Raw genomic sequence first — 57,671 nt, 5'->3', positions numbered from 1 at the left:
CCCGGACGAACCAAGCTCTCCGACGGCACCGAACACGAAGTCACGCTCATCGACGCATTCGAAGCGGTCGGCGCGTGTTCTCGCGGATTAATGCCCCGCGCTGATGTCGACGCCATCGAGCGGGCGATCTGCCCCGGCGAGGGGGCATGCGGTGGCATGTACACTGCCAACACTATGGCCAGCGCAGCAGAGGCGCTGGGTATGTCCTTGCCGGGCAGCGCTGCGCCGCCGGCAACAGACCGTCGCCGTGATGGCTTCGCGCGGCGTAGCGGGCAGGCCGTCATCGAACTGCTGCGTCGCGGTATAACCGCTCGCGACATCCTTACCAAGGAAGCGTTTGAGAACGCGATCGCGGTGGTGATGGCGTTCGGTGGCTCGACCAACGCGATCCTGCATCTACTGGCCATTGCCCATGAGGCCGACGTCACCTTGTCGCTCGAGGACTTCAGTCGGATCGGATTTAAGGTGCCGCATATAGCCGACGTTAAGCCGTTCGGCCGGCACGTGATGTTCGACGTCGACCACATCGGTGGTGTGCCGGTGGTAATGAAAGCACTTCTGGACGCAGGTCTACTGCACGGTGATTGCCTGACGGTGACCGGTCAGACGATGGCCGAGAACCTAGCCTCCATTGCCCCGCCAGACCCGGATGGCCAGGTGATCCGCACGTTGCATAATCCAATTCATCCGACGGGAGGCATTACGATCCTGCGTGGATCGTTGGCACCTGATGGCGCGGTGGTTAAGACGGCTGGACTCGACTCCGATGTGTTCGAAGGAACTGCAAGGGTTTTCGACGGAGAACGGGCCGCGTTGGACGCACTCAAGGACGGCACCATCGCCAAAGGCGATGTTGTGGTTATCCGCTATGAAGGCCCGAAAGGCGGCCCGGGGATGCGCGAAATGCTAGCCATCACCGGTGCCATCAAAGGTGCCGGGCTAGGCAAAGATGTTCTGCTACTTACTGACGGCAGGTTCTCTGGCGGAACGACCGGCTTTTGCGTAGGACACATCGCGCCGGAAGCTGTCGAAGCGGGACCAATCGCATTCCTGCGTGACGGCGACCGGGTCCTGCTAGACGTTGTCGGCTGCTCCCTCGATGTGCTGGTCGATCCAGTCGAATTTTCCTCTCGGAAAAAGGATTTCATTCCTCCTGCGCCACGCTACACCACCGGTGTGCTTGCCAAGTACGTCAAGCTCGTCAGTTCGGCGACGGTCGGCGCGGTCTGCGGTTAGCCTTCGCCAATACTGACCGCATCCGGCGCCAGCCTTTCACGCCAGGCGAATTGCTACCTGGTTGGACGAACGTCCGACTACCCGAGTAGATCGAGGGGTCTGGTCTGGCGGGTGGTGTACTCGCGATGGCATTGCTGGTGCCCCAGTCGCCAGAGCCGGCGGGTTTCCCAGAGCTCCCGGTCTTTTCGCGCGCACCCCGTTCTGTTAAGCATCGGCAGATGCCCTTTGCGGTTCGCGGCCACGTCGCCGTTTCCGCTACCATCCATTTATTCCAGAGCACATACGCTCTGATCAGGTTCTCTAACTGGGTTTCGCGTCGTTAGGGGTAGCGGCTACACAACAAGCGACTTCGATGCGATGCGCCTGAAGGTTATCGACACGGCGACCGACTGGCCGCGCTACGGCGGTTACGCGCTCGCCGGGGTGTCGAGCTTCGGTTTTGGCGGTGCCAACGCGCACCTGGTGGTGCGTGAGGTGTTGCCGAGGGATGTCATCGAACCTGAGCGGCAACCAGAGTCTCCTGTGCCAGCGGCGGCCACAACCGAGACAGCCATGCTGGAAGGCCGTGTACTGCGGTTTGACGAATGCGGCGAGATCATTACCGACGTCGCCGACTTTGGAGAGTCTGAGCCCGAGCTGCCGGGTATGACCGACGAGGCGTTGCAGCTCAAGCAAGCTGCACTGGAAGCGCTTGCAGTAAAACAAGTTACGGCCCCCTTGATTCCGTTGGTAGTGTCATCATTTTTAACCTCACGCAAGAAAGCCGCCGCTGCTGAGCTGGCGGATTGGATGGACAGCCCGCAAGGCCGTGCGTCGTCGCTGGAGTCGATTGGTCGATCGCTGTCACGGCGTAACCACGGTCGCTCCCGTGCAGTAGTGCTGGCCCATTACCATGACGAGGCTATCGAAGGTGGCGCGATAGAACGGCATATGGGAACCGGAGGTGAGCTTGCGATAGACTGGCCGGTCTCGTCGTAGGGCCGACATGATCGATGCACTCAACTGTGATGCGTTCGCGTGAAGGTTCACTCAAGATACTCGTCAGCTTGGTATTCACCCCAACGGTCATGGGTGTATGCCTAAATCTACTCCAGATCTAGCGTTCTCACCATCCGCGTGATTATCAACCTGCCTGTGACCGTATAATTACTTATTGACCGTTAGGTCGAGGCGATGTTGTGCTCGCCGGTGGCGAAGGCTTCACGAAGCCCCCCGCAATTGGATCTCACGGTTTTCGGAAAGCCGAAATGCTGCGCGAACGACGCTACTAGCTTATCGGTAACGCGCCAAGCGCTACCTTCACCTGGTCAGCACCGCCGGACGCAGGTTGAACCTGTGCGACCTAAGCGTTCTTTGGCTTGTATGCCAGCGGCACTACCCGTAATTCGGGCCTTAGCCACGCGCCAGATAAATGTTGCTGACTCTACCCGATGTTACCGATATTGAGAATGCGACATCGCCCATGATAGCGAACAGCAATTACGAAAACGTGCCTTGACGCGATGGAGATGACCATAGGGGAGCAGCCTGACCGCGATGGTGGCTTGTAACGTCACCAACATCACCGGATATCGTGACCAACCACACTGATGCCATTGAGTCCTGTCGACGTCCTGGGAGGTCGAACCGCTAGCCTCCCATTGAACACGCTAACCGAGCAGGGACTTCTTGGAAAATAAACTGGTCGCCCGGCCAGTCTGCGCTGTTACATCTATCCTTAGATTTGTTGTTTACCGGCTACCCATTGAGGGTATATAATGGTAATAAGGGTAATAGCCCTGCCGAACAACCCAAATGGGGTCAATCACTTGGGACTTCACCGAGCCCTCCAACACAGATTAAGGCCAGGACAAATGACAAGCTATGAGACAGGGACCTGGCTGACCTGTGGCCACGAAGGTTGTGGCTGTCGAGTTCGTATCGAGGTTGAGTGTAACTGCTCCAAGTCGGGTGCCCCCTACCGTTGCACGTGCGGTGTCGCAATGATGCCTGTAAAGTAGCGGGACACTAGGTGCGGATCCGCCTTGATGGTTACATGCCGGGTTTCGCCAATCTAGAGATGTGTTTGCCCGTAGGGGGAATTGCTTTGTTATCGAGTGAACGGACTCGATGCCAGGAGTTAGAGATTGCGTAGGAAGACCGTCAGCCCTCGCCCACCGATCGGAATTCCGTGCCGTTGTCCCCCGGCGGGGGACAACGGCACGGAACTGCAGCCAGCGGACCATACTGAACTGTGTAAAGCCGGCTTATGATCGCGACGACACGAGAGACTCAACGGCCAGCGCCCCCGTCGTTCTTCAGCAGCACAATAATCCCTGGCATGCGATCTACAAGGCAATCTTGTGATGCGCTACCAGATTCGCTATATTAGCATAGCTGTGGCATTCAATATCCCAACAGCGAACATCGACCACGAATCTATCGTGCCATGTCCGACAACCCGTTTTTTGGACAGCCTGCCGTCGGCATAGGCGTTTCGCACCTGGTGAGTGAATGCCCGAGTGCTAAAACACGGCGTCGAGCTGGGCAGCGCATTCTTGGTCGAACCCATTAAGTGCGGACTCCCAGTTCGGTATTGCTCCCCAATCGGAGATAACCCAACTGCGATATACCCTGCCGCTTTTCAACACGTCATTGAGTAAAATCAGGTTGCTGGAAGCGTAGTCGCCGTTGACCTTGTTGTACGCCGTCGGCACTCTACTACTTGTTATCGCTCAACGGCAATCTCTAATTTAAGGACTCGCCAGACCGTATCCGCGGTGAACGTCGGTGTCGATAACCGCATACAGCTAAGTCGGTTGGTCTCGTTGCAGTTCAACGAGTAGTGGTTGATAGTCGAGATAGCCCCACTGATGCTGTATGCCGTTGATCGACTCCGCGGCAATGGCAGCACTCAAAGCTTTTATTAGGAAAGGTATTCGAAATTTCGGAGGGTTGCTCGGGTCGCGCACGATGTTGATCACGGCCGCGAGTTGTACGTTGAACCTATGACTGCATGCCTTCCAGCACGTACGTCACCCGAGGCGCGGACCAAGGTAGGATCAAAACAGTGGCAGCCCGGCCGCTAGCGCGGTAGCGATCTCACCGCGGCAGTAGTCAGGATTGGTAACGTCCAGCCCGGTATCATTCATCATCAACGTCGGAACGCCGAGTTTAGAGATCACAGTCACGTAGCCAGCGGTCAGCAGAATGCTCGTCATCAACAACATCGTCGCGATCGTGGTTCCCCGGCCCCCATCCACCCTAATCAGCAGTGAGAATCCCGGTGTGGCAGCCAGCTGGGTTTCGACCTCGCGCGCTACCGCATGGTCGCTATCGAATTCGCCTAACGCACACCCTCTTTAGCATATACGACGCGAAACACGTACCCAAGTTCTGGTCCCATAACCAGCTCGGTCAGTGCGCATATCGTGGCGACAAATTCCGGACCATGTGGCGGAGGATCCTTACATAGGTGGTGCGCTACTTCGTGAAGAACCACCAGCTCGCGCATTGCCCAGTCAGCGTTGTTACCAGGAACCGCGATAACACCTGCACCGTCAAGGTTTTCGTAGTGCGCTGCGGTGGCCGCTCGCCGCGCCCGCACCGTGAGAGGCAACATTCTCGGCCAGCGCTGCCGTACCGCCTGTAAAGCAAGCACGTCGTCAACGTAACGTTGGACTGCCGCAACCGAACCGAACCGTGCTTCCGGTGGCAAGCTCAACTGAGCACCGAAGAATTCCACCGCAGGTGATCCATGTTCGACGGCACGGTCGAACAACGTTCGGATGAATTCTTCAGCTGCATAAACTTTGGAACGTTGAGCGTCTCGCACCGAATCCAACAAATTCATCGACCCAGCGCGGCCCGCGCTCCGGGCAGCTCAGTGCTGTTGTCTATCCAGGCTCGTCGGCCGGCCTGATCGCCCGCGTTCCGCGCCGCCGACGAATAGCCTGCCGAAGCTCTGGCGGCTTGCCAGGTTCCGCGCGCCTTAGACGCGCTGCGGTAGTAGTCGATCAGCTCAATCTCCTTGTCTCGCAACGCTATAGCTGTTGCAGTCGGACGATCCCAGGCTTCGGTCACAGCACTCCGGATATGATCGCGAGCCTCGGTCAGACGCTGACCTACACGCATTCCGAACCCCAGCTGAAAGTTGAGTCTAGCGGTGATTGTCGGCGTGGGTCGATACGCGCCCGATGCGAGATAGGCGTCCGACTCCCGCACCATCTGGACAACCAGGCTGGCATACAGGGCGTGCGTGGCGTCGATGTCCTCGGCGAACCCGTAAGCGTAAAGGAACGTCGAATTCGACGCCACATCACAGCGGACGTCGTTTGCTGCCGCGATCAGCACAAAGAGCTGTACATACGTCCGCAGCCCGCGGGTGCCTGCTGTACCGATGGTGATAGTGCGCTGAGTAGGGGCCTGTGCAGTCGAACGGTTGGCCACATGCGACCGCGCCACCGCCAAGTCGATAGATGCCGCGGTCGCCAACCGTTGCGCGGTGGCCATAAACGCGTCAGCTTCATGAGCATTGTCAGTGCCTTCAGCCTGACGCAGCAACGCGGCAATGCGGGCCAGCATTTTGTTGTCGGTCATAACATCAAACTACGTGGAGTGGTATGACAATTTCTGCGTACGTGACTGCCACTACGTCGGTTAGAGCCTTTTCAAGATCCAGCAAACCACATCCTCGAGCACCTGGTCACGCTCCGGCTCATTGAAAACCTCATGATATAATCCAGGGTAGACCTTCAACTCGACATCGGTGGATCCCACACATTCGACCAAACGGTGGCTACCGTCGACCAGAACAAGCCGGTCCTCTGAACCGTGCACTACCAGTAACGGCGTGGTCAGCACCGGTGCCCGGCGGGTCATAGTTTCGCCGACCTGCAACATCACGCGCCCAACACCAGCCGGGACCTTGCCGTGATACACCAACGGGTCGTCTTTGTAGGCTGCTACCACCGCGCGATTCCGAGATATGGCATCGACCTCAAGCTGATGTACGGGCAGCCCGGGTGCAACGAGTCCGAGCCCCTTGCCGACCACCGCGCGCAGCGGCGACACCATGTCTTGGGCCGCCACTGCTGGCCCCGATAGCACCATCAAGTCGTAATTGTCTGGACGTTCTACACCGTAAGCGAATACGATCGCCCCACCCATACTGTGCCCCGCCACGATGCGCTTGAGGCCAGGATGGTCGCGGGTGGCGATCCCGACCAGGATGTCGAAGTCAGCGTTGTACTCGGATAAATCTCGAACCAGGACTCGTTTGCCGGCCGAACGTCCATGTCCGCGGAGGTCAAGCGCGTAGGTGGCCAACCCCGCTGCGGCAAAGTAATGGGCGACATGGTCGTAGCGGCGGGCATGCTCGCCGAAACCGTGGGCCAGTATAATCACCGCTCGCGGGCGCGTGTCCGGCATCCATACGTCATAGACAATCCGTACGCCGCCGACGCCGTAAAAATTCCGCTCAGTGCGAGTGATAGTCATTAAGGGCAGCGTAGCGGCTGCCCGGATGAGACGTCAGACAGCATGCGTAAATTTGCGGGTTGGTGAGTTTTTTCGCCGATAATTCTGATGCCGAACGCGCCAACCGTCAACTAAAGAAATTTCGCCACCCGTAGTGGAGCCCTAACGAAGCCAACTGCTTGAAACGCAGCTGTCGGCAGGCGCCCTGGTCTTTGCACGATACAGAGAACTTGGTACAGCAGACATTTCCACAGGCCTGGAAAGGCTACGCCCCTTTCGAAGGCAAATCGTCGATACCTACCTGGCTGTATCGCAGCTCCACCAACACCTGACTGAGCTCCCCGGGTAGGCCGTCAGCAACGGCCGTTGCCGAAATGTATGGCGACCACGCTTCCCAGTGCTCCGTAACCGTCTCGTCCGTAGCTTCCGTATCCGTCGACCGCCGGTTGGTATGAAGGGTCACAAGAAGCGGCGCATTGATTCACCAGCAATGCCTCGCTGAATACCCTGATGATATATGACCGCTACTGTCGTCCATTAACAGTCAGCCGGCCACAGCAATGTATATGTGGGCAAGTGAGGTACTCCACCCCGTAAAGTTTGCACGTGCTCTAAACACGGTGGCGGTAATGTAGTGACGTTTCTTGACGACATCTTGTTTGTGAAATTCGAGCTGGCCAGCTCCAGGTAACTCTGTGTGTTGCATTGCATTCGGTCACCTATGGGTTCTAAACAGATTCTGCGACATGAAATTTTATGTACTGCTGGTTGCTGCTGGGCGCGATCCACCGTCACCACGACACCTTGATTCAATTCCGGGAGTTCGTCCTCGTTTGGCCGCCACTACAATCCGGACAATACCCACCATGGGCTCTTGTTGGTGAACAACGACGGCCTAGTGGTATAGGGTACTGGTCTGAATACGCACTCACACCGCAGCATGGAGATCACCATCTGAGTATTGCAAGGTGAATTAACGCAACTAGGATTCCACCGGTAAGGCAGGCGACCCTTGGACTTCTGTATTCGAAGAAGAACGATTCTGCAACGAAGTCAGTTTTTTTGCGCAGATATAAGTCACCCTCGATGAGACCGTCCACTCACCCAACTACCAGCAGCACGAAATTGACGAGGAATTGTTGAGCTGCAACCTGAAGAGCGCATGCTTCGGGGTATACCCGGGCTTGATGCCGCCATTTCCCCGAACAGTCGCAACGCGGCGCTGCACAGCGGTCAACTATTGCCTGGCGACGCGGTGCGCCGGTCGGAGGCCCCTACCCGCAGCTCAAATACCTCCAGCACGGCCGAATCACCCCGGAAGGTTTTGGCGACCTAGAGAAGGGCGACGCAGACCGGTTTACCGGCGCCGACGAGCGACGGGTAACGCGTCGTGATAGGTGGTGATCTCGGAGAGGCCATGCACAGTTAGGCGACAAAAGCTTGCCACACCATCTTTAGGTGTGGCAATGCCGGCAACATAGAGTTAGGGCACTACAGACAGGAGCCCGCATGTCTCAACCGCAGCCACGACACGCCCCGTTCGCACCTACCCGTGATGCAAAAGCGATACGGACTGTGCGGTTCTGGGCGTCACCGATCGTCATCACGTTGTCGCTCATGTCGGCACTGGCTGCGCTGTATCTGGGCGGAATCTTGAATCCGACAACCAACCTGCAGCATTTCCCCCTCGCTGTGGTGAATGAGGATGCCGGGCCAGCGGGTGCACAGATTGTCGAGGGCCTGCTAGCCGGATTGGATAAGAACAAGTTCGACGTCCGCGTGGTTTCCTGTCGAGAAGCACAGCAGCTGCTGGACAGCGCTGGGGTGTATGGCTCGGCGGTCATACCGCCGAGCTTTTCATCTCAGCTGCGGGATTTCGGGACCAGCGCGGTTCTGCCCACCCATGCAGATAGGCCGGTAATCATGGTCTCAACCAACCCACGTGCAGGCGCGCTGGGATCTAGTATCGCCGGACAGACTCTTACCCAGGCGATTACTATGGTGAATAGCAAAGCGGGCCAACGACTTACAGCTGAGGTAGCAGCTCAAACCGGCGGGGCACACCTGACCGGAGCGGCGGCACTAGGTCTGACCAGTCCAATCGATATCAAATTAGCCATTTACAACCCGTTGCCAAATGGCACTGGCAACGGCCTATCGGCTTTCTACTACGCCCTTTTGCTGCTGCTAACAGGTTTTACCGGCAGCATTGTGGTCAGCACGCTGGTAGACTCAATGCTTGGCTACATACCGACCGAGGTTGGACCGGTGTATCACTACGCCGAGCAGATCAATATCTCTCGCTTCCACACACTGGTAGTAAAATGGGGTCTGATGGTGGTGCTGGCCCTGATCACATCGGCGGTCTACTTGGCCATCGCCCACGGACTTGGCATGCCCATTCCGCTCGGCTGGCAATTGTGGCTCTACGGGGTATTTGCAATCAGCGCGGTGGGTATCACGTCCAGCTCGCTGATCGCGGGGCTGGGCTCGATGGGTCTGCTGGTCAGCATGTTTATCTTCATGATTCTCGGATTACCGTCGGCAGGCGCCACGGTTCCGCTGGAGGCGGTACCGCCGTTCTTTCGCTGGCTGTCTGAATTCGAGCCGCTGCACCAGTTGTTTCTTGGCGTTCGGTCGCTGCTGTATCTCAAGGGTCATGCGGATTCCGGTATGTCGCAAGCATTGTTCATGACGGCTCTAGGCATGGCCATTGGGCTGTTGTTGGGTGGTGTCGTTACGCGCATCTACGACCGTGGGGGCTGCCACCGGATTCCAGGGGCAGTCGGGATGGCGATCGCCGAATGGCACCAAGCGCAACACCAAGCGCGCTTAAGACCAAACAAAAGTGGCAAGCGACCAAACGTAATTCCAACGCAGCCGAAGTGTCATCTGCCTGTTATTTAAAACTATACAGTGCGACTTGTGTGCCTGATGTTGTGTATGTCGTATTCGCATCAGGGCCGAAAAAATTATCGTGCTCACTCCAACTGACGCATGACAAGTCGATGATGCGGCATCCGCACATACTTGCTTTCGTGGCCCTGACCAACACTCTAGGATAACTTATCATGCAGACTGCAGACGAGCACGAGATGAGCTCCAACGCCATCAACAACACAAAGCTCGTACCTCTAGGTTTACAGTTTCCGGCTCCGGTTACCCCACACCGATGCTCAACGCCGGTGGTGGCTGGCACGAGATGAACAATGGTGGTCCACTTGATTATCATCAAGAATTCGGTGTAGCGGGCTTTCATCTCACCGACTGGTAGATACACAACAAGGTAGCCAGAGGCGCTGCGAAACCAACCCTTGGAGCCGCACTAACGAGCGACTCCTGCAGGCGTGGTAGGCGAATGAGGCAACCGACATTCTCGATTACCGCCAATTTTTTTCTACGTACACCCGCAGAGGTGCTGTTCCACGGCATACAGACTAGCTAGCAGAGTTCACCGTTAGGTGCCCCCTTCGTGGACACAACGACTCACAGCCCGGTCGGTTTGGAGTGAGAGCTGGAACGCGCTGACAATAATGATCCTGCCATAGTGTGGTGCGCCGTATGCGGTGGGGCCCAGCGTCAAGAACGACTATGATGTCACCACCCCAGTGCTCCAAGCACCTAATTCAATAAGAACGAAAAGTTCGTCGCCATGCGCCGGGGTCGGACTGTTGTCTCCTGATAATGCCGGTTGGCTCCAATGTGGTGCGAACGGCTCTTGCCTACGCAAAGCAAAAAGACGAAATAGTACATATTCGAGAGCGGCAACTACCCGCTAGACAATATGCAGGACCTGTTTCCTGACCTTGGCGGCAGATACTGCAGTCTTGCTCGACGGCAATAGCTCATAAGCCGTTGTGCTATGATCAGAGGCTGGGGTATGTGGGCCGGCGTCAGTTCACCAAAGTGATCATGCTCCACCCAATAGATGCTGCTATGCGACTCGCACGAGCGAGCGCTTCCTAGCTGTAACGTATTCGACTAGTCGTCAAATAGCCACAGCCATCTTCAGCTGTACTGCTTTTCCGGGCAGCGTGACTGCTATAGCTGCGGCGTCAAATCCAGTGAAGTGATGGTCGTCATTCTGGTCACCAACCAGCGGACAGCACTACGTTTCATAAACAACCGGTAGGACAGATATTTAAGTGCCGGAATGTTTTTGGTCAGCGGGCTGGTGGATGTGGTGTTGGTATACACAATAGCGATGGCATTCGAAGCATCCAGCGATTCGACTGCCACGCCAGTGACTTCAGTGCTGTTGGTTATCTTGGCCTGTTTGTTGGGGCCGACGATAGCATCGACGAATTTGCGGTACTGGGCCCCAAAATCGCCGCTGAGGTAGGTCGCCGCACGGTCAGCTAGAGTGTCCATGTTCTCCGGGGTATAAGTCCACAGAACCGTGATCGCGTTAGCCGCTGTCCGCGCCACTTCGAGCTTGACTGCGACGGTAGCGCGATCAGCCAGGTAGGGCTGCACGGCCGCGCCCGCAAACGCTGCGGAACCAACGAATAGCACCGCGGCAACCACGACGGCGATAGCCGTCCTCTGACCGGCTCGTCGATTCCTCCAGGAACCACCGCCTTCAGCGGCTGCCACAAGTGTCTCCTCTTTGTTCTCAATGTAACCGTCTGCCTGTTCTACTGCCGGACAAGCGATCTCCTTGGAGGAGATTCCAGCTCCGGAGGTCAGATCACCTGCAACAGGTTGCTGATCTTCCACTGATTGCCTTCCCGAGTCGCGGTTGCTGTCCAACGATTTGTGTTCTCTAACACCTGTTTTTCATCCGGATACTTGGAGGTGACTTCAGTGGCCACCAACACATTGGCGCTGCCATCGTCGTTCCACCTTTCCACACCGGCGTCGAGCACGGTGCCAGTGGCAGGTTCAGCTTGAGCGACCTGGAGGAGGATCTCGTTCACCTTCTCGTTGTACTGCTTAGCGAAGTCACCGGTCGCTTGCGCCAATATCCGCGCTACATAGTCATTAGCGTGATACGGATCAAGGGTCGTGAACTGCGTCATGAACCATTTCACGTAGCTGAGCACCTGCTGGTCTTTTGCCACAGCAAGTTCACGGGATGCATGGGAGATCGACATCAAGGTGGATGCCGTGATTGCCGCTACCATGACCAACGCGGCAAACGTAGCAGCAAGCGGTAACCCCCATCGTCGCTGCGACGCCACCGTGTGCGAGACAAGCAGTAATCCCTCGCCGGCTTGAAACTTGCGGCGGGGACTCATCTTCCATTACCGGTCGTTTTCGGTTTGGTCAACACGGTGAGGTCGTCAACGAGCCAATGGTTATGCTCGCCTTTAGCGAAACTCACCCGAACGGTTGCACTGATGTAGCGTTCGCCGGGCGCCGCGCCGCGCCGGCCTTGCATAAACAACAGCATCGTCGCACGGTCCCGCGTGGCCGACTGTATCGCACCAGCTGTCGGCCAATACTCGTTGATGACTGGGTGCCCCTTCTTCACTACGTCCTGTTGCGCGGCCAGCTGGCGCCGATATTTGTCACTAGCCAGGGATTGGGCGTGTGTGAAATCGTCGCGTAGTGACTTTGGATTGTAGGTCAGCATCTGCGCGACCATCTTCGGCCCCTGAATCGCAATTTCGGAGCGAGTTTGGTCGATCGCCCGATCGTGTGAGTACACCACCGCCCAGCTCACTGATGCACCACCCAAGGACACACCTGCCGCGGTCAGCAGTGCCACTGAGGCCCACCACCGTATGGTGCGCTGTCGCTCGACCGCTTGGACACAACGCACTTCGGTCCGCAACAGTATATCAGCAAAGGTGCGACGGCGTGAATCCCACAGTGGCCAGAGCCAGCCCGCGAACACCGCGGCCGTGTCGAGCAGGTGAGTCAGATCCCGCAGCAACAGCCGCCACGGCCCGATGGCTACCCCGTCGCGCATTATCACCGAGATGCCACACAGGGCACGTCCCAAGCTCCAACCGATGATTGTCGGCAATAGCAACCGGTTGACCAACATCGACAGGATAACGATGCCGCCAACTGCCATACACAACCACCACCACGCGCTGCGCAGTGGGACAGTGAAAACGACCAACGTCATCGTTGACACCGCAACGAGACCCGGCAGAACATCAACAGCTAATGCAACCAACCGAAGATGCCATGGCGCCAGGCGATTCGACAATGGCTCCGGGATGACCGCGGCGGTCTGACTCTTCGCGACCACCACTGTCACTTGGTCACCTGGTCTAGCTTGGAAATCTTGTACTGGCCCTCAGCGAGAGCCATTTTCACCCGCAGGCGATAACCGGTTTCTTGGTTGTGCGCACGATCGTTAGACAACTTGACGCGAAGTGCCACGAGCACATCGATGGAACCGTCGTTGTTGTGGCGCTCAACCGCTGCTCTCATATCGGACACCTGAACGTGTACGTTCGCAGCCTGATACGCTTGAACGAGCATGTTTGTGTACAGCAAAGCTTGGGCGTGGAAAGCATCAGTACCGCAGTCGATGATTTTCTGTTCACTCGCCGCCATCGTATTGGTGTCCGGAGCCTGCGTTGCCGCAACACAATCCAGCGCCGTTTTCAGCGCAGCGTTGTCGTTGCGTGCCATCGCTTGGCTGTCCTGGTGGTAACGTAGCATGCAGTAGCCGCCGGTCCCTATGCCGCAGCCGGCCAGGAGAAGCGCTACAGCGATACCAGTAAGCCACCCGCGACCCAGACGCGACCGGTTGAGCGTGACACCGGAATCGTCGGCTGCCACTTGCGATTCTGGCAACTCTTCGATGCCCTCTTCGAGGGTCAGCTCGGGCCGGCTTGGCCGGCCCCGAGCTGGGAGTCCTGTCGAATTTTCTGCCCGGATCTCCGGGAAAGTATTTGCAAACGACGAAGCATCAACATCGGTGGAGGTTCAGCCAGCTGGTGCCAGCATCTCCTTCCATCCGTCATCTCCTGTTTTAGTCGAGTTTTCGACAGCATATGCCACTCCGTCGGGCCCTACCAGTTCACCGCTTTGGGGACTGTACACAGCCGAAGGAGGCCCACTCGGAGTGTAGACACACGTGTTGGGTTGCTGTCCGTTGCACTGTACGCTACCGGATCGTGGCTGCGACAAAGGGTCGCTAACCGGCGGTGGTGTCCCCGGCAGCCGGTCAGCGGGCGCCGGGTTCAGGCCGTTGTCAACCGTCGGCGCCGGAATCACCAAGCCTGGCTTGACCGGCTGATCGCAGCGGGCGCCGGGCGCCGGACAGGTTAGGAGCTGGTTCGGGTCGCCGAACCAGGGATTGGTCCCTAGCGGAACATACGGTTTAGAGTCGCGGCATTCCCGTGGCGAGGCAGCCCGCTTGCCGGGGACATCGACGCACGGAATGTTTCGCGATCCGCGCACGCTGTTAGCCGGCGTGTCCATCGGGATCTTGCAGTACGTACCGACCGGCAACGGCTGCAGGCTGGTGTCCGCCGGCGAGCGCCACTCCGCTGCTGGAATGAAGCCAGTTAGACAAGGCGGCGGCTGGTTGATCGACAACGCCAGATCAAGCGCGGCCATATTCGGGAACGTCGCTGACGCCGTCTGCGCAATTGAAGCCCCCTGCGGCAGAAACACCAGCATTTGCTCCACACCATGGTGGTAGCGCTTGAGCATGTCGATCAGGATTTCGAAGTTCGCCAGCGTCTGTGGAAGTGAATCTCGTACGTCACTAAATACCGTGTTGACCTCATCGGCGGTCGGCGCCGCTTGGGACAGAATACTTTTCAAATGCTGATCTTGTCGTGCGGACTGCGCTGCCAGGACATTCAGGTTGTGCACCCAACGCTCAATCGCATTGTCGGATTTGACTTGGCTATCCAGGATCGGCCCAGAGTTTTGGATGATGTCGTTGACGTCGGTGATGTTGGTCTTAAAAGCGTCAACAATCGCCTGAGTGGAACTAACTAACCGTTGCAGAGCCGGACCCAACCCACCGACTGCTTGCGCTGTCTCGTCGAGTAGCGAGCCGATCTTTTCCTTCGGCAACGCGGCAAGCCCTCGGTTAACGGAGTCCAGTGCCGGCCCGATCTCAATGGGTATTTTGCTCTTGGTGATGGTTTGTCCGGGTGCCAAGTACTTGCCGGGGTTCCCGCTCGACACCAGGTCCAGGTACTGTTCACCAACCGCCGAAACCGAGTGCACATTCGCTGCCGAATCAATCGGGATCTTATAGCGACTGTCGATACTCATTGTCGCTTCGGCACCCGTTGCGGTCGGCTCGACATCGGTGACTTTGCCGATAGCTATGCCGCGGTAGGTCACGTTGGCCGTCGGATACAGCCCGCCTGTTGCGGACAACTCCGCCTTCAGCGAATACCGACCGATACCCACCAAACTTGGAATCTGCAAGTAATACACGCCCAGGACAGTCAACGAAATGACGGTCAGGATGGCGAACAGGACCAGTTGCCGTCTGATGAGGGGAGTCAGCATCGCCTATCGGCCCTTTCCACCAACGGTCCGCCGGGTGCGTCATTGGGGTTCGTCGTGTAGCGAACGTCGGGGATCATCGTTTCAGGATCGCGACCAAAGGATTGCTCGAGGGCACGGAGAGCCCCAGACAATCCGGTACCGGTAAGAACCGCATTGTCCATGGCGCTGTAAGTGACGTCTAATGTCAGCGACACATTTTGGTAGTCGCCCCTCATTATCTTCGGAACCGTGTCGACGTCGTACGGCTGGGTCAGGATCAACTTCATCGCGCCGATGAAATACGGCGCGCCACGGCCGAGTTCTCGCAGTGGACATGCCAACGCTTGCAAGTCGGTGTGCAGAGGACCACGTGCCTCCGACAAGTACTGATCGACGGCCTGGCTGAGCTGTCCAACCGAACCAACAGCGTTTATGAGCAAGTTTTTGGTGTCGGCGAAATGCTTGATCAACGGCGGGATGTCGGTCAGTATTTGATCGAGGACATCCGAGCGGCCACCCACATAGGTCAGCAGTCGGTTGGTCGAGTCGATAGCGTGGGTGATGTCATCGCGTTGCTGGTTGAGCTGACTAGCAAAGGTATCTAGCTTTGTTAAGAAGGCATGGATCTGGTCGGCTCGCCCGTGGAATATATTGAAAACCTCGTTTGTTAGCGTTTCCAGGTTCGGAATACCACCTCCGCGCAAGATCAAGGAGAGACTGGCTAATGTTTGCTCGGTGGTGGGGAACACCGACGAATTTTTCAGCGGGATGGTGTCACCATTCTTGAGTAATTCCAGTGACGGGTTTGCCGGCGCGGCCAACTCCACATGCTGAGAGCCCAACAAACTGGTCTGTCCGATCTTGGCGGTGGTGTTCTTCGGTAGCTGGACGTCCTTGTTTAAACCCAGAGTCAGGGTGGCCACCCAGTTCTTCAAGTTGATGGCGCGTATCGAGCCAACTGTGACGTCGGCAACCATCACCTTGCTGTTGCCGTTAATCGCCAGCGTGTCCGGCACCTGCACATAGATGGTGTAAGCTCCCTTGCCGCTGCCCGGACCACCCGGAATCGAGACGTTAGAAATTCCACGCCAACCACAGGAGCTCAGCAACAGCGCGGCCACCAACATCACCAGCCCCCGCCAGGTCTGGTGACGCACCCGGCTAGTGTGTACCACACTCATTGCACGCCTCACTGGCCTGCTCCTAACTCAGCGGGCAGCGGTGGGTCGCCGACGTTGGCCGCGGGCGACGGTGTCGGAGCAACCGGACCAGGCACCACATCAGGTCTTGGCGACGGTATAGGCACCGACGCCTGCAAGCCGATGGGTGGTGGAACCGGGTGCTCGTCGTACGCGGTCGGCGGTCCCGGTGGCGTCTGCAGGTTGGATTGAATAGGCTCGATATCCGGGCCACCCATGAGCTCAGCTAGCGAGTCGGGAGTCATCAGGGCCGCCGTAATCGGCCCGACCTGCTGCCCTTGCATTCCCGGGGCGACAATCCAGCCGGGTTGGGTGTTGCGGTGTGACAACGGCGTGTCCGGCACCCAGATCCCCGGGACGGTCGTGTCCTTGTACCCACTCGGCGGCTGCAGCCGCGCCTCAGAGTAGGCGACCTCCTTGGGAAGCACCTCCGCCGTACTGAACAGGTTTAAACCAAACGGGAAATAGTTGAACTTGATCGCATCCAGGACCGGGGAAAGATATTGCGCGCAAAGTTCGGCGGACTCCTGATAGCCTAATCGGCTGCCAGCCTGAATTGCGCTGCAAATGAACTGCATCGGGTTCGCGAAGTTGGTGATCGTCGGAACACCAACAACGGAACCGTGAGCCGGGTGATAAAGCTGGTTCATATTCGCCGCGGCCGTCGGGGCGACGTGCAGAAAGGTTTCCACCCCGTTCAGCGGCTCTGGCTGAACTACCGTGTTGTTCACTGTGGCCAGGTTATTGACATCGGCGGCCAGTACCTCGCGGTTCTTAACGAGGAACGACTGCACCGTGGACAACATACTGTTGAATTGCTGTAACGCACTGGACAAATCGGTGTCGGAATGCGCAAGTCGAGTGGTGAAGTCGGCCAGGTTTTGGTTCAAGGCAACAAACTGCTGATCGTCGGTGTGCAGTGCGTTGACGAACAGCGCCAAGCTGCGTAGCACCGCGAAAAAGTCGCCACGACCTTCGTTCAATGCGGTCAACGCTCGCGAGAGGCTGTCCAGCGTGGCGTTAATCTGCTTGCCTTTACCGGCCAGCCCATCGGCGAACGATTCGATAACGTCACCGAAAGGACCTTTCGGCTGCTCTTTAGTCGGGCCGAGTTTGGAGATGATTTTGGTGATGCTATCCCGCAGTTCGTCCCACTCCACCGGAACCTGGGTGCGCTCGAGCGGGATCACCGCGTTATCTCCCAACGCAGGGCCACCCTTATAAGGCGGCTCCAACTGGATCGAGCGGGACGCTACCAAGGTGGGGTTGAGGATCACCGCGGACGCATTGGCGGGAACCTTGTACTTGTTCTGGTAATGAAAAGTCACCTTCATCTTGTCGCCGGCCGGCACGATCGAGTCGATCGAACCAACGCGCAAACCCATGATCTGGACCTTGTCTCCGGTATAGAGCGCGGTCGCGGCAGGGAAGTAAACAACAACAGTGTTGTTCGTCAGCTTCTGGTAAAGCCTCCAACCGACGAATCCGACGACGAGGGCTAGTACCACCACCAATGACCCTACAATCACCGGGGCTCGTGACAGCCTCAATAGCTTCAGCTTGCGGACATCAAAGATGGTACTCAATTCCGACTACCTCCTGCGCCGCCGCTACCTCCTGTGCCTCCCGGGTTAATCAACGGTGCTGACAGCTGTTCCCTGGGCTCATGCGGTGCCGATGAATCCTGCGCCGGGGCGGCAGGTGCCAGCTGCTCGGTGCGCGCACCTGGCGGCGCGTTCGGCGGTAGGGGCACCGGAGTACCTGGGACGTTCGGAGCTGGATCACCCGGCCGCCCAGCAATCGCGATGCCTGGCAGCAGTGGCAGCCCATCGGGGTTCGGTGGCGACGTTTGGACGTCTATCGGCGCCGGGAAGGCGGGTCCACCGTACGGTCCTGCTGTCGCACCAGCGCATGGGAGCGGATTCCACGGCCGGGGCAGACCCATTTCATCCCCGATGGTGTTATTGCCGCCCGGATGCGCCGGAGTGTAGGAGCATGGCGATCCCGGTGGAACAGCCGGTCCCGGATTTTCCGGGGTGCCCTCTAGCACCGGTGGCGCAGGCGGCGGTGCGCCATTCGGGAAGCGGGTGCCGTTGGGGTCGGGAAACCGGAATTCCGGCAACCCGGCGCTGCGCCAGAAGTTCTCTGGGTCGATACCGCGCTTCTTAAACGCGGCGTCGACCCACGGCTGCAAAATCTGATACGGCGCCAAGTTGTGCAAGACCACCTTGAAGAAGGGTCCCGACCCGATGGCCTCATTCAACGATGGTAAGAATGCGGCGACCTGAATGAGAGTATTAGCCAGGTCGTCTTTGTGCTGAACCAAGATGCCACTCAGCTGGTGCAACTGTTCCAGCACGTGATTGAGGTTCGGGTTGTCGTTGATCAATCTTTGCACCTGGGCAGCAAACGCAGCGACGTTACCCAGCAATGCATCGACGGCACGTCCGCGTTCGTTGAACGCCGCGATCAAAGTCTTGGTGTTGACCAACAATCGGTCCACTTGTGCGCCACGGTCACCGAGGACACTAGCCACTTGGTTGGCCTGCGCAATCAGGTGTTTGATCTCCTTGTCGCGTGCGCCGATGGTGTCGGAGAACTTGGCCACACCATCGAGTGCAGCGCTTAGATGCGGGTATGTTTGATCAATGGTTTCCGACACCACCTTCAGCGACTGCTTGATGGTGTCAATGTTCCAGCCCGAAGCGACCTTGGTGGCGTCGAAGAACGCATCATAGCTCTGGTAGGGAGTCGTGCTTTGGCCCAACGGCAAACTGTCCCCGGGCCGTAACAGCTGGGTGCCGCGCGTCTCGACCTCGAGGACCTTCTTGCCGAGTACGGTGTCGGTGCGGATCCCCAGCCGACTCGCAGTGCCGATGCGGTTAGTGCCGATGGAGAACTTGATCACGACGTGGTCACCGTCGATCTTCAGCGCCTCCACCTTGCCAACATCCATGCCGGCAATGCGCACCTTGTCGCCCTTGTTGAGTCCACCGGTGTCGGTGAACTGCCCGTAGTAGCTGGGTCGGGCGAACAAGATCGGGACACTGGTGAAGCTTTGGCCCACACCGATGATGAGAAGGACCACCAGGACTCCGATGAGCCCACTGCGAAGTCGATTGGGGAGTTCCAGCGTTCTCATTGCGGCGTGCACCGACCCGTCGGCTGCTGGAAAAGCCGGACCGTGCGGACGGGTCCACCAGGCTGCAACCCGTTGATCTTGAGCGTGATGTCACAGGAGTAGAAGTTCACGAAATCCCCGTAGGAACCGATCGTGCGCCCGATCTGGTTCAACACGGTCGGCAACTTATGAAGGTAGTCTTCCAGCTGCAGCCTCTGATCGATCAGCGGCTGCTGAATCCCATCCAGATAGTTGATCGATTTGTGTAACAGTGCGTGGTCCTCAGCCAGAAGATTGGCCACTGTCCCCGCGGCGTTGCTAATGTGCGCAAAGCTTCCCGCCAATTGATCACCGTGATCCTTGAGCCCGGTGATCAATATCTCGAGGTTGTTGACGGTCTGGTCGAATTCTTTGCGATGCCGAACGGTCGTGTCCAACACGACGTTCAAATTCTTAACCACCTCACCGATCGCTTGGTCACGCTCGCCAATAGCAGTGGTCAGCTGAGCGGTTTGGTCGAGGATGTCGTTTATAGTTCCGCCCTGACCCTGGAACGCGGCGACGATGGCCGAGGCGATGGTGTTGATCTTGTCGGGGTCCAGCGCCCGAAACAGCGGTTTGAAACCACCAATCAACGCGTCGAGATCAAGCGCCGGCGACGTCCTTGACAGCGGGATGAGTCCACCCGCCGGCATTATCTTTTCCGATCCTTGTCCCTCGCCGTGCTTGAGCTCCAGATAACGATTGCCAATCAAGTCGAGGTAGCGGATCTGTGCTGTCGTCGACTGATACAGTGGCACTGAGCGGTCGACGTTGAATTTCACCCGGACCCTCGTGCCGCCATTGATCAGTGCAACAGAGTTGACCTTGCCCACCTCCACTCCCGAGGCACGGACAAACTGGCCCGTCCGCAGACCGCTGATGTTGGTGAACTCCGCCGTATACCCATTGGTCCGGCCGAAACGCATCTGACCAAACACCACTATGATCATCACAGTAAACAGCAACAGCACCAACGAAAAGATGCTGAGGCGGACGACAGTACCGGTGAGTTTCATGGGTTGATTGTGTTATCCCCTACTTGACGGCCCCAGACGTACTCGATGGCGTATGGCGAACCGCTATCCAAGTGGTTGTATGGCGCAATGCTGTTGCCGGTGTCCATGACTAACTCGGGCGTGGGCCAGAGATCACGGGTGATGTGCTGCCAACAACCCGGCGCCCCCCCCGGCCCACCCCGAGCGTTGACCCGCGGCAGATTTTCCGGATAGATGTAGGGATTGGCTGCCCCGTTGACCACTCCGGCTAGCCCGAGTGGAGCTAGGAGTCCTTGTGAGAGGACTCCTGCCCCGATGATGGATATCGCTGATGTCGGGTTCAGCAGGAATCCCAACCCCGACAGCAGCTCGACATGATCATTGATAGAGTAGCCGTTGCCGCCGAGAAACGATGTGACCTTGGGTTCGATGTCATGATAATTGCGCAGGGTGCAGAAAATCGCCGGGCTGTAGGTATCCAACAACTGGGCCGTGGGCACTAGGTCGGCGGCACCCCGCGCCAGATACGGCCCACTGCGGGAGAAGATATCCGCGCCGGTGTTGCCGAACCCGACCGCGGCCAATAACACTTGGTCCAAGTCCTTCTGCTGCTGGTTGATCGTGCGCGACGTGACGATCGAATTATTAAGGAAATCAAAAAAATCCGAAGCGGAGTTAGCATAAGTGTCCCCCAGGGACGCCAGCTGTTGGATGTCGTGACGAGCCTGCGGCAGCTGCGAGTTGACGTCGTCAAGAACCGAATTTCCATTGACGATTGATTGTCCGAACCTCTCGCCAAGCCCAGCCAGTGATTGTGCGGCCGCGCTCAGCGTCAGGTTTAGCTTGATCGGATCCACTTTCTCCGCGATCAAGGTTATGGTCTGGAACAATGTGTTGATCTCCGTGGTCACCGACCTGGCGTCGATCACGGTCTGCGGGGTGAGCCTTTTCTGCGACGGATGTTCCGGCGTCGTCAAGGACACATACTTACCGCCGAAGACCGTGGTCGCCTTGATGTCGGCGTTCACATTGGCCGGAATTAGAGACAGGTACCGCGGATACACATCCAAAGTGAATTCGGCGACCGGCCTGCCGTTCCGCACAGTCTCCGAGATGTCGGCGACCCGGCCAATTTTAACCCCGTTGTAGGTTATCTTCGAGCCCCGATCCATCACCAACCCAGCCCGATCGGCCAGCATCGTCAACTTGGACTTAGGGGTGAAATTTCCCCGAAACTGCCCGTAGACCAAGCCGAAAATCACTACAGCCACGACCAACAAGCCAACCCCGGCCAACTTGTACGGCGGCTTTCGTGACGCGTTGATCTTTGTTGATGATGTCATCGGCTATACCGTCAAAGCGAAGTTGGGATCTACGCCGTAGAGCGCCAACGTGGCGGATAAAACTACAACCTGCACTGACACCAAAGAGAAACGCATCGACCGCCCGACGGCCTCACCGACGCCGACAGGTCCGCCGTTGGCGGTATACCCGTAGTAGCAATGCGTGATCATCACAACCGCCGTGATGATCACGGCCTCCAAGAACGACCAGAAAACGTCATCGGGGCGCAGGAATGTTCGGAAGTAGTGCTCATACGTGCCATTCGACTGCCCGTAGAGCACCGTCGTGATGATATGTGGAGACAGAAACGCCATGATCATCGCCACCGCGTAAAGTGGAACGATCACGACCAGCCCGGCCAAAATCCGAGTAGTCACCAGAAACGAGATCGACTTGATGCTCATCACTTCCAGGGCATCAATCTCTTCGCTGATACGCATCGCCCCTAGTTCGGCGGTGGCGCCGGCGCCGACGGTGGCCGCCATGACGATACCTGTGATCACGGGGGCAGCGATGCGCACGTTGATCAGTGCAGCGAAGAAGCCGGTAAACGCCTCGACACCGATGGCCCCCAGCGACGCGAAACCCTGGATAGCGACCAGAGAGCTACCGGAGAGCGTGACGAACCCGACGATCGCGGCGGTGCCACCAACGACAGCCATTGCACCAGTACCCATCCCGATCTGGGCTATCAGGCGCAGCGTTTCCTTGCGATAGCGGCTCAGGGCATTAGGGATGTTTCCGAGGGCGATCAGGCCAAACCAGCTCATTTGGCCGATGTCGTCAATTCCGCGGGCCGCGGCTCCGCCATAACGATTCAGATTGGCGGCAGCCCGCGGAAAACGGGCGCGCAACACGGCAGCGGTCGACATGTTTCAGTGTCCAGTTCCGAAGCGCACGCCGATGGTGGTCAGCACCACATTGACCGCGTACAACGCGACCACGCAAAGCACCACGGTTTCGTTGACGGCGGCGCCCAGTCCGTTGGAACCACCGCGTACGATCAGCCCGCGATAACAGCCGACCAAGCCAGCGATGAGTCCGAACGTCGCGGCTTTGACAGTCGCGATCACCACTTCGGGAAGACCGGTAATAGTGGTGAGAGTAGCAAGATAGGCACCGCCCGACACATTCTGCAGGTAAACTCCGAAGAGGTAGCCGCCCACTAGGCCTACGGTGATGACCAAGCCGTTGAGCAGCGTGGCTACCAGCGTCGCGGCAAGGACCCGGGGCACTACCAGTCTATGTATGGGGTCGATGCCGAGAACCTCCATCGCGTCGATCTCCTCGCGGATAGTGCGCGCACCCAGGTCCGCACAGATGGACGTCGATCCGGCGCCGGCCACCACCAGCACCGTGGTCAACGGGCCGAGCTGGGTGACGGCCCCGATCGCCGCGCCCGCGCCAGATAAGTCTGCAGCGCTGAACTGAGCCAGCAGAACGTTGAGGGTGAAGATCAGCAGCACGGTCAGCGGAATCGACACCATGACGGTCGGCAGAAATGCAACCCGCATGATGAACCAGCACTGTAATATGAACTCGCGCCATTGGAATGGCCGCCGGAACAACGCCTTTCCGGTCAGGACGAGCATTCGGAAGAACCCGCCAACAAGAACCAGTGGCGTCTGGAGTTTGGTGTGGGCGTACTCGACCAGGCTCGAGCGCGTCTCCGTCGTCACCGCTGACCCCTCACGCCGGAACCATATATGCCTCGGCAGATCGTGTCACAACGCCACCTCCTTGTTTCGGCCGTACTGAAGTAACCATCGGCTCCCTACCCAACAAGTGGTAACGGAGACCAGAGGAATGTACCCGATGGTCTACCGCATGTGCATCGCATCTGCCGAATTGATCTTTTGTCAACGCTCAGAGGACAACTTTTCGACTCTGTCAACAATCTTCTTTGGTTATCTAAATATCTTGATCTTGGCACCGAATTTCTTTCGTAACCCTCACTAAACGTCAAAATGCAATGGCGGTTTAATTTTTTGGGCACCTTCCCGGCTGGGTTGCGAAGCGGATTGGTAACGATCTCAAGCGCTGCGGGGTGTTTGTAGCGCGCGAGCCGATCAGGCAGGAACTCAAGTTAAGTTAGTCCTTGCTAGCCGCAAATGCTCATTCTTTACAGCCGCGGTCGGCACCTCGCTCCACTTTTCGTGAGCTCACCCGCTGGTGGAGACCTCGACGATGTCGGGATGGCCGGCGAGGATGTTCTCTGCCTCAAAGCAGTAGATGTTATCACCACCGGTGATGCTCGTGTCCTTCTTGCTTGCTATCCACCTACCAGACGTAGCCATTTTCGTCCATTCAAACGAGGTCCTCGGTATGGAACCAGGGGCTAGCAAACACCTCCGAGGTAGCCGTCGAGTTGTTCCAAGTAACCGCTTATCCATGTCGGCGGCCGGTAAATTATTTCCACCACCTCAGCCAACAGCCACGTCGTTCATGTTCTCGTCGACCACCGCCCGGGCGACGGCCATACTAGATTACCGTCCTGACCGATCCGCGCTTACGGCTCCACGTCGTCGCCCAGCCGCAGGCAAGTGACCAGAGACATCTCGGCCGGACAGAATGCCGCCCTTCACCAGGGCTTCGGGGAAAGCTGTCGACGTTGACCACAGGGACGCCCAGCATGTTTGCCGGTGACAGCAATGTGGAACAACGACCCACCACTGAAACCGATATCGCTGTTGATATTGGCGACGCTGGATATAAAACGATGTAATTGCGTGGCCAGCCAAGTTGATGTGCGTCAGCACGGCATCCTAAATGAAATTATCTGATGATATCCTATTAAGTGCACGTTATCTTTAGAGGATGTTATGCGCGATAACCGTGGTCTGTGTGTAGCATGCTATGGATTGGTCGTAGGGATGGTTCTGGGTCAGCTGGGTCGGCCATGCCGGAGAGGATGTCAATACTGGGGTATCGTTACAATCGGGTGGTTTGGAATCGGTCTCCCTGCAGCCGCGATCCGTTCGGCGGCTGAGGGAATCGCGAGTTTTGTGGCTTGATGGGCGATGATGTGATTCGATTCAGAACGCACCTCAGGGTCCAGGCTAGAACATGGCAACCACTATGGCTTTCCGACTAGGCTGTGGCGTTTTCTGTACTGATAGCCAGCATCGGGTTTCGGGGGGCACCACTGAGGCAGTGGCCGCCCTGGTTGTACCCGGCTGACTCAAGGCCTGCATGTGGTGCTGGGTCTGCTGATTATCCTGGTGGTGATGGCCAAGTTGTGGGTGACCTCGGTGTCCTAAGCGCTGCAGCTGCTCTTGTGTGCAGAGTCTGGCCCGCGGCGAAATGGCGTTTCTTACCCGAGACCCGCATCACGTACCAGGTTGGCCATGGCGTGTGTCGTGCTTAACGCCGCCGTTGATTGCTGCACGCCACCGATCGCGTCGGTGCACGGCTGGTGCATTGGTGGCAAACTCGTAATGGTCGGGGGCAGAACGCCAAAAAGCTGCGCCCCGCAGACCGAGGTTCGACGGCAGCTCGTGGAAGGATGTAGCACATGCCTCCCCCCACGTAACCACCTTGCTGTGGTGTCGGATGTCATCTACGGGTACACGATCGGCGGGAGGTGCCTCTCCACTGACACGGCCTTTACCGTGTTTGAACGGTTCGACTCCACAATCCGGGGCATGGACCAAGTTGGTGTAAGCATGCCGACACACCGATCGGTAGCTGCGGTGCCACGGATAGGGGTGGTTATAATGGCCGGCAACACCGTGTATTACATTCGGTAGCTCCCACCGCCCGACGCATGAAGGGCCGATGCTAACATCTATGCCTTGGACTTCAACTAAAAGCCAGTGTGCCTCACAAAGCACCTTGGCTCTTCTCTTATGGTCTGCCACGGCTCTATAGCTGGTTGTGTAGCCTATCGTCGTTAGCACGTTCTTTTGTTGAGTGATGTGCTTGACTTATTCGGGCTCGTTTTCACGTCCGATTCCGGAGTTTTTGTAGTGGATATAAGGGGAAGCTGGGATTGAAAGTGTACCAATTGATTTCGTATCCCCCTCGAAGGGCATTAAGATCTGCGAAACAGATCTTAATGCCCTTCGAGGGGGATAGTCTATATATTGCGGATTAGCTCATACACCGAGTCGTTGGCGATCGTGATCGCCAACGACTCGGTGGCATAACCAATGATGCTTAGCACCTACCCAAAGATTTCCTCCTGGTCGATCGTTATCTTGTTGTCGATATCTTTGAATGCCTTGGGCTACACGAAAAACCCGTTGCCGGCACCGCAGCTTCCATTGCTGCACACCAGCCGAACTCACCTTCCCGATGCTTTTGTCTGTCGATGTTTGTGCTGTGCTCCTCGATCGCGGACACGATTTCGTCGTACCCGGAACGTGGGGCCAGGATGCGGGCCTGATTCACAAAGCCTTGCCCGGCGTTCATCACCCCAGAGAACACCAACATCGGAATAGCGGTGGACAGGTAAACTTCCTCGAGGAGGATGGCCAACGACTTTCCGCCGAGCTCCACGGTGCACGGCTTGAGCAGGTCAGCCCGACCTCCTTACCGCCGGCCGAATCGGTTGGTGAAGGTAAATTATGTCGATTTCCGGGTTCGACGTCAGGGCCTATCCGGTTGGGACGCCGCCCGACACTACTGAGAGCATACCCTCAGATAGGTCCGCCGGAGCGAGAACTTCGGCTAGAGCGTTTGCGGTCAACGGGGTTTCGGTGGCCGGCTTTAGTACCCTTGTGCAGCCGGTTAGCAGCGTCGGACCCAGGTTGTTGACCGTCAGGAACAGCGGCGCGTTCCATGCGACGATCGCGCTTACCAGCACAATCGGTTCGCCGGCTGACGATGGTTTGCTCGTACGAGCCGTTGTGGATCTCGGTACACTTGATTCTTGTCCGCAGCGCCGGCAAAGAAGTTCCTCGCTTCATTCGAACTCATCCAATGCATCGTCTCGGTGATGGTGTGCGTCTGACTGGTTTCAGCTGTCAGCAGCGTGTTGACCAGGCCTTCATTGCCTAAGACCGCTGCAGTGATTAACGGCTGTGTCCAGTGTCGGTGGCGTCGAGGGCCAGGGACTGCGGTGGAATCCCGAAGTCGCCGCGGCGACTGCGTCGTCAATGTCGGCCGGGCGCTGCCATCGGTACTTCGCACACATACTCACCGGTGTCCGGGCAGTACACCTGGATGATGCTGGAGGTCGATGGTTGCGTCCAGATTCAGTCGGTGAAGAGTTTGTCGTACTCTGTTTTGCGTATGGCGACCATGGCGCCACCCCTACCCAAACCGCAGTGCCTCGAGAATATAGTTCAGTAAACTACTGTCATTGGCCTATCGTGGCCGCAGAACTAGCACCAGATTGCTCACCACGAACTCCCGTAGTACCGGCACCGATGTCAGCCACCAGGCCCATCGCGGGTGGTAGCGAGGAAATGCGGCAACCGCGACCCCGGTACTGGCCGCCCAATTCAGGCCATCGGCCGCCGACACAGGAAACAACGAAGACCCGTAGTCGTTCTTTGCCCGATGACCGTGTTTGCGAACATACCGGGTGGCGGCACGGGCACCGCCTAGGTAATGCGTCAGGCCCATCTCGTGCCCGCCGAACGGGCCCAGCCAAATAGTGTAGGATAACACGACTAGGCCGCCAGGTTTGGTCACCCGCAGCATTTCGTTGCCCAATTGCCAGGGCTGCGGTACGTGTTCGGCGACATTAGACGACAAGCAGATGTCTACAGCGTCATCGGCGAAGGGTAACGCCATGCCCGAAGCTCGGACAAACGCGCCTGCTTTCGGTACCAAAGCCGGTCCCGCCGCGTGCATCTCCCTTGGGTCCGGTTCGACACCGATGTATCGGACGCCGGCGTCGGCAAACGCTGCTGCGAAATATCCGGACCCACTACCGACGTCGAGCAGTATGCGGCCAACCGGGGGTGCACCGTGTGTCGACAGCCAAAGATCACCGACCATAGCCACGGTATCGGCTGCCAATGCTCGGTAGAAGCGGGCTGGATACGGCTGCTCGTAGCGAAATTCTGACAGCAGCTGCAGCGAGCGGGTCAATGTCGCTCGCTGCGCGAACACGTCAGTTACATGAGGGGTGATGATGGCCACCGGCCACACCCTACGTCTGGTGTCCACCTGTCCAACGTGAGCGTTACGCTAGGCCGCTTTCTCGCTAGGCTAGCGGTCGATGTTTGCAGCGCGACGTGATCTGGGTTCGGTATTGTTACTATGCTGGCGTGACATTGGTCACCCACAGGGGGGCGGTAGCGAAACTTATTTGCAGCGCATCGGTGTACAGCTGGCCGCATCAGGTATCTCCGTAACGCTACGCACCGCACGTTATCCAGGTGCGTCACGGCGTGAAGTGGTTGACGGTGTGCTGATTAGCCGCGCCGGCGGGCGCTACTCGGTGTACCTGTGGGCATTGCTGGCGATGGCTGCGGCCCGCTTCGGGCTTGGACCACTGCGGCGGGTGCGTCCAGATGTGGTGGTCGATACCCAAAATGGTTGGCCATTCCTGGCCCGACTGTTGTATGGCAGCCGGGTGGTGGTGTTGGTGCACCATTGTCATCGTGAGCAGTGGCCGGTGGCCGGCCCGGTGATCGGCCGGCTCGGCTGGTATGTCGAGTCAACGTTGTCCCCGCGGTTGCACCGCCGCAATCAATATTTGACGGTGTCGTTGCCGTCGGCTCGCGATCTGGTTGCTCTTGGCGTGGATCACGAGCGGATCGCTGTGGTGCGCAACGGTCTAGACGAGGCGCCGGCGCAATCGTTGTCTGGCACACGCGGGGCTGCGCCGCGAGTGGTTGTGTTGTCGCGGCTGGTGCCGCACAAGCAGGTTGAAGATGCGCTGGAGGCCGTCGCGGATCTGCGGCAACGCTTGAGGATACCGGGTTTGCATCTTGACATCGTTGGCGGTGGGTGGTGGCGTCAACGTCTCGTCGATCATGCGCACCGACTTGGGATTTCCGATGCGGTGACCTTCCATGGCCATGTCGATGACGTGACCAAGCACCATGTGTTGCAAAGCTCTTGGCTGCATCTCTTGCCTTCGCGGAAGGAGGGATGGGGTTTGGCGGTGGTGGAAGCGGCCCAGCACAACGTGCCCACTATTGGCTATCGGTCCTCCGGGGGGCTAACCGATTCGATCATCGACGGGGTGACTGGGATATTGGTGGATAACCGCGCTGATCTGGTGGATAGGCTCGAGGAACTATTAACTGATCCGGTGTTGCGTGATCAACTTGGTGCTAAGGCGCAGGCCCGCAGCCTCGAGTTTTCCTGGCGGCAAAGCGCTGGCGCAATGCGTACGGTGTTGGAAGCGGTGCAGGCCGGCGACTACATAACTGGCGTGGTCTCAGGCGGTGTGTGAGGCGAAGCTTTCCCGTACCAACTGATGCTTTGTACTTAATCCGGAGCCTATGCGTACCCATGAGGTACTTTGGTGCCGCAGCTCGAACTCCCAATCCCGTTCGAACTCCCAATCCCGAAGTCCTACTTCCAGGTTGACAGTGGTCGCTGTGATTAGCGACAAGGAGCCGAAGGCGCTTCGTCAGTTAGTGTTGCCCACTTATGGGATCTTTGGCGTCTTGATGGTGAGCTTGGCATCGAGCCCACGTCGATATACAGCCTGACGCAGCTATCACAAATTTAACCCCCCGGCTCTACAACGAGAGTTTAGCCACTTTATTCAGTAGAGTGGCCGTAAAAACCAGCACTGAAGTTTAACCGTTGCTATCGTCGTGATAGTAAGGCTACACTTGATACGTCGCGGAAGTGAGTGTGCCGGGTAATCTGCATGCCGACCACGGCCATGACCAGTATTACCAGCCAAGTCAGATGCGCGGCAATCAGTAACCCTCGGTAGGGGGAAGGCGCTGTCTTTGCGTTGCTACCGCCGATCCGATAAAGTCCGATCGCATCGTCACGGTAGGTTGGCTGCAGCGCTGCGAGGGTCCGTGCAGACGCACCCATGTCACCGGCGGTGTCCGATTCAACCACAAGCCAGGCCACTCCTGCCGCAGTTAAGGCGGAAGGATTCGGCCCGGACAGAAGCAAGTCTTGTGCCGCCCGGGCATGATTACCTTCGCCAGCAACCATCACTCCGGAAATGATCAGATCACCGGTGGTCAGTACGTCGTCGCGGACCCAGCGGGGCAGCGGATCCAGCACTGGTGCGGTCCCGGACCACGAGAAGCGTCGCATGGTTCCGGCGGGCAGTACCGCTACCCACCCTGGGCCTTCGCCTCGGTCGTTGATTGTCGCCGCCACGGCCGCCCATCCGGACGGGTAATGCACTGGCTGAACCTTGCCCCACACACCCCAGGCTAGGTCTGGCAGCGCCAGAATCAGCGCGAGACAGCACGCCAACGCCGTTACTACGGGACTTAGGGGCCTTGAAGGTCTTAGCCAGCGTCCCAGCGTCACCACTGCGCCGGCCCCCGCAAGTGAGTATCCCGGAACCGCTAACGCCACCCACTTCTGCCCGTCGCGCAGTACTCCGAGGCCGGGCACGGCATTGACTACTGCTTTTAGCATGTCTATTCCCGGGCCTGTTGCCAAAGCGGCAGGTGTCGCTACCGCCACCGCTGCCAGCACCAGCAGCGGAACTACTGCTGGACGTCGCACCGCTACCGGTAGTCCCGCAACCACCACCCCAAGCAGTACCGTGGCCGATAGCACCGCGAAAAGTGTTGTCCGCGAAGTGGGTACAGCCTCGCCATTCCAGATACCGCCGAGGCTGGCCAGGCTGGCAAGTGTGCCTAGACCAGGCTCGGCACGAGGCGCAAAGACCGTGACTCCGAGCGTGTTCGCCACCGTATGGGCGGTCAATGACGTGCCCACTGCCGAAGCTGTTAGCCAGGGCAGCGCTGCTCCTAGCGCACTGCCCAATGTCGCTGCGGCGCACAGCCAACGTGGCCTGGGCTCGCCAGGGCCCTCAACTGGGACAGCCACGCAGATCAGCGCCACTGTCGCGGCGAGCATCAATCCGGTTGGAGTCAGCCCGGCCAGCGCGATCCAGCAAGCCAGTGCGAAAAACCCCAGTAATCCCGGCCGGCTTGCATTGTCGGATGATCGCAGCATTAGCATTGCCTCAGCAACCCAGGGCAGGCACCCGTAGCCGACCAGCAGGCTCCAATGGCCTTGTAGCAGCCGTTCGGCTACATAGGGATTCCAGACCGCCAGTGTGCTAGCGACGAACTGGCCAGCCACACCCGCCGAAGGCAGCGCCGTCACTACCAGTCGAGCCGCACCCCATCCAGCCAGCCATAACCCCAAGACGAGTGCTGACTTCACCACGATACCGCCGTCGACAAGATGCGAGGCCATCGCCACCGCGAAATCTTGCGGCGTCGACCGCGGTGCAGACGTCAATCCCAGGGCGGCATCGGACAGATATGACCGGGGTGTGGACACCGCGTCGCGCAGCAGCAGGTAGCCGGGCCGCATTAGCGGGCCAACCACTAGTAGCGCCATCCCCAACGCGTAGCTGGGTCGAGACCAGCTCATGGACCGGTGGTATAACTCTCTACTCACCCCTACGACCCAGCCGCCGAGCGATGTGCTGATTGCCCGGTTTCCCCGCACGCGGGAGGTACTTTATACCATCGGTCATTTTGTCCCGCATCGTTGCCGAGTTATCCCCGTTCAGGGTGGCCAGGGTCGGCTGGCCCCGAATTGGGTGGTGACGACTCGCTTGAACGTCGTCGGTGCGCACTGACGCTGAGTATACTAGAATCACGCAGTTCAGGGCGTTGGGTGGGCAGTTTCTCGGTCTCGGCTTCAGCGCCAGGAACTGGTTCCTCGGTGCGGCAGTGGCCGAAGGCGTCGCGGTTTGCCCGGTCCAGACCGGATTCGGTCAGCGCGCTCTCGGTCCGCAGGCTGAACGAAGCCAGGAATCCACCACTTAGCAGTGTGATCAAGCCGACCGCGGTGAACGTGATCGGCAACACTCGCGACCATAGCGCCAGTCGGTCCCGTTCGTCACGGGCCGAGTTGACCTGAGATTCGATGGTCTCTTCGGTGGAAGTGACCTTGTAATCGGCCAGCGTCACCTCTGGCTTTAGTGTATCGCGGGCAAAGTAGTGGTTGACGTGCTCGGTTTCCTTGACGATGGTGCCTGACACCGGATCCACCCAGAACGTACGCTGCGCGGCGTAGTAGCGGGTCATGGTGATCTGCTCCGACGGATCCCCGGACAAACCCCATATCGCCGCGGTGGTGGTGATTTTGCCGTCCTCATCGCTGGCGTACAGCGACGGGTAGGTTATTGGGGCCACCAGCTTGCCGTCGGCATCATAGCCGACGTTCTGTGTGAAGCGATAAGTAGTTAAACCGTTGATGTCTTCTTGGTTTTGGTAATTAACGTCAAACGTCTTCTGTGCTACCGGGTCGAAGTACGGATACGTCTTTTTCTCGGTGTGGAAGGGGAACCGGTAGGACAATCCGTCGTGCCGCAACGGGATGGCGGTAGGCGGGTTCTCGTCAGTGAATCCGCGCGGCTTCTGGATGGAGCCGCCGGTGTGTGTGTCGTCCGAAACAGCCATCGCTGTTTTACGATTGAGTGTGACGGTGTCGACGACGGCCAGCAGTAGTCCGGTGTCCTTTTGCTTATCGGTGCGCCGAATCGAGACACCGACCTGAAACGTGACCACGTCAACGTTGGCCGGCGACTCAACAGTGATCTGCTGTTGGGACACTAGCGGCACATTCTGGTTGACGATGATGTGCTCACTGGACAAAGAGCTTGAATCGAGCGCGGTTCCGTTTCCTTCGCTAACCAATGTTGCGTCGATATCAAGCGGGATTTTGGTGATTCTGCTGCTAGTATATGTTGCCAGCAGCAATGCGGCGATCAAAAAGGCGGCGCCGAGCCCGATGATCCCGCATGCGGTGAACCGCAAAATGACTGCTCGGTTCACGTTGATGTGATCCTCCTTCTGGTCCCTGGACTCGTTGGTCGCGACCCGCTCCGACCTGGCCAAGCAGCGAGGTAAAACCCGTTTGACCTTAACAGCAGAATGTAAGGCTTTTACTTACGAACCTATCGGCGGTTATCCGGGTAATTTTTGGGGACATCGGGATGCACCTGATTCGTAGAGCAACGCGCCTTAGGCAGACTGGAAAATCGTGACCGACGTCCAGCAGGTGGGTGGGATCCGCAGCTTTCTGCCCGCTGTGGAAGGTATGCGTGCATGCGCGGCCATCGGTGTGGTCGTTACCCATGTCGCTTTTCAGACGGGGCACTCCAGCGGCATTGTGGGCCGCCTCTTCGGCCGCTTCGACCTCGCGGTGGCGGTGTTTTTTGCGCTGTCGGGGTTCCTGTTGTGGCGTGGACACGCCGCTACGGCTAGACAACCGGTGCCCAAGGATGAGCAACCACACACCAGCCACTACCTACGATCGCGGGTGGTACGCATCATGCCGGCCTATCTGGTGGCAGTCGTCGTGATTCTGTCCCTGTTACCCGGCGCCAATCATGCCAGCTGGATCGTATGGTTGGCAAACTTGACGCTCACCCAGATCTACGTTCCGCTCACCCTGACCAGCGGCCTGACCCAGATGTGGAGCCTGTCCGTCGAGGCCAGCTTCTACCTGGCGTTGCCTATCCTGGCGTTGTTGACCCGTAGGATCTCGGTTCGTGCCCGGGTGCCGGTGATAGCCGCCGCTGTGGTGATCAGTTGGGCCTGGGGCTGGGTGCCGGTGCATACTGGATCGGGCGTTAATCCGCTGACCTGGCCGCCGGCATTTTTCTCCTGGTTTGCGGCGGGCATGTTGTTGGCGGAGTGGTCGTATAGTCGTATCAGTTTGCCACACCGGTTGGCTCGTTCCCGCTTGACGATGGCTGTTATGACTCTGTTGGCCTACTTGGTGGCGGTTTCCCCGCTAGCTGGCCCGGAAGGGTTGGTGCCGGGCACTGCCACGCAATTCGCGGTGAAGATGGCGATGGGTTCCCTGGTGGCTTTCGCGTTGGTGGCGCCGTTGGTCCTGGACCGGCCCGAGACGTTGCACCGCGTACTGGGTAGCACCGGCATGGTGACGTTGGGTCGCTGGTCCTATGGCATGTTCGTGTGGCACCTTGCTGCGCTGGCTATGGTCTTCCCGGTGCTTGGAGCCTTCCCGTTCACCGGCCGGATGCTCATGGTGTTGATGCTAACACTGATCTTCAGTTTCGCGATCGCCGCCGTCAGCTACGCGCTGGTCGAGTCACCCTGCCGGGAGGCGTTGCGCCGCTGGGAGTGTCGGCGCAAGCCGGCCGTTGTACCCCAGCTCAATACATACTGAGGCGAATGCTATCGCGCCATGATTTTTGTGCGCACCGCCCATCGCCGCACCTTTCCGCCGTCGTCCCTTAGCGGAGTCCTGACGAATTAGATGATTTGTGTTCCCGTGTATAACAAAATACGTTTGTGCGCCAACTCTTTCACGCCGTCTGCTTTTAGCCTGGATCCGTCGGCCGGGTGCACCAAAGCGCTTGGGCCAACCGGTTCGTCGACCGGTCGTGGGCGGCGGGTTACGATCACCCCGTAGCACGTGACCGCGGGCTTGTCGGGAACGAGCGCAGTCAGCATGAACTGATCGGGGGACCGGCTCAATTAATAAGTTTCCTGGTGTTCGGAGGCGCTGCGCGGATTGTCAACAAGCCTGGTGTGTAGCTGTTCATCGTTGATACCACGTTAATTTTTCAGTGTGGTGATCACGTCGTTATGGGTGCGCAGGTAAATGCTAATTGGGTGCGTCCACCAGATGCAGCGCCTCAGGCGGCGCGTCGGATATAGCAGTTGGCATCGTGGGACAACACCATCTTGTCTGCCGTGCCTGCGGCCGAACATGTGCGTCACACTGTTCACTCGGTCTTCGATCGGCGAGGTTACGTCGAGGCCTAACTGGTCCATCCCCAGGTAGGAGCCGTTGTTGATTGAGTGCCTCGAGGTAGTCTACGTTGTTGGTGTCGCCGGAATGGCCGATGATCACGTGGCCCTGACGCGCCTTCTTCAGTGAAAAGACGCTGCTGATCGAAGTCCGCGCTTTAGCCGCTGCATGGGTGTGGGTGGAGGTCGGGCGACTCCGGTGCGTTTGTGTGCCTAGGCTCCTGTGCGCACCACCAGGCAAGCCTGGTGGTGCATTTGAGGATCGCAGCCTTGATGCTGGTGTCAGCGATGCTCTAGCTCGATGTCACGGAACGAACTATGGAGGTCATAATTTCTGGACCGTCCAACGGCGCATCCCGCACCGAACTAGTGGAAATAGAACGGTACGTCGTTATTATGATGTACATGCCGGCCATCACAACAATGTTGAACTCAGTGGACGCTGCGCCACGGGCGATGCGCGGGATGTAACGACCTAGCAGGATCACAGTGAGGTCGACGATGGTTTCTACACCGCTGTCCTTGAGCTAGCCTAGCCAGGTAATGGCGTCAGCCACTCGCTGCTCTTCATCAGTCCAGGGTTCCGGATAGTTCTGCGCGATTCAGGGGTAAGGATGAACACTTGACTAATGCGTGAACGTTACGCGCATGTCAGTGACATTTATGGGCTCCTAGCCGTATTTAGTTCTGACACTTAACCGGTAGCTAGGTCCGGCGGTAGGAAAACAGTGGTGTTTGGGTTTAGTTGATTGTGCTACTGGCCAATTTGCTGGCCCGGTTTTTCTCCTGACACGCGGTGGCCGCGTTTTTGCAGTGCCATTTACCTTAGTTCTTGTCCGAACCGGCCTCCCGGGAACTTGCCGAGAGTACCAGGGAGACATTGTCATGTTGCTAAATCCCAACCGCTTGGAGCGCCAATACCCAGACCGTCGCTTGGGGAGATCATGACCGCGATGGTGCACTTTTCGAGTTCCGGGGAAGTCGCTGGTTGAAGTCCGACGACCGCGAGTGTGTGATACTTAGATGATTTATCCGATTTCGTAGGGCGGGAGCACGTCTTTGCTTCTCTGCTTATGCCGGACAAGTACGGTGGCCTGGATTGCTGTCGGGACACCTACCGAATCAGCGAGTTTGCCCAGTTCATCGGCTTCTACGGACTCAGCTACTGGTCCCCTTCCAGGTGACTGCTTTCGGTCTGGTCCTGATCTGGATCGAGCGTCAACGAGGACGCCAAGCGCAAGTTCACTGCCCAGCTGCAGGCCGGTGAGGTGTTAGCCTTCGATCTGTCGGAGCAGACCCACGGCGCCGACGTCTACCAGCCCGACATGATCTTGCGGCCGAGTCAAGGTGGACGGACTGGCTGGATTAGAAGGACTACATAGGCAACGTAAAAGTCACCCGGATGGTCCTCACCTTCGGTGAAGTGACCGTCCCTGGCAAATTATATATTTTTCGCTGCCGATTTCCAGACATGAGTGGTATGATCTGATCAAGAATATGGTATGAAGCGCAAACTACGTTGCCAATTAACGCGCTGCGCGACTATCTGGTTACCAAGGCCCGAAGGCCTTCCACACTGCCCCTTCAACGCCGTCAACGTATGATTTGGGATGTGGGTGTTCTGTCGGTATGTGTACGCACGCCGTTTACGAGGCCGTCACCCACATGTCCAACCGCCGCCTGGATGGGACTGTCGTCACCGACTTTACTCACGTGTGGTGGCTGTTCACTGATGCTGCATGCACCGCTACCGGCTATTCTCGGTGTTCTCTCGCCGGCACACTGCCCTATTTTGATCTCATCGTTGCCTTAGGCTGCGAAGCAGGACATGTTTTTCGAAACGATGGTCCGTGAGATCGGAGAGTTGTCCCGGCTGGAAGGTACCGTTCACATCAACATCGGGTTGCTCGGTGAGTTTATGCTCAATTACCTGCTCGCCCCGAATAGCGAATTGCCCCCGATTGGGGTTGTCGCGTCGGTACGTCCAACGAGGCGTTCTTGTTTGCCCAGGGCCCACGGGCAGCCTAGGTGAGGTGCGTTCTACGATTAGCGGTCGACGTTCGGCAGCTATGCTCACCTGCTCAACTTTGCGTTGTTGCGTGAGTAGATCAATGTGCTCGCCGCGCTGCTAGTCAGCTTGACTCCCGATGCAGCGCAGCAAAAGGACATCGGCTTCGTCTTCGGCGTGGGCCAGCTTTTAGCGACTGTGCCCTATACCCAGTTGATCCTGGAGGATGCTGCATCGTCTGGCATGAGTGAGCTGCTGCTCGACGACCTCTTCGCGCTGCTCGTCAATGACTTCAACCGCTATCCCGTCGAGCTCAATAGCAAGTTTTCGAACCACAGGCGACCAGGCTCGTTTCGTAATGCGGATGATCCGTGTCCGGTCAACGACTCGGCTCGTTACGACCAAGTCTTGGAAGAAACACGTCCTGCCGATTAACGTGGCCTATCAGATGAACTCTTGACATTGGTTTCCTTAGGGTGCTCATACCATTCCGATACCGGAATGGTATGAGCACTCAGATTGCTGTGCGGTTACCCGATGACATCGTCGTCTTCCTGGAATCAGGGAGTCGGTGAGCAGCACGCACCGAGCTGCGCTGCAGTGGTGTTGCGTGCACTTGAAAGCGAACGGTGAATCCAGATCGCAGCCCGCGATGCCCAGAAACTTACCGCTATGGGAACTGGTCCGGATCTGGATGCCCTGGTTGGGTATGTGGTGAAACTTCCGCCAGGCCTGAACTTATGCGGCCGATTCACGCCGCACATCTGGACAAGGCGCGCCCCGTTTTGATGCTGATCCCGGAACTCTTCCGGCCGCATCTGTCTCGCGTTACCGTCGTGCCAGTCCCCAGCATTGTCCGTGTACCTGTCGACTGAGGTGCCTGTCGGTAACGAGAGCGGCCTACAACAGGCCTCAGTAGTCAATTGCGACAACATCGTGTCCATCTCCACTAGCCCCCCGCTTTGGGTTAACACATCGGTTACCGTGTTTCTCGCTCAGGAATCTGCTCTCTTGCAAGCAATCCGCATCGACGAACTAGACCTTGACTGATTCCTTCTCCGCTGTTGTTATCCAGCGTGCGGCCAACTTAACGTTCGTCGGCGTGCTCTTCTGACGGCCAGCCGACAACGCGTTTTACTATTATGTTAGATTACACCAGAATGATTACATGGTCATCGATGTTAGGGGGCTCCATGCCGTCGCGGCTTTGGCGTTGGCCGCCGTTGCCCGGGTCAGTGTGGGGACCGTAGTTCATTGCCACTGCCTGGACTTGCTGCGGCCGGTGGTGCGCGCAGGTGAGCTGCATGCGGACTGTGATACAGCCGCGCTGTTATTGGTGCTGATGATGATTTTTCTGCATATGGGGATCTATGCCTGCGCGGTATGGATGCGGTCCTGGGACGGGACACGCTAACTCCCGACAATCCAGTGTTGGCCGTGCTCCGGATTATCGTAGTGTTGGCGGCGGCCTTCACTGTGTCATCGAAACCTGCTTCTACACAATCGGTCTCGATATGATCCGTGGAGTTCAATATCGTGAACACACATGCATAGGATAGCTCGTTGTGGGCTGATTCAACAGGGAGAGCTTGCCTTTGAAGCTGTGTGCCTGCGGAAACGCAAAGTTTTGTAATCCAGCCGATACGACTTCTCTCGCGGCAGTGAGGACTACCATAGTCCCTGTCGGACCATGAGGGCGATGCTACTACCCGGCTGTGCGACGAGTTCGCCACCGGCGAAAAAGCAGTCACCAAGGACAGCCAGCTGTTCATGAGCGCGATGCGCGCCGAAGGGTGGCTGGGAGAAGAGATGTATCCGGAGGTCGCGATCGAGCAACCCAAACGCACGCAGGTATTCCGCTTATGGCTAGACGCCGTAGGTATCAGCTACGATCTGCATCGTTACCTCGATGGAATTCCGCCCTACCCGTAAGATCTTCTTCTATCCAGAGCTGCTGGAATTCCTCGAGGTATTGTTGACGGATCACTCATCGGCCGTACAGGTTCGGGCATCAGTCATCTGCAACCACGTCGTCGAAGGCGTACTGGCGTTGGTGATATGCTACTCCTGGCTTACGATTTTCATAGGGCGCTGTTATTCCCGGCGTGCAGGAATTGGTCTGCCGAATCGACGATGACAAGCGACACCATATGGCGTGAGGCACCTTCATCTGTCGCCGCTAATTGGACGGCGTTTGAAACGCGGATAAATCAGTTCATTTATTTAGTGTTGTGCCGCATCCAAGAAGGCTTTGCGCTCTACGACGCCGACATCCCGTTCGGTTTGTCGGTTGACGAGTTCATGCAGTACTCCAGCGACGAAGGGGTGCGACGGGTAAGGGACAATCAGCAGTGCTCGCGGATGGCTGCTGGAGTAGATCGATGTCGACTATTCGCCGCTGCAACTGGAGGACAGCTTAGCCGTTGAGGACAAACGGACTCTGGCAGCCTTTTAATCGACAACGCCAGACCCCTGGTAGTTTGCACGCGGAATGGATTAGCACACCGAATGCAGGCCGTGTTTCGCGACGGGCTAACGTGTGCGGCTGTAACCCGACGGGTCAAACTGAGCTTCCCAACACTAGTTTACTTGGAGAGGGATGACGATTTACTTGGAGAGGGATGACGATCTCGCTTAGCACGTTGGAAGCTTAACCCTGAAATTCTTCGTAGACGCACTTGACGGCACATCATCGGCGGGCTAGAAAAGCTGTTCTAGGACGCGCGCTTTTGGTCGTTGTCCATGGTAGTGCACCGCCTATCTGCCGCGGATCTCCCGGCTAATTAAGCACTGTCATCCACTACGACCAGTTTAGGTCGGTGCGATCAATTCAGTTCCCCTAACACCGATCCTGAATTTTGGAAGGTCCACCTGATTCTTTGACGAGTTGGTTTGCTTACTTACAGATCTTGAGATAGCCGATAATTACTATCTGTTAGATAACTCCTGGGTCGAATGCTCCTCGCTAAGCAATGCCGTGTCAGTCTCCGGGTCTTCGGGGAATGATACTCGCTAAAACACCTGAGTTTATGCGGTTATGGTGGGGCGGGGTCAACCAGTTGCGGTCCGAACTTATACCTGCAGCACTACCCCAACGGATTTCGCGGAGTATCTTGGCAACCAACTAGGTGTTTTACGACCGCCATGTGTGCCGCCGGTTCCCAACCCGCCGTACTTGGTGGCTAGCTTTGACGCAGTGAAAGAAGATCAGACTGTCTTCTATCACGCGACGGCTGGGTCCAATGAGTGTTACATGCGCGGGCGCTTTGAAATAGTGGTCCGTTGTAGATCAGCTTAATCGGATCACCGTGACCACTCTCGTTATCGATGTGCGCTACGATGAAGCGCCCGACCTATGCGTCGTTTCTTTTCGTGCAGCGGATTCCACGGGTCCAGTACACAAAATTAGAGCATTTCAGCTGCACAACTCATCTACAGGAAGAGGAATACTTCCTCGAAGTTGCCAATTTTTCTCGAATCATGTTATGACCGAGGCTAGATTAGGCGTGAGGTTAGGCTGTTCTATGCGATCCAAACTGTCTTGATGTTGCAGAACTCACGGATCCCATGGGTCGACAGCTCTCGGCCGTAGCCTGACCGTTTGATACCGCCGAACGGCAATTCGGGATAGGATACCGTCATACCGTTGATGAAGACCTGCCCGGCGACGATGTTGTCGATGAAGTGTCGTTGCTCGGACTCGTTCTGCGTCCAAGCGTTGGAACCCAACCCAAAGGGGGTAGCGTTGGCGATTTCGATGGCGTCGTCGATGTTTGTGGCACAGTATACTGAGGCGACCGGACCAAAGACCTCGTCGGTGTAGAGTGCCATGTCCTTGGTGATGTCGGTAATCACGGTCGGTGGGTAGAACCACCCCGGCCGGTCGGGACGTTTACCGCCGCAACGGATCACTGCGCCTGCTGCTGCTGCGGCGTCGACTTGTTGTTCGACTTGGGCGCGGCCCGACTCAGTGGCCAGCGGACCGACGTCGGTGTCCGGGTCGGTAGGGTCACCCACTCGCAGCGTTTCCATCCTGGCGACGAATTTTTCGACGAACTCATCGTAAATGTCGGCATGGGCGATAAACCGCTTGGCGGCGATGCAGGATTGGCCGTTGTTCTGCACCCGTCCGGTAACCGCGGTGGCAACTGCCGCATCCAAATCCGCCGAGGGCATCACGATGAAAGGGTCGCTGCCGCCAAGCTCTAGCACAGTGGGCTTTATCTCGTTGCCCGCAATGGCGCCGACCGCCTGGCCGGCTGGTTCGCTACCGGTGAGGGTGGCCGCCGCGACCCGGGGATCACGCAGAATGGCTTCGACACCATTGGCCGAGATGAGCAGCGTTTGGAAACAGTCCTCCGGAAAGCCGCCACGGGCAATGACGTCGGCGAGGTACAACGCGCACTGCGGCACGTTTGACGCGTGCTTTAGGAGGCCGACGTTGCCTGCCATCAGCGCCGGTGCAGCGAACCGAACAGTCTGCCACAGCGGAAAGTTCCACGGCATAACAGCCAGTACCACACCGAGCGGCTGGTAACGGGCTAATGCTTTCGACGCACCAACGGCGGCGGCTTCGGCCGGCTCATCTGCGAGCAACGTTTCGGCTTTCTCAGCGTAGTAGCGAAAACCCTTGGCGCACTTCATTGCCTCATCCTTAGCTGACTGCAGCGTCTTACCCATTTCGAGGGTCATCAGGGCGGCGGATTGGTTGGCTTCAGCTTCGAGCAGGTCGGCGGTGGCGTTAGCCCACTTGGCCCGTTGAGTGAAGGTAGTGTGACGGTAGTTGTCAAACCGCGCATAGGCGCGAGCAATCGCATCCTCGACTTCATCCTGGGTTGTCGGTGTAAAGGTCTTGACCGTCTCGCCGGTGGCCGGGTTGATGGTGGCGATCGACATGCTGACCTCTCCTTCATTTGGGCTGGCTGGTGAAACATCTGGGTATAGCCTGCCAGTATCGTGTCCCCGGGGAGATGTTGGATGAGCACAGTCGTTCAACCGATGGTCAAGTGCCTGGAAAGCGAGGTTGTCTCGGTCGACTTCGGGATACCCGGTGTGGGAAACATCCGTTTCGTGCAGGCATTGGCGGCGTCACACATCAGGCACGTACTTACTCCGGGATGAACGAGCGACGGCGTTCATGGCGAAGATGTAGATGTATTAGGTAGCTTACCTGTCGTACGGTGGAATTTGGTCCCTGGTGTGATCAACATGCAGCGGGATGCTGGTGGTGGTGTCACTGACACCACCACCAGCATCCCGCTGGTAGTGATCTCGGTTCAGCTGGGCCAGGGTCGTCAATATAATTATAATGGAGTCGCACCAGTAATAAGTCGACTGGGTTTTGATGTTTGCCTTGATCACTCGCTGGCGAGCCTACATGGGGGAACTGAGGTGCTTCAGAACTTGATTGCGGAATTTAATCCCGTCTGGGTTAATCCGCTGCGGCGACACTGACCGAGTTCGACATGCGCTATTCAGTGAGTGTCGGGATAATCTGCTACACCAAAGTTCTTTTCTCCACACGCTCACATTAGAGATCGCCGGATACTGCTTCGGCGGCTATGTCGCAGTGACAGGATCTGGTCTGCCTGCTGAGTAATTAGCTCGGGGAGACAGGATTCGAGGTTTCCACTAGCTCCCCAGCGGGAGTCGCCTATACTAGCTCGGCAATGGACAGCGGCGATGTCAGACTGGTGGACATCGGTGTCATCAAGATATGGAATGGCGCAGCTGTACCCGACGTATCAGCACAACATTTTTTGGTCTTTTGGCCTCAAATGTATTATTTATTGATGGCTTTGCTCGGCGGTATGGAGGTGTGGGCCAAGCCGGACTCGAAGGTGTTGGCTTTTGTTGGTGAGGGTGAGTTAATGAGGAACTCGTAGACAAGCGAGATAGCCATTCGAGAACATATACTTTTTGTGGTGTTTATATGGGAGGACGGTGGTTACGATTTGATCAAGTGCAAGATAGATCTTGCACTTGATCAAAAATCACTACGTGCCGTTCGCTAATCTCCAGCGCTACCGCGATCCGGTCGTAGTTAATAGAGCACCTATTGATGCTGCAACCGGCATATAGTGCCGGGCTTGCTTTTGAACTCGTATTCCTTATGGATCTGTCTTGTTGATGGTCGTCTCTTCGGTGCCTTCGATCACCAGTTACCGGTGAATGCAGCCAAAGCTGCCGAAAGCTCCGTAGGTGTTCACGACACGAGGTGAAATGGGTTGAACAACATGTTCATTTTTTGATGAAACGATAGTTTGCTGCGTACAGGTGTGTGGTTTAAGAACAGAACTGCGGTGGTGAACATGTTCGCCAAGACGGTGAACCACGACTGCGACGCCAGCAGTAACGGCTGCGTGGGTAGGGGTGTTGCCGGCCACTGAAGGACCCAAGACTGATCTATCATGCTGCGGGCCAGTATTACCGTCAGCTAATCGAGTCAGATGAAGTTGTCCGATGCCACTAGCCACAGCTTGGTGACGACCGATAAGCGCCTTAGCTAGGCTGGCCAATCTGCTGTGGAGTGAACAACCAGAATAGGCCGATGATCTGGGGAAAAAATAGTTACCCGACACCTCGATTCGGTGCAGTGGCTTGGGTAGATGGTAGAAAACCAACTGATCGGCCCCGGCATCGCCTGTGTCTCATAGTGGTAGAACTAGCAGGCTCGCCAGCCCGTACAGCAACTAGCTCGCCCAGCCGACATCGAAAGGTAAAGGTCCCAGCGCGTCAGCAGCATCGGCATCGTGGCTCACAACGGTGCCAAGTCTGCCGCCACGACCACGATAGCTGCCGCAATTGCCGCGCCGAACCGGAAGGCAATGGTGAACAACCCATCGTAGTAGCGGGTATGAAAGACGTTCAGTGATCTCCAGAAGGACCGCCTAGCCAGAAATCGCAGCACCGTCAGCATCCCGTTCTCCCCGATGAGTGCCTGAAACTGCGTAGCGGCTGCCATAAACGCGATGCGGTAGATGGCTGCCGCGCCATGCTCGAGCACCAAGTGGCGCCCAGCCAATATTCGTGTGCCGTAAACCATCCCATGGCCCCAATACCGGTGATAGTCGCGGAAGCAACCGCCGGCCGGCCACGTTGATGTCGAGAAGTGGGTGCATTGTGACCGGCTCATCAACCGTCCAGGCATGAACCAGGTAAGCTGAAGCGTCCCCCGCCTGCATGCTTACCGGCTAATTATAGCCACACCCCAAAGCCAAGCAACTGGAAGCAGTCACTGTCGTGCAACATCCGCCTAGCAGCTGCCTGGCTGCGGGCCGTTTGCGCCGCCAGGAACGCTAGGAACGTACCCGTGTCCGCCGTGCTGGCGGATCCGATTAGACAGCAGACGTACTGCGCGCTTTCGGTACTGATCAGAGAACGAACCGATCAGTACCGAAAGCGCGCATACATCAGCTCGATGACGTTGACAGCCGGGTTTATTGCCGAGGCAGCTTTGATATCGATGTTGGCCCGCATATCTGGGAGTGTGACTAGGAGTTCTTCGAGGGTTGGGATTGTCTCCCCGGCAATTAAATCCGTTTTGTGGAAATCCCGCCAATACAACTGGTAGACCGTGCCTGGCACTCCCGTAGCCGACTCGAGTCTCGGGTCATGAAGGATCACAGCTCCGGTGTCGTGTGCGGCGCGAACATCTGTTTCGGTGTAACGAAATCTGCGCTTTGCTGCCTAGTTGCACGCTCCATCCTGTTTGTCGGCAACTTAGAGGAAGTACTTTACCTGTGCACCAAAGCAATTCGTCAATAAACTTGCAAATACTGCACGCTATGTGTAGCTATCGCTCGTCAAGTAGCTACCCCCGTGCTGCCACACCGCGGCGACACCACTGATGCGGCCAATGCGGCGAGCGAAATTAATGCTAGTAGTTGAACATTCGCGGAATGTCCGGAGTATCCGTCGACCGATCGCCACGGCTGTCGGGACAGCGCTGCGCCGGCTAAAACCAGCCCACCTGCGCTCAAACCGACGGTAAGGCCGTTGCGCCACCGCTGCTGATGGCGCAACGCATACCGCAAACTGAGAGCGGCACCGACCACAACAACCCCGGCTGCGCCGGCGATAACCGCTCCTGCCGACAACACTGCGACCGCGGACCAGGCTCCAGGTGTCCATGGTTGCGCTGCCGCGTCAGCAGCCCGTTCATTTCGCCTGCCCCATAAGGCAAGCAAGGCCAGTAGCGGTAGCAATGCCAGCCCCGCCGCCAGGCCAGGTCGGTACAGCGAGTTAGCGGTGAAGGTCAGCGTGATGGTGCCGGGGTTCCCCGCCGGCACTAGCCAACCTTGCTGCCATCCGTTAACGGCAACTGGCATCAAGCGGACTCCGGTACTGGTGTGAGCCACCCAGCCAGGGTTGATGCTGTCGGGCATAACCAATACCTGGGAGGTGGCCGACCCGGGGGCGCGCACCTCGCGCCGACTGGGACCCCACTTGCCGGTATCGGCGGAAATTGTTCTGGCACTGGGCAATTCTGTTCCGTCCTGAGTCGATAACTGCGCCCCATCCACGATGAACGCGGCACCAGGGCTGATCAACAACTCTTGCTGGCCTGCCGGCAGTACTATAGGGGCGCGTTCGCAGGGGACCGCGGCGACCGGTTCGCCATCCAGCAGTGCTGCTGCCGTGGTCCGGATCGAAGTGTGCACAAATCGGCCTGCGACCGCGATGATTGGTCCGTGATCGCAGTCTACTGTGACCTCACGGATGCGGTTGCGGCTGGCGTTGGCAGGTGCGATTGGGTTGCCGTCGGTCCCGAGCACCGTAACCTCGGCCAGCCCTGGTGGTTTGAGCTGATCGAAACCCAGCGCGTTGCGGTCGATGACGTCGTGCCAGTCGAGCAGGCTAATCGTGACAGTATCGGTTATTCGGGGCTTCAGCGAAAGCGCCTGTGGTTCACCGGCCTGCAACTCTCGAACTTGTGGGCCATTGCCCAGGTTCACCGCCACTAGCGTCGGACGCGCGGGCAGTGCCGACCGGCTGGGTGCTAGCCGCAGCCCGTTGACCTCGGTGGGCCGCGGAAGGACGAGGGTGAGTGTCGGAGGGGTCTTGTGCTGCACCACCCGTTGCGGTGCCGTCCACGAAGTGGCCGGATTGCCGTCGGTGGCCGCATATGCCGAACCAAGGATGTCGACCGTGTCGGCTTCACCGTAGGCTCGGGTGGTCTTCGGCTCGGCGATCAGGTCCGCCAGCTTAGGGCCCTGTCGTGGTCGCACCCACAGCATTGCTGTAACCGATATCGGGTAGGGAACGGTTAATGTCCGGCTAAAATTGACGGGTTCTTCTGGTGCTAGCGTCATCGATGCCGCGCAGCGAACGTTGTCGGGCGCCGGAGCGCAGCCCGGTCTGCCGAGTAATTCCGATCCCAGGTCCCACCCCGCAACTGCCCAACCTGGCGGTGATCCGGGAACCAGCGCGGTGTGCCGTAGATTGACCGGGTGGGCGAATCCGGACGCGTCATACTGGGTAATCGTTAGGTCGGTGATGCCGAACTGCACCCCGGAGGACCCATCGTCGGTGGCAGCCGCGGTGATCCTCACCCATGGGGTTTCACCGTAGGGTAACGCCACTGCTAGTGGCTTGCCGGCCTCATCGACCCGCAAATTGGTAGTGCCGTTGACGGTCTCGATCTCGATGCGCCGAACTTGTGCTCCGACAGCAGTCGCGCTGGGCGTGACGGTGATGACGGCGTTGTTTACCGGGTGGTCAAAATCGACTTGCAGCCATTGACCGACGGCGGGCTGCAGTGCGTTGGACACCCACGAGGTCGCCGGGTCGCCGTCTATGGCGGCGGCCGGTGAGGTTGCCGGAGCGACATCGGGCATCGAGGTGGCATCCGATGACGAGCTTGACGCGGTGATCCGGCCACCGCTCCAACCCCCGAATACCATTTCGGCGCCAGGGACTGGGTAGTCGGGTACTCGGTTGAAAGTATGCCGGGCGTCGTTAACTGCGCGGATCGCCGACGAGTGCTGGTCTACTCGGCCGTAGTCGGTCTCGCGTGCTACCGGGGTATCGGTTATGGTGACCTCGGCCCGGCTGGGTAGTGGCAGACCAGCGAACTGGGCGTCTGCGGTCATCAGCGCCGGACCTAATGCAGGCTGTCCCAGTAGTCGGCGCCGTTCGTCAAGACGCAGCAGCACTTCGGGTCCGCCGTCGATGCGGGGAAGTTGGTCGGTGTCGGCGAAGTAGGGTTTGCCGGGATTGGTCCCATCACTAACGGCCACCCGATAGATCTCCACCGCTGGGTACCAGGGACGCAATTCGCTGTCGGCAACGAAACCTTTGAGCATGTTGGTGCCCACTGGTGCACCGAACTGCGCTACTTTTTCCAGCTGCGGTGACCCGGCGATGGCCCGGTGTACCAGGATCGGGCGAGCTGAGCGCGACGTGTCGGGATCCAGATCGTTGCGCAGCACCACGTAGGAAATGCCTTGGCGGGCAAGGGTATCGGCCAGGCCAACCGACGGGCGTCCGGAGGCGAATAGCCGTTGCACCGAATCCAGCGCCCGGATAGCCTGCGGCGGAGTCAGCGGGATGGAGTCGCGCACTCCCCATGGGCTATTGCCGAGCACCTGCAGCGGCTCGTCGTGGCTGGTGCCCCACACCTGAGTGGCGAACGGCGCGCCCGGTACCACCAGCACCCGTCCAGGTGTCGGTATTCCCGTGTTGTGTTCGCTGAGCCAGTCACTGGTGTCGTGCCAATATTGCGGTATCGCACTGAACGTGCCTGGCGGGGTGAGCCGACCCGTCCACGCTGACGAGGTGCTGACCAACAGTGCGGTTAACACCGCCACTGTCGCGGCGACTCGTTTGTCGCGCTCGGGGTGGGCAAACGAGCTCAGCCACACCAATACCGGCGCGCTGCCCGGTAGGGGGATTCGGCCCAGAAGCCCGGCGATGCCCAATGCGAACGGGGTTCGGATCACCGACTCCAGTTTGTGCACGTTGCGCAGTGCTGCGCCGCTGGAGTCCAGGAACGCCTGCACCGCCTGCGCCAGCGGCGAGCCCAACCCACCGCTGTAGCCGGCGGATAGCAATACCACTCCGATTACCAACATCGTTACCAGCCGACCTCGAGCCGGCATCCCAGTGCTAGCCAGCCCGGCCAATCCGGCCGCCGCTACCAGGCAGGTGCCCAGGATGGCCACCGACTCGGTGACCAGTGGTGTGCCCGCGGTAGCGGTCTGTGCCACGAAGGGTGTCCAGCTGTCGGTGCCGCGCAGCATCTCAACTAACGACGACCATTGCGTGGTAACGCCGGAGGATTCGATGAAGTCCAAGAACGGGGGACTGACGCCGTGCAGCAGAACCAGTGCCACCACCCACCACAGCGTTGCCAAACACAGTGCTAACAGCCACCACCCGGTATAACGCCACCACAAGCGGTTCGGTCGGTGACAAGCCCACCAGATCACTGCAGGCAGACAACCGGCCAGCGTTGCAATGGCGTTAACTGCACCCATCAACGCGACCGCCAGCCCCGCCTGCGCGGCACGTGTCCGCACCGACCTGCCCGGAGCTCCCTGCAAAGCTAGAATCGTGGGCAGCAACACCCACGGCGACAGCATCATCGGCAGAGTTTCCGACGAGATCGACCCCAGTGTGGTCAGCACCCGTGGCGATAACGCAAACGCTACCGCGCCAATCGCGCGTGAAGTTGGACTGCCGATGCTCAGTGTCTCGGCGACTCGGAGTAGTCCCCAGAACCCGGCCGTCAGCAGCAGCGCCCACCACAAACGCTGGGTTATCCATCCGGGTGATCCCAGTAGCTGTCCGATGAGAAAGAAGGTGCCGTGCGGAAACAGATAGCCGTAGGCCTGATTCTGCACCTGACCAAACGGCAGGTCGCTATTCCACAGGTTGGTCGCGCGGGCCAGAAAGCGTAGCGGGTTGGTGGTTAGGTCCAGTTTGGTATCGGGGGAGATCTGTCCCGGGGATTGCGCGAACGTCAACGCCACCGCGACGACCCCGACCAACACCAACCACCAACGCGACATTGCCGCCACAGACGAGTCCGCCAGCGTTTTTACCGGCCCCGCCTCGGTGGCCGCTGCCGCCGGGCCCGAGCTGGATTGCTCGGCTTCTTCCCGGGTCGCCGTACCCGACCGCATCGTCGCCGGATTAGGTACGGTTGCCGTACTCGACCCGGTTGAGTACTGAGGACTGCGGATCGCCCCCGGGCAGTGGTGGCTTTGTGTCCTGCTGCACCATCAATGTCATCCCGAAGATTGTGGCAGCGCCAAGCAACAGACCAACTACTACGCTGGCGGCTGCGGGCGCAACGATCCGGCTCATCGATGGCTCCTCGGGGTGCGCGATCGTGGATAGCGATAACCTAGCAGAGGACCGATCAGCATGAACGCGGTCGTCACCCCACCCCGGTCAGCGGGTGCCAGGTGGGGTGGGGCGCGTACGAATACCGGCCATGACACCATGGTCTGATGGCTTTTCCGCGCACTCTGATTGTGCTTGCTGCCGCCTCGGCCCTGGTGGTGACTTGTGGCCACGATGTTGCACAGGCTCCTGACTCGGCGTCGATCGTAGCCGGGGAGCTTACCGCCGCCGCGCTGACACCGGCGTGCGTCGATCTCCCGGCATCTGTGCCGGGGACCCTGTCCACCCGCGACAAGCTGGCCCAGCTGCTGATGGTAGGCGTACGTGATGCGGCCGATGCCAAGGCCGTTGTCACCGATCACCACGTCGGCGGCATCATGATCGGCAGCTGGACAGACTTGTCGATGTTGATCAACGGCGCGCTGACAGACATCGCCCGCAATCCGGGACCGCTGCCGCTGGCGGTCAGCGTCGATGAAGAAGGTGGTCGGGTGTCGCGGTTGAAGTCGCTGATAGGTATGGCGCCTTCGGCTCGGGTGCTGGCACAGACCAGCACTGTTGACCAGGTCTACGACATGGCGCTGGACCGTGGTCACAAGATGCGCGATTTGGGGATCACCATCGATTTCGCCCCAGTCGTCGACGTGACCGACGCCCCGGACGACAGCGTTATCGGTGGCCGCTCATTTAGCTCGGACCCGGCCGTCGTTACAGCCTACGCTGGGGCGTACGCGCGGGGTCTGCGTGACGCTGGCGTGCTGCCTGTACTCAAACATTTTCCCGGTCATGGGCATGGTTCGGGAGATTCGCACACTGGCGGTGTCACCACGCCGCCGCTGCAAGACCTGCAAACCAACGACTTGGTTCCTTACCGGACGTTGGTGGCCGATGCCCCGGTCGGAGTGATGCTCGGTCATCTGGACGTTCCCGGGCTGACCGGTGACGACCCAGCGAGTTTGAGCCCCGCCGCGGTGCAGTTGCTGCGCACTGGCGCTAACTACGGGGCCCCACCTTTCAATGGTCCGGTCTTTAGTGACGATGTGTCCAGCATGGCTGCGATTTCTGACCGCTACGGGCTGGCTGACGCTGTGCTACGCACCTTGCAAGCTGGCACCGACATCGCGCTGTGGGTCAGCACCCAGACAGTGCCTGCAGTCTTGGACCGGCTAGAGAAGGTGGTATCCGCGGGCGAATTAGCGATGTCGGCCGTCGACGCTTCAGTCGTGCGGGTAGCCACCATAAAAGGTCCCGGCCCGGGGTGCGGGCGCTAGCACAGTCTGCGTGGCAGCTGCGTCGGTGTTTACTCTGGAGTAAGAGCGTCCACGCTAAAGGGGCATGCGATGGCAGGTGGTGCAAAGAGGATACCGCGTGCTGTTCGCGAGCAGCAAATGTTGGACGCCGCGGTGCAGATGTTCTCGGTCAACGGTTACCACAAGACCTCGATGGACGCCATCGCCGCTGAGGCGCAGATTTCCAAGCCAATGCTGTATCTGTATTACGGCTCCAAGGAAGACCTCTTCGGCGCCTGCCTAAACCGCGAGATGAGCCGATTCATCGCTATGGTGCGTGCTGATATCGACTTCACGCAGAGTCCGAAGGACTTGCTACGCAACACAATCGTGTCGTTCCTACGTTACATCGACGCGAATCGGGCGTCGTGGATCGTGATGTACATCCAGGCGATGAGCTTGCCGGCGTTCGCTCAGACGGTGCGTGAAGCACGCGATCAGATCACCGAATTGGTGGCTGGGTTGATGCGGGTAGGCACTCGCAGCTCAAGACCGGACCATGAATACGAGATAATGGCCGGGGCGCTGGTGGGCGCTGGTGAGGCAATGGCCACCCGGCTCACGACCGGTGACATCGCTGTCGATGAGGCCGCCGAGCTGATGATTAACCTGTTCTGGCACGGCCTCAAGGGCGCACCCGCGGATCGAGATTTCGGCCCTAGCATTGTTGCTGGCTAGCGTATGGCTAGCGTATTCGTGCCGTGGCTGAACTTTCCGTCTCTTCCGAAGTCCTCATCGCCAGCAGTCCAGTCCGCCTCGCGCTGGGGTTGCTGATCGGCGACGCCTTTGCAGTTGGTCGTGCGACGCTGCCCGCTTCCGAGGTGCCGACCACCGTGGTGCTCACGATACGTTCGTGGTAACCGGACAACCGCGATTGTCATGAAGAATATTGCGTCCGCAGTGCTGTAAGTGCTCCTGATTGGCTCTAGGGCATTCCTAGGTCGGGAAGGCGCTCCCCGCTAATTCGCCAGGTGACCAGGTGGCTGAAGCGGCTGTCGTGCCACGATCGTGAGATCTTGCTACCCTGCTGCGATTGGTGCGAGCTAGGTGCAGTTTACGCTGTTCCGGCTGGCTGGCGTGTTAGCCGCACATGCGGCTGCTGGGCTGATCAAACGGATGGTTGGCGTGCCTGGCCGAACCATCCGGCTGTCGCAATGATGCTAACCGGGCTGCAATATCGGCACTTGTCAGCGTCGGGGCGGGTTGTGGGCTTTTGCTTGCATTGGTGCCCTCTGTTATGTTGCTGGGCAACGGCCGAAGTATCTTAACGGTCCGTCTGGCCAGCGGGATCACCCTGTTCTCAGTGTTCGTGCTTCTGGTTTTGAAGTCGCTGCTGACCGCATGGTTCTTGCGCGGAGGTGAGGCCGGCGTAACGCTTACCCCGACGCTGGCCACCAACGTGGCAGCGGGAGTAGTGTTGGTGTTGTTGATTGGCTTTCCGGGACGCACCTGCATATGCTTGCGGTTTCGCTGGCTGGTACAGCCGGGGTACTTGCGGGTTACCCCGGGCTCGCCTATCTGGGCGGCCATCTCTTTGTCTGGGAACTCGCCCGGCCTCACATTCTGGCTTTTTCTCGTTTTCTGCTAACCGCGGCTTACGCGTACAGACTGCAGTACTGCTTAGGGGGATTTCGCGACGATGCAGCGCCGAAGACCGATTAGTGTGCTTTACACGCCTTGCACGGTACCTGCCAGGTGCGGGTAGCCTTTGGCGATATTGCGCAGTGTGAGGTCCCAGTTGCCAGCGCTTTCGTCGACATAGAGCCCCGTGGTGGCGGGTAACACCACCGGCTTGACAAACCGGGCCGAATAGTGCACAGCATCCGGAAGTCGAGCTTCGATGTTAGCCAATACTGCTGCGGCACTGAACATCCCGTGCGCAATGGTAGTAGGGAATCCGAATAACTTGGCAACGATCGGGTTGGTGTGGATTGGGTTGTGGTCACCGCCGACAGCGGCGTAGCGGCGGATTTGCCTGGGGGTGATCTGCAGTACAGCGCTCGGAGGGAGAAGTTTGGGCTGTTTCTGGGACGGTGGTTTGGGCTCGTCGGACAAGCTGGTGCGTTGCAGGTGTAGGAAGGTAGTCACCTGATGCCACGCGGTGTCGTTACCGACGCTGACGTCGGTAACTAAGTCTACCAGCAGGCCCTTTCTGTGTTCGCGGAGGTTCTCGGCATGCACTTGCACACCGACGACGTCGGTCACAGCGATCGGCCGGTACTGCGTGATGTGATTCTCTGTATGTACTGATCCCATTGCGGCGAAGGGGAAGTCGAATCCAGTCACCAGGGACATCATAGCGGGAAAAGTCAACGCGAACGGGTATGTCAGCGGCACGTGATTGCCGTACCGTAGACCGGTAACCGACGCATAGGCCGACACGTTCGTGTGGTCGATGGGTAGTTCTTCGATGGTCACCGTCCGGCTGGGCAGCTGGTCTGTCCGGGGCAGAAGTGGTAATGCCCCGACGATCGCGCGCAAAATATTCTTCAAGCCGCTTGGCTGGTTCACTGTGTTCTCCTTGACGGAAAAATGCCTTCTTAACCGTCGTAAGACGAATCCGAATGTCAAGTTCGTTCAGCCTTCAAGAAGGCAATTTCGATGACATCAGTATCATACACCAATATTATATATGACCCGAGGTTGTGCAGGGTGTTGACATTGGGTGTGTACCAAGGGTCCTTGCGGATCCGTAAGGTATGCGTACATATCCTCACGGGGTAACCGAATTGGTTTGGCATTTCTAGGATTTTGGAGGGAAACTCTTTTGCATGATCAGAGACTCCGTCACCAAGCCGTTTCAATGTTCTTCTGGAGTGAGAGTGCTAGTCAACTCAGCGGACTGATGCACAAATAGTTAAGTACCACTTAAGGTTTCCGATCCCTGAAGAGAAACAGCAGCGGAGGAAATCATGCAATCAGTCACCGACCCAGCCTATATCCAATTTGGCACGTGGTAAGTTTTTCCTTTCTGGCACTTAAGATCCCGCCGAAGCTCTTCTTCGCGGCTGTTATACCGTCCGGACCCGGATATCATGGCAACGACGACACCTGCTGTCTTCTTCTTTTTCTCTCTACATCCTTTAAGAGACGTCTAGCAAGCAACATGGTGAAGCGCGTAGCCACCAACGCTAGGATTCCGCACAGGCAGGTGGAATCGGGGTGTTGGTACGATTACATCCAATGGAAAAGGTATGAGGAGCTCGTATTCGTTGAATTGTCCGCAATCTTGGTGAGTCTTAGCGATGATGTCAGCACTGCTCTATTGGGTACGACAAACTTCTTTGGATATTATTACGACCCTTTGGATGTCGCAATATTCTGCTTTGCAAAGCCGTAAGAAGCCTCAAAAGTTTGACTGCACCGTGGCACGCGTAATTTGACAACTTTTGATCAGCCAATGCAATAGCGTTGGCATCTCCATTAATATCACTGACTACCATAAATTTTGGTCACTATGATTTGTTATACAGCTGCCACGATAGGAGGATGCATGATAAGCGATATTATCAGCCAAATTATCATAGCATTTGGTTGATCTGACTATGTTGGTGTAAGTGTTTTCGCACAGAGATTTTCGTTTTAGCGTCGGGTGGAACGATTCGGTGAGGTCATGCACCGAGCATTGCCTGGCCACATACACGAATAACGTTTCCTGTCACCGCGTTGGACGCCGGTATAGCGAAGTAGGCAATGGTCTCAGCAACATCTACGGGCAGGCCACCCTGCAGCAACGAGTTCAGTCGGCGTCCTACCTCGCGGGTGGCCAGCGGGATAGCTGCCGTCATTTGAGTTTCGATGAATCCCGGTGCGACGGCGTTGATCGTGATGCCCTTCTCGGCCAGTCCCGGTGCTAGTGCTTGGGTGAGACCAATCACCCCGGCCTTAGCGGTGGCGTAGTTCGTCTGACCGCGGTTGCCCGCAATGCCGGCCATTGACGACAGGACGATCACCCTACCGCCTTTGCTTATGCTGCCGTTCCCGACTAATCCTTCGGTAAGACGTTGCGGGGCAAGAAGATTGACTTCCAAGACGGCATCCCATCTGCAATCGTCCATGTTGGCCAACAGTTTGTCACGGGTGATACCAGCGTTGTTGACCAAGATGTCGGCGTGCCCGCCTTGATAGTCATGTAGGTGCTCGGTGATTTTGTCGACGGCATCATCCGCGGTGACGTCGAGTGACAGTGTGGTGCCACCGACCCGATTGGCGGTTTCATCCAGCGCCTCAGCTGCGGATTCCACGTCGATCGCGACGACCCGGGCGCCATCCCTGGCGACCACCTCGGCGATGGCCGCGCCGATACCGCGTGCGGCACCGGTCACGATGGCTACCTTGTTCTCCAGCGGCCGGTCCCAATTGGTCGGTGGGGTGGAGTCGGCTGCCCCGACATAGAAAACCTGGCCGTTGACGTAGGCCGACTTGGCCGACAGGATGAACCGCATGGTGGACTCCAGGCCCGTGGCGGCCGGTTTGGCGTCCGGTGATAGATACACCAGCGCCACGGTGGCGCCGCGGCGCAATTCCTTGCCCAGTGAGCGGCTGAAACCCTCCAACGCGCGCTGCGCGATTCGTTCGTCGGTGCTGGTGGTCGCGTCGGGTGTCGTGCCGATGACCACGACGCGTGCACAGCGGCCAAGATTGCGCAGTAGGGGAGTGAAAAAGTTGTGCAGTCCTTTAAGCTCGGCCGGCGCTGTAATACCGGTGGCGTCGAAGACGAGCCCGCCGAATGAGTCGGTCCAACGACCGCCCAGGTTGTTACTTACCAGGTCGTAGTCCTTTTCTAGCGTCGCACGCAACGGCTCTACCAGCCTGCCGTCACCGCCGATTAGCAGGGATCCGCATAGCGGTGCATCGCTCGGCCGGTAGCGTCGAAGTGTTTCGGGCCGCGGAACGCCAAGTTGTTTCGCCACAAACGATCCCGGACCGGAGCTGACAATCTGTGAGAACAGATCCGATGAGCACTTGGGGGCCACTGAGCTGCCTTCCGTTTAAGCCAAACCTTATCGAGGTAAATAAACTTACTTGAGAGTAAGAACAGCGGGTAGTGTGACTCCCAACAGCTTATCCCCTAACTGATATGCTCGGAGAGACACGGAGATTACAAGTGGCCCCTGCAAGTTCTGTGGCAAGTGACAAGACTATTCAGAGGACCACGTTCGCTAAGCAAAGAGTCGCCGTGTTGGGCGGCAATAGGATCCCGTTCGCGAGATCAAATGGCGCCTATGCCGAAGCGTCCAACCAGGACATGTTCTCCGCGGCTCTAAGTGGTCTGGTGGACCGATTCGGGCTGGCCGGCGAACGATTGGACATGGTGATCGGCGGTGCTGTGCTCAAGCACAGCCGCGACTTCAACCTGATGCGTGAATGCGTGTTGGGGTCGCAACTGTCGCCATACACACCTGCGTTCGACCTGCAGCAGGCTTGTGCAACTGGTCTGCAGGCGGCGATTGTGGCAGCTGATGGCATTGCAGCTGGCCGCTATGAGGTGGCCGTTGCCGGCGGAGTCGACACCACTTCGGACGTGCCGATCAGCCTGGGTGACAACCTGCGCCGCAACCTGCTGAAGCTGCGCCGATCCAAATCCAACGTGCAACGGCTGAAGCTGGTGGGCGCATTGCCTGCCAATATCGGGGTCGAAATCCCCGCCAACAGTGAGCCCCGCACTGGGCTGTCCATGGGAGAACACGCCGCCATCACCGCCAAGAAAATGGGGATCAAGCGGGTCGATCAAGACGAGCTGGCTGCCGCTAGCCATCGCAATATGGCCTCCGCTTACGATCGGGGCTTCTTCGACGATCTGGTCACGCCGTTTCTGGGGCTCTACCGCGATGACAATCTACGGCCCAACTCTCATGTGGAAAAGTTAGCCACGTTGCGCCCGGTTTTCGGAGTTCAGGCCGGTGATGCGACGATGACGGCGGGAAATTCTACTTCGCTGACCGACGGCGCTTCGGTAGCGTTGCTCGCCACCGAGCAATGGGTTGCTGCGCATTCGTTGACCCCGTTTGCTTACTGGGTAGATGCGGAGATCGCCGCGGTTGATTACGTCAGCGGAAATGACGGCCTGCTGATGGCGCCGACTTACGCGGTACCTCGGCTGTTAGCCCGCAACGGGCTGAGCTTTCAGGATTTCGACTTCTACGAAATTCACGAGGCATTTGCCTCGGTGGTGCTGGCGCATTTGCAGGCGTGGGAGTCCGAGGAGTATTGCCGGCAGTGTCTGGGCCTCGATACCGCTCTTGGCCCGATCGACCGGTCCAAGCTCAATGTCAATGGTTCATCATTGGCTGCCGGTCATCCCTTTGCTGCCACGGGTGGACGTATCCTTGTTCAGACTGCAAAACAACTTGCTGAGCAGAAGGCAACGCAAAAAGGTTGCGGGCCGATGCGGGCTTTGATTTCGGTCTGTGCCGCCGGCGGCCAAGGTGTAGCTGTGATTCTGGAGGCTTGATGTCAGGTCACCAGCTGACCTAACCACGAAGCGATGACCGGCGGTGGCGCGAGAATTTTGTGCTGCGCGGTTGGTCCTTACGCTAGATGGATATTCGATGGCTGGGAGGGCTTCCGTGTCTGATTGAATCCCCGATCCAGACAGCAAGACGGGGGATGCTTGGGTCGATCGCTGGTCAGTCGACGCAGACCGGGCGCCCGAACAGGCCGTTGTTGGAGCGAGGGGATCCGACACCGTCTTTATTCTTTTAGAGAAAACTTAATATCTTTTTAGAGAAGAATTAATATATATATAGTGACTACGGTTAATATACCGTTAATATACGGTAACTACTGGATTAATATTTAGCGACTACCGGACTTAAGGTCCCCCGCTTCAACGTTGAAGCGGGGGACCTTGCAGTTCCGCTTGTCATCGACTACTAGAAGGCGGCTTCGTCAAGCTCCATGATGTCGTTGTCCAGCACCTCAAGCACTTCGCGAGTGCTGGTCAACAGTGGCAAGAAGTTTTTCGCGAAGAATGACGACACCGCGACTTTGCCTTCGTAGAAGGAACGCTCAGCGCTGCTAGCGCCGGCATCGAGTGCCTGCACCGCCACCGCGGCCTGGCGCTGCAGCAACCAGCCGATGATCAGGTCACCGACGCTCATTAGGAAGCGCACCGACCCCAGACCCACCTTGTACAAGCTGGTGACGTCTTGCTGAGCTGCCATCAGATAGCCGGTCAGTGAGGCTTCCATCCCCTGGATGTCGGTTAGGGCCTTGGCCAGCAGTTCGCGTTCGCTTTTCAGCCGACCGTTACCAGTCTCGCTGTCGACGAATTGCTGGATTTGTCCCGACACATAGGACAGTGCCACGCCCTTGTCGCGGACGATCTTGCGGAAGAAAAAGTCCTGCG

The 57,671-nt window shown here is 58.1% G+C and carries 43 protein-coding genes and 7 pseudogenes (2 of these 50 cut by a window edge); 17 read left to right on the top strand and 33 right to left on the bottom strand.

Annotated features, from left to right (window positions below):
- The 3 genes and pseudogenes from ilvD to mymT all read left to right on the top strand — a co-directional run.
- Positions 1-1,236 carry the 3' portion of a dihydroxy-acid dehydratase gene (gene ilvD, locus ML_RS13330; RefSeq protein ID WP_010908989.1) on the top strand. Its footprint begins 459 nt before the window's first position, so only the last 1,236 of its 1,695 coding nucleotides appear in the window; its start codon lies off the left edge, out of view; the stop codon is at positions 1,234-1,236.
- Between the two features lie 345 nt (positions 1,237-1,581).
- A pseudogene (locus ML_RS13325) lies at positions 1,582-2,211 on the top strand (ketoacyl-synthetase C-terminal extension domain-containing protein); the annotation flags it as partial.
- Between the two features lie 878 nt (positions 2,212-3,089).
- Positions 3,090-3,236, top strand: coding sequence for a copper-binding metallothionein MymT (gene mymT / locus ML_RS17020; protein ID WP_081439386.1), 147 nt, complete (start codon positions 3,090-3,092; stop codon positions 3,234-3,236).
- Between the two features lie 504 nt (positions 3,237-3,740).
- On the opposite strand, the gene ML_RS13320 is transcribed toward mymT, so the two are convergent.
- From ML_RS13320 to ML_RS13300, 5 genes are all read right to left on the bottom strand, one after another.
- Positions 3,741-3,932, bottom strand: a complete 192-nt coding sequence (locus ML_RS13320) for a hypothetical protein (protein ID WP_049769916.1) — start codon at positions 3,930-3,932, stop codon at positions 3,741-3,743.
- Positions 3,933-4,277: 345 nt separating this feature from the next.
- The gene (locus tag ML_RS13315) at positions 4,278-4,436 is read right to left on the bottom strand and encodes a hypothetical protein (RefSeq protein ID WP_156517114.1); all 159 of its coding nucleotides are present in this window, start codon (positions 4,434-4,436) and stop codon (positions 4,278-4,280) included.
- Positions 4,437-4,561: 125 nt separating this feature from the next.
- Complete coding sequence (locus ML_RS13310) at positions 4,562-5,068, bottom strand: TIGR04338 family metallohydrolase (RefSeq protein ID WP_010908988.1); 507 nt, start codon at positions 5,066-5,068, stop codon at positions 4,562-4,564.
- Positions 5,065-5,814, bottom strand: coding sequence for a DUF2786 domain-containing protein (locus ML_RS13305; RefSeq protein WP_010908987.1), 750 nt, complete (start codon positions 5,812-5,814; stop codon positions 5,065-5,067). Before ML_RS13305 ends, ML_RS13310 begins: the two co-directional genes overlap by 4 nt.
- 60 nt (positions 5,815-5,874) lie before the next feature.
- Positions 5,875-6,714 carry an alpha/beta hydrolase gene (locus ML_RS13300; RefSeq protein ID WP_010908986.1) on the bottom strand — a complete coding sequence of 280 codons (840 nt, stop codon included), beginning with the start codon at positions 6,712-6,714 and terminating at the stop codon, positions 5,875-5,877.
- A 188-nt stretch (positions 6,715-6,902) separates the two neighbouring features.
- On the opposite strand from ML_RS13300, the pseudogene ML_RS13295 reads away from it, so the two are divergent.
- Together ML_RS13295 and ML_RS13290 are read left to right on the top strand one after the other, a co-directional pair.
- Positions 6,903-7,022 (top strand): annotated as a pseudogene (locus ML_RS13295) (RNA polymerase subunit sigma-70); the annotation flags it as partial.
- A gap of 1,180 nt (positions 7,023-8,202) precedes the next feature.
- Complete coding sequence (locus ML_RS13290; RefSeq protein WP_010908985.1) at positions 8,203-9,600, top strand: YhgE/Pip domain-containing protein; 1,398 nt, start codon at positions 8,203-8,205, stop codon at positions 9,598-9,600.
- 1,134 nt (positions 9,601-10,734) lie between these two features.
- Here the strand turns inward: ML_RS13290 and ML_RS13285 are convergent.
- From ML_RS13285 to ML_RS13220, 16 genes and pseudogenes are all read right to left on the bottom strand, one after another.
- Positions 10,735-11,412, bottom strand: a complete 678-nt coding sequence (locus tag ML_RS13285; RefSeq protein WP_306455882.1) for a mammalian cell entry protein — start codon at positions 11,410-11,412, stop codon at positions 10,735-10,737.
- Positions 11,379-11,933: a hypothetical protein gene (locus ML_RS13280; protein ID WP_010908983.1), complete on the bottom strand. Its 555-nt coding sequence runs from the start codon at positions 11,931-11,933 to the stop codon at positions 11,379-11,381. Before ML_RS13280 ends, ML_RS13285 begins: the two co-directional genes overlap by 34 nt.
- The gene (locus tag ML_RS13275; RefSeq protein WP_010908982.1) at positions 11,930-12,907 is read right to left on the bottom strand and encodes an RDD family protein; all 978 of its coding nucleotides are present in this window, start codon (positions 12,905-12,907) and stop codon (positions 11,930-11,932) included. Before ML_RS13275 ends, ML_RS13280 begins: the two co-directional genes overlap by 4 nt.
- Positions 12,904-13,536, bottom strand: a complete 633-nt coding sequence (locus tag ML_RS13270) for an Mce protein (RefSeq protein WP_414085574.1) — start codon at positions 13,534-13,536, stop codon at positions 12,904-12,906. The genes ML_RS13275 and ML_RS13270 overlap by 4 nt, the downstream gene beginning before the upstream one ends.
- 48 nt (positions 13,537-13,584) lie before the next feature.
- Positions 13,585-15,135, bottom strand: a complete 1,551-nt coding sequence (locus tag ML_RS13265) for a virulence factor Mce family protein (protein ID WP_010908980.1) — start codon at positions 15,133-15,135, stop codon at positions 13,585-13,587.
- Positions 15,129-16,295: a virulence factor Mce family protein gene (locus ML_RS13260; protein ID WP_041323508.1), complete on the bottom strand. Its 1,167-nt coding sequence runs from the start codon at positions 16,293-16,295 to the stop codon at positions 15,129-15,131. Before ML_RS13260 ends, ML_RS13265 begins: the two co-directional genes overlap by 7 nt.
- An 8-nt stretch (positions 16,296-16,303) precedes the next feature.
- Positions 16,304-17,899, bottom strand: coding sequence for a virulence factor Mce family protein (locus tag ML_RS13255; protein WP_010908978.1), 1,596 nt, complete (start codon positions 17,897-17,899; stop codon positions 16,304-16,306).
- Positions 17,896-19,455, bottom strand: a complete 1,560-nt coding sequence (locus ML_RS13250; RefSeq protein ID WP_010908977.1) for a virulence factor Mce family protein — start codon at positions 19,453-19,455, stop codon at positions 17,896-17,898. Before ML_RS13250 ends, ML_RS13255 begins: the two co-directional genes overlap by 4 nt.
- A complete protein-coding gene (locus ML_RS13245; RefSeq protein WP_010908976.1) occupies positions 19,452-20,492 on the bottom strand; it encodes a virulence factor Mce family protein in 1,041 nt (346 codons plus the stop codon). Before ML_RS13245 ends, ML_RS13250 begins: the two co-directional genes overlap by 4 nt.
- Positions 20,489-21,814: a cell invasion protein Mce1A gene (mce1A, locus tag ML_RS13240; protein WP_010908975.1), complete on the bottom strand. Its 1,326-nt coding sequence runs from the start codon at positions 21,812-21,814 to the stop codon at positions 20,489-20,491. Before mce1A ends, ML_RS13245 begins: the two co-directional genes overlap by 4 nt.
- Positions 21,815-21,817: 3 nt before the next feature.
- Complete coding sequence (locus ML_RS13235; RefSeq protein ID WP_010908974.1) at positions 21,818-22,687, bottom strand: MlaE family ABC transporter permease; 870 nt, start codon at positions 22,685-22,687, stop codon at positions 21,818-21,820.
- Positions 22,688-22,690: 3 nt separating this feature from the next.
- A complete protein-coding gene (locus ML_RS13230; RefSeq protein WP_414085573.1) occupies positions 22,691-23,407 on the bottom strand; it encodes an MlaE family ABC transporter permease in 717 nt (238 codons plus the stop codon).
- A 395-nt stretch (positions 23,408-23,802) separates the two neighbouring features.
- Positions 23,803-24,577, bottom strand: a pseudogene (locus ML_RS17015) (AMP-binding enzyme); the annotation flags it as partial.
- A gap of 1,432 nt (positions 24,578-26,009) precedes the next feature.
- Positions 26,010-26,315 (bottom strand): aldehyde dehydrogenase family protein, encoded by a 306-nt coding sequence (locus ML_RS17640; protein ID WP_269147039.1) that lies wholly within the window; start codon positions 26,313-26,315, stop codon positions 26,010-26,012.
- A 97-nt stretch (positions 26,316-26,412) separates the two neighbouring features.
- On the bottom strand, positions 26,413-26,622 hold the full coding sequence (locus ML_RS17635) for an aldehyde dehydrogenase family protein (protein WP_269147038.1): 210 nt from the start codon (positions 26,620-26,622) through the stop codon (positions 26,413-26,415).
- A 503-nt stretch (positions 26,623-27,125) separates the two neighbouring features.
- Positions 27,126-27,935, bottom strand: a complete 810-nt coding sequence (locus tag ML_RS13220) for a class I SAM-dependent methyltransferase (RefSeq protein ID WP_010908972.1) — start codon at positions 27,933-27,935, stop codon at positions 27,126-27,128.
- 52 nt (positions 27,936-27,987) lie between these two features.
- On the opposite strand from ML_RS13220, the gene ML_RS13215 reads away from it, so the two are divergent.
- Positions 27,988-29,172, top strand: coding sequence for a glycosyltransferase family 4 protein (locus ML_RS13215; protein WP_010908971.1), 1,185 nt, complete (start codon positions 27,988-27,990; stop codon positions 29,170-29,172).
- Between the two features lie 362 nt (positions 29,173-29,534).
- Here ML_RS13215 and ML_RS13210 read toward each other — a convergent pair whose 3' ends face one another.
- Positions 29,535-31,310 carry a hypothetical protein gene (locus ML_RS13210; protein ID WP_049769914.1) on the bottom strand — a complete coding sequence of 592 codons (1,776 nt, stop codon included), beginning with the start codon at positions 31,308-31,310 and terminating at the stop codon, positions 29,535-29,537.
- Positions 31,311-31,438: 128 nt separating this feature from the next.
- Positions 31,439-32,722: a PorA family protein gene (locus ML_RS13205; RefSeq protein ID WP_010908969.1), complete on the bottom strand. Its 1,284-nt coding sequence runs from the start codon at positions 32,720-32,722 to the stop codon at positions 31,439-31,441.
- Between the two features lie 205 nt (positions 32,723-32,927).
- Here ML_RS13205 and ML_RS13200 point away from each other — a divergent pair.
- Positions 32,928-34,107, top strand: a pseudogene (locus ML_RS13200) (acyltransferase family protein).
- 370 nt (positions 34,108-34,477) lie between these two features.
- Here ML_RS13200 and ML_RS19725 read toward each other — a convergent pair.
- Positions 34,478-34,696 (bottom strand): hypothetical protein, encoded by a 219-nt coding sequence (locus ML_RS19725; RefSeq protein ID WP_368730473.1) that lies wholly within the window; start codon positions 34,694-34,696, stop codon positions 34,478-34,480.
- A gap of 269 nt (positions 34,697-34,965) precedes the next feature.
- The gene (locus ML_RS17005; protein ID WP_231846656.1) at positions 34,966-35,160 is read right to left on the bottom strand and encodes a phosphotriesterase-related protein; all 195 of its coding nucleotides are present in this window, start codon (positions 35,158-35,160) and stop codon (positions 34,966-34,968) included.
- 397 nt (positions 35,161-35,557) lie between these two features.
- Here ML_RS17005 and ML_RS18275 point away from each other — a divergent pair.
- The 3 genes and pseudogenes from ML_RS18275 to ML_RS13180 all read left to right on the top strand — a co-directional run bounded on the left by ML_RS18275 (position 35,558) and on the right by ML_RS13180 (position 39,135).
- Positions 35,558-37,140, top strand: a pseudogene (locus ML_RS18275) (acyl-CoA dehydrogenase).
- Between the two features lie 708 nt (positions 37,141-37,848).
- A complete protein-coding gene (locus ML_RS13185) occupies positions 37,849-38,094 on the top strand; it encodes a hypothetical protein (RefSeq protein ID WP_049769913.1) in 246 nt (81 codons plus the stop codon).
- 175 nt (positions 38,095-38,269) lie between these two features.
- Positions 38,270-39,135 (top strand): annotated as a pseudogene (locus ML_RS13180) (R2-like ligand-binding oxidase).
- 1,067 nt (positions 39,136-40,202) lie between these two features.
- Here ML_RS13180 and ML_RS13175 read toward each other — a convergent pair.
- Positions 40,203-41,576, bottom strand: a complete 1,374-nt coding sequence (locus ML_RS13175; protein WP_010908967.1) for an NADP-dependent succinic semialdehyde dehydrogenase — start codon at positions 41,574-41,576, stop codon at positions 40,203-40,205.
- A gap of 81 nt (positions 41,577-41,657) precedes the next feature.
- Between ML_RS13175 and ML_RS13170 the strand changes: the two genes are divergently transcribed.
- Positions 41,658-41,801, top strand: a complete 144-nt coding sequence (locus ML_RS13170) for a hypothetical protein (RefSeq protein WP_156511875.1) — start codon at positions 41,658-41,660, stop codon at positions 41,799-41,801.
- 548 nt (positions 41,802-42,349) lie between these two features.
- The gene (locus ML_RS13165) at positions 42,350-42,565 is read left to right on the top strand and encodes a thiamine pyrophosphate-dependent enzyme (protein ID WP_041323492.1); all 216 of its coding nucleotides are present in this window, start codon (positions 42,350-42,352) and stop codon (positions 42,563-42,565) included.
- Between the two features lie 872 nt (positions 42,566-43,437).
- Here the strand turns inward: ML_RS13165 and ML_RS14555 are convergent.
- The 4 genes and pseudogenes from ML_RS14555 to ML_RS13145 all read right to left on the bottom strand — a co-directional run bounded on the left by ML_RS14555 (position 43,438) and on the right by ML_RS13145 (position 48,992).
- Positions 43,438-43,725: a hypothetical protein gene (locus ML_RS14555; RefSeq protein ID WP_064430348.1), complete on the bottom strand. Its 288-nt coding sequence runs from the start codon at positions 43,723-43,725 to the stop codon at positions 43,438-43,440.
- 344 nt (positions 43,726-44,069) lie between these two features.
- Positions 44,070-44,309: pseudogene (locus tag ML_RS14550) on the bottom strand (glycerophosphodiester phosphodiesterase family protein); the annotation flags it as partial.
- A gap of 176 nt (positions 44,310-44,485) precedes the next feature.
- Entirely contained in the window at positions 44,486-48,703 is a 4,218-nt protein-coding gene (locus ML_RS13150; RefSeq protein ID WP_010908966.1) for an alpha-(1->3)-arabinofuranosyltransferase, read from the bottom strand.
- Positions 48,704-48,818: 115 nt separating this feature from the next.
- Complete coding sequence (locus ML_RS13145; RefSeq protein WP_010908965.1) at positions 48,819-48,992, bottom strand: DUF2613 domain-containing protein; 174 nt, start codon at positions 48,990-48,992, stop codon at positions 48,819-48,821.
- A gap of 146 nt (positions 48,993-49,138) precedes the next feature.
- Here ML_RS13145 and ML_RS13140 point away from each other — a divergent pair, with 146 nt between their 5' ends.
- The 4 genes from ML_RS13140 (at position 49,139) to ML_RS14545 (ending at position 51,908) form a co-directional block, all read left to right on the top strand.
- A complete protein-coding gene (locus tag ML_RS13140) occupies positions 49,139-50,302 on the top strand; it encodes a glycosyl hydrolase (protein ID WP_010908964.1) in 1,164 nt (387 codons plus the stop codon).
- Positions 50,303-50,371: 69 nt separating this feature from the next.
- A complete protein-coding gene (locus tag ML_RS13135; protein ID WP_010908963.1) occupies positions 50,372-50,998 on the top strand; it encodes a TetR/AcrR family transcriptional regulator in 627 nt (208 codons plus the stop codon).
- Between the two features lie 23 nt (positions 50,999-51,021).
- The gene (locus ML_RS13130) at positions 51,022-51,180 is read left to right on the top strand and encodes a hypothetical protein (protein ID WP_156511872.1); all 159 of its coding nucleotides are present in this window, start codon (positions 51,022-51,024) and stop codon (positions 51,178-51,180) included.
- 365 nt (positions 51,181-51,545) lie between these two features.
- On the top strand, positions 51,546-51,908 hold the full coding sequence (locus ML_RS14545) for a hypothetical protein (RefSeq protein WP_172591935.1): 363 nt from the start codon (positions 51,546-51,548) through the stop codon (positions 51,906-51,908).
- 80 nt (positions 51,909-51,988) lie between these two features.
- Here the strand turns inward: ML_RS14545 and ML_RS13120 are convergent, their stop codons facing one another.
- Positions 51,989-52,831, bottom strand: coding sequence for a MaoC/PaaZ C-terminal domain-containing protein (locus ML_RS13120; RefSeq protein ID WP_041323489.1), 843 nt, complete (start codon positions 52,829-52,831; stop codon positions 51,989-51,991).
- Between the two features lie 1,100 nt (positions 52,832-53,931).
- Positions 53,932-55,296 carry a 3-oxoacyl-ACP reductase gene (locus ML_RS13115; protein ID WP_010908960.1) on the bottom strand — a complete coding sequence of 455 codons (1,365 nt, stop codon included), beginning with the start codon at positions 55,294-55,296 and terminating at the stop codon, positions 53,932-53,934.
- Between the two features lie 131 nt (positions 55,297-55,427).
- On the opposite strand from ML_RS13115, the gene ML_RS13110 reads away from it, so the two are divergent.
- Positions 55,428-56,774 (top strand): acetyl-CoA C-acetyltransferase, encoded by a 1,347-nt coding sequence (locus tag ML_RS13110; protein WP_162618294.1) that lies wholly within the window; start codon positions 55,428-55,430, stop codon positions 56,772-56,774.
- Positions 56,775-57,195: 421 nt separating this feature from the next.
- On the opposite strand, the gene ML_RS13105 is transcribed toward ML_RS13110, so the two are convergent.
- Positions 57,196-57,671: the end of an acyl-CoA dehydrogenase gene (locus tag ML_RS13105; RefSeq protein WP_010908958.1), read on the bottom strand. 1,360 nt of this gene lie beyond the right edge of the window; the window shows 476 of its 1,836 coding nt (coding positions 1,361-1,836); the start codon falls outside the window, past its right edge — the gene reads right to left on this strand; it ends in the stop codon at positions 57,196-57,198.

This window comes from Mycobacterium leprae TN (assembly GCF_000195855.1).
Classification (GTDB): domain Bacteria; phylum Actinomycetota; class Actinomycetes; order Mycobacteriales; family Mycobacteriaceae; genus Mycobacterium; species Mycobacterium leprae.
Note: the sequence above shows the minus strand (reverse complement) of the source record. Positions and strands in the feature narration are given on the sequence as shown.

Excerpts from the sequence above, each read along its gene's own strand:
- mymT (WP_081439386.1), top strand. The coding sequence starts at position 3,090 with ATGACAAGCTATGAGACAGGGACCTGGCTGACCTGTGGCCACGAAGGT.
- ML_RS13315 (WP_156517114.1), bottom strand. The coding sequence starts at position 4,436 with ATGACGAGCATTCTGCTGACCGCTGGCTACGTGACTGTGATCTCTAAA.
- ML_RS13310 (WP_010908988.1), bottom strand. The coding sequence starts at position 5,068 with ATGAATTTGTTGGATTCGGTGCGAGACGCTCAACGTTCCAAAGTTTAT.
- ML_RS13305 (WP_010908987.1), bottom strand. The coding sequence starts at position 5,814 with ATGACCGACAACAAAATGCTGGCCCGCATTGCCGCGTTGCTGCGTCAG.
- ML_RS13300 (WP_010908986.1), bottom strand. The coding sequence starts at position 6,714 with ATGACTATCACTCGCACTGAGCGGAATTTTTACGGCGTCGGCGGCGTA.
- ML_RS13290 (WP_010908985.1), top strand. The coding sequence starts at position 8,203 with ATGTCTCAACCGCAGCCACGACACGCCCCGTTCGCACCTACCCGTGAT.
- ML_RS13280 (WP_010908983.1), bottom strand. The coding sequence starts at position 11,933 with ATGAGTCCCCGCCGCAAGTTTCAAGCCGGCGAGGGATTACTGCTTGTC.
- ML_RS13265 (WP_010908980.1), bottom strand. The coding sequence starts at position 15,135 with ATGCTGACTCCCCTCATCAGACGGCAACTGGTCCTGTTCGCCATCCTG.
- ML_RS13260 (WP_041323508.1), bottom strand. The coding sequence starts at position 16,295 with ATGAGTGTGGTACACACTAGCCGGGTGCGTCACCAGACCTGGCGGGGG.
- ML_RS13250 (WP_010908977.1), bottom strand. The coding sequence starts at position 19,455 with ATGAGAACGCTGGAACTCCCCAATCGACTTCGCAGTGGGCTCATCGGA.
- ML_RS13245 (WP_010908976.1), bottom strand. The coding sequence starts at position 20,492 with ATGAAACTCACCGGTACTGTCGTCCGCCTCAGCATCTTTTCGTTGGTG.
- mce1A (WP_010908975.1), bottom strand. The coding sequence starts at position 21,814 with ATGACATCATCAACAAAGATCAACGCGTCACGAAAGCCGCCGTACAAG.
- ML_RS13235 (WP_010908974.1), bottom strand. The coding sequence starts at position 22,687 with ATGTCGACCGCTGCCGTGTTGCGCGCCCGTTTTCCGCGGGCTGCCGCC.
- ML_RS13230 (WP_414085573.1), bottom strand. The coding sequence starts at position 23,407 with ATGCTCGTCCTGACCGGAAAGGCGTTGTTCCGGCGGCCATTCCAATGG.
- ML_RS13215 (WP_010908971.1), top strand. The coding sequence starts at position 27,988 with ATGTTTGCAGCGCGACGTGATCTGGGTTCGGTATTGTTACTATGCTGG.
- ML_RS13210 (WP_049769914.1), bottom strand. The coding sequence starts at position 31,310 with ATGAGCTGGTCTCGACCCAGCTACGCGTTGGGGATGGCGCTACTAGTG.
- ML_RS19725 (WP_368730473.1), bottom strand. The coding sequence starts at position 34,696 with ATGGACCAGTTAGGCCTCGACGTAACCTCGCCGATCGAAGACCGAGTG.
- ML_RS13185 (WP_049769913.1), top strand. The coding sequence starts at position 37,849 with ATGGTCATCGATGTTAGGGGGCTCCATGCCGTCGCGGCTTTGGCGTTG.
- ML_RS13175 (WP_010908967.1), bottom strand. The coding sequence starts at position 41,576 with ATGTCGATCGCCACCATCAACCCGGCCACCGGCGAGACGGTCAAGACC.
- ML_RS13170 (WP_156511875.1), top strand. The coding sequence starts at position 41,658 with ATGAGCACAGTCGTTCAACCGATGGTCAAGTGCCTGGAAAGCGAGGTT.
- ML_RS13165 (WP_041323492.1), top strand. The coding sequence starts at position 42,350 with ATGGACAGCGGCGATGTCAGACTGGTGGACATCGGTGTCATCAAGATA.
- ML_RS14555 (WP_064430348.1), bottom strand. The coding sequence starts at position 43,725 with ATGGTTTACGGCACACGAATATTGGCTGGGCGCCACTTGGTGCTCGAG.
- ML_RS13145 (WP_010908965.1), bottom strand. The coding sequence starts at position 48,992 with ATGAGCCGGATCGTTGCGCCCGCAGCCGCCAGCGTAGTAGTTGGTCTG.
- ML_RS13140 (WP_010908964.1), top strand. The coding sequence starts at position 49,139 with ATGGCTTTTCCGCGCACTCTGATTGTGCTTGCTGCCGCCTCGGCCCTG.
- ML_RS13135 (WP_010908963.1), top strand. The coding sequence starts at position 50,372 with ATGGCAGGTGGTGCAAAGAGGATACCGCGTGCTGTTCGCGAGCAGCAA.